General features: G+C 60.0%; 55 protein-coding genes and 1 tRNA gene (2 of these 56 only partly in view). 32 read left to right on the top strand and 24 right to left on the bottom strand.

The annotated features are described in order from the left end of the window. The 8 genes from ribD to F3J24_RS10390 all read right to left on the bottom strand — a co-directional run. On the bottom strand, positions 1-944 hold the 5' portion of the coding sequence (gene ribD / locus F3J24_RS10425) for a bifunctional diaminohydroxyphosphoribosylaminopyrimidine deaminase/5-amino-6-(5-phosphoribosylamino)uracil reductase RibD (protein WP_167005615.1). It extends 166 nt beyond the left edge of the window; the window shows 944 of its 1110 coding nt (coding positions 1-944); its start codon is at positions 942-944; its stop codon lies beyond the left edge, outside the window. Between the two features lie 30 nt (positions 945-974). Then, positions 975-1418 (bottom strand): type IV pilin protein, encoded by a 444-nt coding sequence (locus F3J24_RS10420; protein WP_167005613.1) that lies wholly within the window; start codon positions 1416-1418, stop codon positions 975-977. An 11-nt stretch (positions 1419-1429) separates the two neighbouring features. Further along, entirely contained in the window at positions 1430-4819 is a 3390-nt protein-coding gene (locus tag F3J24_RS10415; RefSeq protein ID WP_167005611.1) for a pilus assembly protein, read from the bottom strand. A gap of 1 nt (position 4820) precedes the next feature. Beyond that, positions 4821-5564, bottom strand: coding sequence for a pilus assembly protein PilX (locus F3J24_RS10410; protein ID WP_167005609.1), 744 nt, complete (start codon positions 5562-5564; stop codon positions 4821-4823). Positions 5565-5566: 2 nt separating this feature from the next. Beyond that, entirely contained in the window at positions 5567-6421 is an 855-nt protein-coding gene (locus F3J24_RS10405) for a PilW family protein (RefSeq protein ID WP_167005607.1), read from the bottom strand. 14 nt (positions 6422-6435) lie between these two features. Continuing rightward, positions 6436-7044 carry a type IV pilus modification protein PilV gene (pilV, locus tag F3J24_RS10400; RefSeq protein ID WP_167005605.1) on the bottom strand — a complete coding sequence of 203 codons (609 nt, stop codon included), beginning with the start codon at positions 7042-7044 and terminating at the stop codon, positions 6436-6438. Beyond that, the gene (locus tag F3J24_RS10395; RefSeq protein WP_167005603.1) at positions 7035-7595 is read right to left on the bottom strand and encodes a GspH/FimT family pseudopilin; all 561 of its coding nucleotides are present in this window, start codon (positions 7593-7595) and stop codon (positions 7035-7037) included. Before F3J24_RS10395 ends, pilV begins: the two co-directional genes overlap by 10 nt. 79 nt (positions 7596-7674) lie before the next feature. Further along, the gene (locus tag F3J24_RS10390) at positions 7675-7959 is read right to left on the bottom strand and encodes a hypothetical protein (RefSeq protein WP_167005601.1); all 285 of its coding nucleotides are present in this window, start codon (positions 7957-7959) and stop codon (positions 7675-7677) included. Positions 7960-8194: 235 nt separating this feature from the next. Here F3J24_RS10390 and rpsO point away from each other — a divergent pair, with 235 nt between their 5' ends. The 22 genes from rpsO to F3J24_RS10280 all read left to right on the top strand — a co-directional run bounded on the left by rpsO (position 8195) and on the right by F3J24_RS10280 (position 28840). Then, positions 8195-8461: a 30S ribosomal protein S15 gene (gene rpsO, locus F3J24_RS10385; protein WP_003057844.1), complete on the top strand. Its 267-nt coding sequence runs from the start codon at positions 8195-8197 to the stop codon at positions 8459-8461. Positions 8462-8665: 204 nt separating this feature from the next. Continuing rightward, positions 8666-10909, top strand: coding sequence for a polyribonucleotide nucleotidyltransferase (pnp, locus tag F3J24_RS10380; protein WP_167005598.1), 2244 nt, complete (start codon positions 8666-8668; stop codon positions 10907-10909). A gap of 131 nt (positions 10910-11040) precedes the next feature. Continuing rightward, complete coding sequence (locus F3J24_RS10375; RefSeq protein ID WP_167005595.1) at positions 11041-12048, top strand: NAD(P)H-quinone oxidoreductase; 1008 nt, start codon at positions 11041-11043, stop codon at positions 12046-12048. Then, the gene (tpiA, locus tag F3J24_RS10370; RefSeq protein ID WP_167005592.1) at positions 12045-12791 is read left to right on the top strand and encodes a triose-phosphate isomerase; all 747 of its coding nucleotides are present in this window, start codon (positions 12045-12047) and stop codon (positions 12789-12791) included. The genes F3J24_RS10375 and tpiA overlap by 4 nt, the downstream gene beginning before the upstream one ends. A gap of 57 nt (positions 12792-12848) precedes the next feature. Then, positions 12849-13235, top strand: coding sequence for a preprotein translocase subunit SecG (gene secG / locus F3J24_RS10365; protein WP_167005589.1), 387 nt, complete (start codon positions 12849-12851; stop codon positions 13233-13235). Between the two features lie 119 nt (positions 13236-13354). Next, positions 13355-13439 (top strand) — tRNA-Leu (locus tag F3J24_RS10360). Between the two features lie 74 nt (positions 13440-13513). Next, a complete protein-coding gene (locus F3J24_RS10355) occupies positions 13514-13873 on the top strand; it encodes an NADH-quinone oxidoreductase subunit A (RefSeq protein WP_003057834.1) in 360 nt (119 codons plus the stop codon). 22 nt (positions 13874-13895) lie between these two features. Continuing rightward, positions 13896-14375 (top strand): NADH-quinone oxidoreductase subunit B family protein, encoded by a 480-nt coding sequence (locus tag F3J24_RS10350; protein WP_003057832.1) that lies wholly within the window; start codon positions 13896-13898, stop codon positions 14373-14375. A gap of 9 nt (positions 14376-14384) precedes the next feature. Beyond that, positions 14385-14996, top strand: coding sequence for an NADH-quinone oxidoreductase subunit C (locus F3J24_RS10345; RefSeq protein WP_167005586.1), 612 nt, complete (start codon positions 14385-14387; stop codon positions 14994-14996). Between the two features lie 29 nt (positions 14997-15025). Next, complete coding sequence (locus F3J24_RS10340) at positions 15026-16279, top strand: NADH-quinone oxidoreductase subunit D (protein WP_003057830.1); 1254 nt, start codon at positions 15026-15028, stop codon at positions 16277-16279. After that, positions 16276-16767, top strand: a complete 492-nt coding sequence (gene nuoE / locus F3J24_RS10335) for an NADH-quinone oxidoreductase subunit NuoE (protein ID WP_003057829.1) — start codon at positions 16276-16278, stop codon at positions 16765-16767. The genes F3J24_RS10340 and nuoE overlap by 4 nt, the downstream gene beginning before the upstream one ends. Further along, on the top strand, positions 16764-18128 hold the full coding sequence (gene nuoF, locus F3J24_RS10330; RefSeq protein ID WP_003057828.1) for an NADH-quinone oxidoreductase subunit NuoF: 1365 nt from the start codon (positions 16764-16766) through the stop codon (positions 18126-18128). Before nuoE ends, nuoF begins: the two co-directional genes overlap by 4 nt. A 23-nt stretch (positions 18129-18151) precedes the next feature. Further along, the gene (nuoG, locus tag F3J24_RS10325; protein WP_167005583.1) at positions 18152-20269 is read left to right on the top strand and encodes an NADH-quinone oxidoreductase subunit NuoG; all 2118 of its coding nucleotides are present in this window, start codon (positions 18152-18154) and stop codon (positions 20267-20269) included. After that, entirely contained in the window at positions 20266-21342 is a 1077-nt protein-coding gene (gene nuoH, locus F3J24_RS10320; RefSeq protein WP_003057825.1) for an NADH-quinone oxidoreductase subunit NuoH, read from the top strand. The genes nuoG and nuoH overlap by 4 nt, the downstream gene beginning before the upstream one ends. An 11-nt stretch (positions 21343-21353) precedes the next feature. Beyond that, entirely contained in the window at positions 21354-21863 is a 510-nt protein-coding gene (nuoI, locus tag F3J24_RS10315; RefSeq protein WP_003057824.1) for an NADH-quinone oxidoreductase subunit NuoI, read from the top strand. A gap of 34 nt (positions 21864-21897) precedes the next feature. Next, positions 21898-22578, top strand: coding sequence for an NADH-quinone oxidoreductase subunit J (locus F3J24_RS10310; RefSeq protein ID WP_167005580.1), 681 nt, complete (start codon positions 21898-21900; stop codon positions 22576-22578). Beyond that, complete coding sequence (gene nuoK, locus F3J24_RS10305; RefSeq protein ID WP_003057821.1) at positions 22575-22883, top strand: NADH-quinone oxidoreductase subunit NuoK; 309 nt, start codon at positions 22575-22577, stop codon at positions 22881-22883. The genes F3J24_RS10310 and nuoK overlap by 4 nt, the downstream gene beginning before the upstream one ends. Before the next feature lie 30 nt (positions 22884-22913). Next, positions 22914-24950, top strand: a complete 2037-nt coding sequence (nuoL, locus tag F3J24_RS10300) for an NADH-quinone oxidoreductase subunit L (RefSeq protein ID WP_205244710.1) — start codon at positions 22914-22916, stop codon at positions 24948-24950. Between the two features lie 16 nt (positions 24951-24966). Beyond that, on the top strand, positions 24967-26442 hold the full coding sequence (locus F3J24_RS10295) for an NADH-quinone oxidoreductase subunit M (RefSeq protein ID WP_019043772.1): 1476 nt from the start codon (positions 24967-24969) through the stop codon (positions 26440-26442). Between the two features lie 24 nt (positions 26443-26466). After that, positions 26467-27960 (top strand): NADH-quinone oxidoreductase subunit NuoN, encoded by a 1494-nt coding sequence (nuoN, locus tag F3J24_RS10290; protein WP_003057815.1) that lies wholly within the window; start codon positions 26467-26469, stop codon positions 27958-27960. 56 nt (positions 27961-28016) lie between these two features. Next, positions 28017-28322 carry a DUF2818 family protein gene (locus F3J24_RS10285; protein ID WP_003057814.1) on the top strand — a complete coding sequence of 102 codons (306 nt, stop codon included), beginning with the start codon at positions 28017-28019 and terminating at the stop codon, positions 28320-28322. Between the two features lie 8 nt (positions 28323-28330). After that, the gene (locus F3J24_RS10280) at positions 28331-28840 is read left to right on the top strand and encodes a DUF1178 family protein (RefSeq protein WP_167005577.1); all 510 of its coding nucleotides are present in this window, start codon (positions 28331-28333) and stop codon (positions 28838-28840) included. A gap of 33 nt (positions 28841-28873) precedes the next feature. Here F3J24_RS10280 and F3J24_RS10275 read toward each other — a convergent pair whose 3' ends face one another. Genes F3J24_RS10275 through F3J24_RS10265 form a run of 3 tightly spaced genes read right to left on the bottom strand, consistent with a single transcriptional unit; the run spans position 28874 to position 30591 of the window. Next, on the bottom strand, positions 28874-29662 hold the full coding sequence (locus tag F3J24_RS10275; RefSeq protein WP_167005574.1) for an anti-sigma factor: 789 nt from the start codon (positions 29660-29662) through the stop codon (positions 28874-28876). 11 nt (positions 29663-29673) lie between these two features. Then, positions 29674-30201: an RNA polymerase sigma factor gene (locus F3J24_RS10270; protein WP_167005571.1), complete on the bottom strand. Its 528-nt coding sequence runs from the start codon at positions 30199-30201 to the stop codon at positions 29674-29676. Continuing rightward, a complete protein-coding gene (locus F3J24_RS10265; protein WP_050872264.1) occupies positions 30202-30591 on the bottom strand; it encodes a hypothetical protein in 390 nt (129 codons plus the stop codon). It lies immediately after the preceding gene. 718 nt (positions 30592-31309) lie between these two features. Here F3J24_RS10265 and F3J24_RS10260 point away from each other — a divergent pair. From F3J24_RS10260 to F3J24_RS10230, 7 genes are all read left to right on the top strand, one after another. Then, a complete protein-coding gene (locus F3J24_RS10260; protein WP_003057809.1) occupies positions 31310-32080 on the top strand; it encodes an ABC transporter ATP-binding protein in 771 nt (256 codons plus the stop codon). Positions 32081-32200: 120 nt separating this feature from the next. Continuing rightward, positions 32201-32920 carry an ABC transporter ATP-binding protein gene (locus F3J24_RS10255; protein ID WP_003064410.1) on the top strand — a complete coding sequence of 240 codons (720 nt, stop codon included), beginning with the start codon at positions 32201-32203 and terminating at the stop codon, positions 32918-32920. A 55-nt stretch (positions 32921-32975) separates the two neighbouring features. Continuing rightward, entirely contained in the window at positions 32976-34172 is a 1197-nt protein-coding gene (locus F3J24_RS10250) for an ABC transporter substrate-binding protein (protein WP_003064413.1), read from the top strand. A 48-nt stretch (positions 34173-34220) separates the two neighbouring features. Beyond that, the gene (locus tag F3J24_RS10245; protein ID WP_003057801.1) at positions 34221-35105 is read left to right on the top strand and encodes a branched-chain amino acid ABC transporter permease; all 885 of its coding nucleotides are present in this window, start codon (positions 34221-34223) and stop codon (positions 35103-35105) included. 12 nt (positions 35106-35117) lie between these two features. After that, positions 35118-36110, top strand: a complete 993-nt coding sequence (locus F3J24_RS10240; protein WP_167005568.1) for a branched-chain amino acid ABC transporter permease — start codon at positions 35118-35120, stop codon at positions 36108-36110. Positions 36111-36335: 225 nt separating this feature from the next. Next, on the top strand, positions 36336-38780 hold the full coding sequence (locus F3J24_RS10235; RefSeq protein ID WP_167005565.1) for a membrane-bound PQQ-dependent dehydrogenase, glucose/quinate/shikimate family: 2445 nt from the start codon (positions 36336-36338) through the stop codon (positions 38778-38780). A 179-nt stretch (positions 38781-38959) separates the two neighbouring features. After that, positions 38960-39640, top strand: coding sequence for a TetR family transcriptional regulator (locus F3J24_RS10230; protein WP_167005562.1), 681 nt, complete (start codon positions 38960-38962; stop codon positions 39638-39640). Here the strand turns inward: F3J24_RS10230 and F3J24_RS10225 are convergent. The 9 genes from F3J24_RS10225 to F3J24_RS10185 all read right to left on the bottom strand — a co-directional run bounded on the left by F3J24_RS10225 (position 39629) and on the right by F3J24_RS10185 (position 50571). Next, on the bottom strand, positions 39629-40792 hold the full coding sequence (locus tag F3J24_RS10225; RefSeq protein ID WP_167005559.1) for a lipocalin-like domain-containing protein: 1164 nt from the start codon (positions 40790-40792) through the stop codon (positions 39629-39631). The two genes, F3J24_RS10230 and F3J24_RS10225, sit on opposite strands and share 12 nt — an antisense overlap. 63 nt (positions 40793-40855) lie before the next feature. Then, entirely contained in the window at positions 40856-41296 is a 441-nt protein-coding gene (locus F3J24_RS10220) for a VOC family protein (protein ID WP_167005556.1), read from the bottom strand. 87 nt (positions 41297-41383) lie between these two features. After that, positions 41384-44020 carry an ABC transporter permease gene (locus tag F3J24_RS10215; protein WP_167005554.1) on the bottom strand — a complete coding sequence of 879 codons (2637 nt, stop codon included), beginning with the start codon at positions 44018-44020 and terminating at the stop codon, positions 41384-41386. Then, positions 44017-44751: an ABC transporter ATP-binding protein gene (locus F3J24_RS10210; protein WP_167005551.1), complete on the bottom strand. Its 735-nt coding sequence runs from the start codon at positions 44749-44751 to the stop codon at positions 44017-44019. The genes F3J24_RS10215 and F3J24_RS10210 overlap by 4 nt, the downstream gene beginning before the upstream one ends. A gap of 38 nt (positions 44752-44789) precedes the next feature. Then, positions 44790-45797 (bottom strand): tRNA (adenosine(37)-N6)-dimethylallyltransferase MiaA, encoded by a 1008-nt coding sequence (gene miaA / locus F3J24_RS10205; protein ID WP_167005548.1) that lies wholly within the window; start codon positions 45795-45797, stop codon positions 44790-44792. Positions 45798-45918: 121 nt separating this feature from the next. Next, a complete protein-coding gene (locus F3J24_RS10200; protein ID WP_167005545.1) occupies positions 45919-47241 on the bottom strand; it encodes a sulfatase in 1323 nt (440 codons plus the stop codon). Between the two features lie 16 nt (positions 47242-47257). Beyond that, the gene (locus F3J24_RS10195) at positions 47258-48256 is read right to left on the bottom strand and encodes a tripartite tricarboxylate transporter substrate-binding protein (RefSeq protein ID WP_167005542.1); all 999 of its coding nucleotides are present in this window, start codon (positions 48254-48256) and stop codon (positions 47258-47260) included. A gap of 117 nt (positions 48257-48373) precedes the next feature. Beyond that, positions 48374-49549, bottom strand: a complete 1176-nt coding sequence (locus F3J24_RS10190) for a multidrug effflux MFS transporter (RefSeq protein WP_167005538.1) — start codon at positions 49547-49549, stop codon at positions 48374-48376. 158 nt (positions 49550-49707) lie between these two features. Then, complete coding sequence (locus F3J24_RS10185) at positions 49708-50571, bottom strand: alpha/beta hydrolase (protein ID WP_167005535.1); 864 nt, start codon at positions 50569-50571, stop codon at positions 49708-49710. Between the two features lie 183 nt (positions 50572-50754). Here F3J24_RS10185 and F3J24_RS10180 point away from each other — a divergent pair, with 183 nt between their 5' ends. Then, positions 50755-51630 (top strand): methylglyoxal synthase, encoded by an 876-nt coding sequence (locus tag F3J24_RS10180; protein ID WP_167005532.1) that lies wholly within the window; start codon positions 50755-50757, stop codon positions 51628-51630. A gap of 16 nt (positions 51631-51646) precedes the next feature. On the opposite strand, the gene F3J24_RS10175 is transcribed toward F3J24_RS10180, so the two are convergent. The 4 genes from F3J24_RS10175 to F3J24_RS10160 form a co-directional block, all read right to left on the bottom strand. Further along, positions 51647-52012 carry a DUF5329 domain-containing protein gene (locus F3J24_RS10175; RefSeq protein WP_167005529.1) on the bottom strand — a complete coding sequence of 122 codons (366 nt, stop codon included), beginning with the start codon at positions 52010-52012 and terminating at the stop codon, positions 51647-51649. 128 nt (positions 52013-52140) lie between these two features. After that, positions 52141-53304, bottom strand: a complete 1164-nt coding sequence (locus F3J24_RS10170; protein ID WP_167006969.1) for a GGDEF domain-containing protein — start codon at positions 53302-53304, stop codon at positions 52141-52143. Between the two features lie 438 nt (positions 53305-53742). Next, positions 53743-54225 (bottom strand): cupin domain-containing protein, encoded by a 483-nt coding sequence (locus tag F3J24_RS10165; protein WP_167005527.1) that lies wholly within the window; start codon positions 54223-54225, stop codon positions 53743-53745. Between the two features lie 178 nt (positions 54226-54403). Next, positions 54404-55396: a tripartite tricarboxylate transporter substrate binding protein gene (locus F3J24_RS10160; RefSeq protein WP_255498875.1), complete on the bottom strand. Its 993-nt coding sequence runs from the start codon at positions 55394-55396 to the stop codon at positions 54404-54406. Positions 55397-55462: 66 nt separating this feature from the next. Between F3J24_RS10160 and F3J24_RS10155 the strand changes: the two genes are divergently transcribed. Together F3J24_RS10155 and F3J24_RS10150 are read left to right on the top strand one after the other, a co-directional pair. Further along, a complete protein-coding gene (locus F3J24_RS10155; protein ID WP_167005525.1) occupies positions 55463-55810 on the top strand; it encodes a hypothetical protein in 348 nt (115 codons plus the stop codon). Between the two features lie 18 nt (positions 55811-55828). Further along, on the top strand, positions 55829-56338 hold the beginning of the coding sequence (locus F3J24_RS10150; RefSeq protein WP_167005523.1) for an HAD-IC family P-type ATPase. 2196 nt of this gene lie beyond the right edge of the window; the window shows 510 of its 2706 coding nt (coding positions 1-510); it begins with the start codon at positions 55829-55831; its stop codon lies beyond the right edge, outside the window.

Genomic DNA, 56338 nt, shown 5'->3' with positions numbered 1-56338 from the left:
AGAAGTTCATCGACCAGACCTTCGCGAATCAGTGATCCGTTGAGTTTGAAGCCTGCCTCCACATGCAGCTCATTCGTGCCGCGCTGGGCCAGATCGCGCAGCATGGCCGCCAGATCGACTTTGCCCGCTGCGTTCGGCATATCAATAACCGTAGCGCCTAGCGTTTGCAGTTGCTCGATCTTGGATTGATTTGTGCTGCAGGTGTATATGAAGCAACCGCTAGGTGCTTTCAAAACATGAGCATCCAGCGGCATATCCAACTTGCTGTCCACTACGGCAATGCGTGGCTGGCGTGGCGTGTCTGCATCCCGCACATTCAGGCGCGGATTGTCTTCGAGCACCGTGCCTATGCCGGTCAGAATCGTACAGGCACGGGCACGCCAGGCATGTCCGTCGGCCCGGGCGGCCGCCGAGGTGATCCACTGGCTTTGGCCGTTGTGCAAGGCAGTGACGCCATCCAGCGAGCTGGCAGCCTTCATGCGTACCCAGGGCGTGCTGCGAATCATGCGGCTGAAAAAGCCGATATTGAGTTCGCGTGATTCGGCTCCGCCGGGGCCGATCTCCACCTCCACACCCGCAGCGCGCAGCCGCTCGAAACCCTGGCCGGCCACTTGCGGATTGGGGTCCGTCAATGCACCCACCACCTTGGCTATGCCGGCTGCGATCAAGGCGTCGCAGCAGGGGCCGGTGCGGCCATGGTGCGAGCAGGGCTCCAGCGTCACATAAGCCGTGGCGCCGCGCACATCGTTGCCTTTGGAAGCCGCATCGCGCAATGCCATCACCTCGGCGTGCGGGCCGCCGGCCTGCTGGGTAAAGCCCTGGCCGATGATGCGGTCCGAGGCATCGACGATCACGCAGCCGACGCGCGGATTGGGTGAGGAAAGAAAAAGCGCCTGAGCAGCCTGCTCAAGCGCCTTGTTCATGAAATGGGCAGAGGGTGTCATGCCCAGGATGGTAATGCAGAGGCGTCGGGCTTACTTGCCCCAGCAGTCGGTGTTGTAGCCCGTGTCTCCTTGTACCTTGCTGTTGGCGCCGGTAACACCTGCCTGATTCAAGGTAAGAGTCTTGCATTTGTCAACTGCTTGACCTCCTTGAGGGGCTGCTTGGATGACATAGGCGGATGTGCTGGAGCTTGCGAAGCTGAAGGTGTACCTGCTTGTACCGTACTGGGCCAGCATCTTGTCCATGGCTGTCTTCTGTGTGCTGTCTCCAGTGATTGGGTAGATGCCGTTGGCAGTTGCTGCACGCTCCATCCACAAGGCCGCTTGCTGCAAGCCGGCTTTGGCTTCATTTCTAAATCCTCGTCGCGTGTATTCAGCGTAGCTCGGGTAAGCAATCGCAGCCAGAATACCTATGACGGCAACCGTAATCATTAGCTCGATGAGTGTGAAACCCTTTTGTTTTTCCATGCTGTTCATTGAGCGATTCCTTATTGAAGCTGTCGCCAGTTCAGAGAGGTCACTGGGTTGCTGAGTTTTCCTGTATTGGAGGTTTGCTGAGTACCAATATTAATCTTTCCTCCTCGCGTACCTAAAGATATTTCTCGCGGAGAGGAGGTAGTTCTATTCGTACCACTGTCGGCACTATTATAAAGACCATCTCCATTGGTATCCAGGAGCTGCTGAACAGGCTTAAGCCCGAATTCGATACCTAAAAGACTGCGCCATGCTTTAGCTGGGGTGGAGGTTGGTTCGCATGTTTCCCCTTCTACATTTCCGCCGGAGGCAGGTACATCTGAAAGAATGTCTATGATGTTGCTTGCTGCCGAATAGAATCTTGGATTTCTAAGAACTCGCTCACCAGTTACCGGGAAATTAAAGTACCAACCCTTGCTGTTGAGATAATTGAGCTCGGATTGAGTTCCCATACCCCAAAAATTCTGACCTTGGCTATTTCCGGTGCCTGCTGTTGCGGTGCTTGAGAATGTTCTTGCGACCAGATTTGACTTTGCCACGACAGTCGGGGTTGCTGCATTGGTATCGATAATTACCTTTCCAGCCGTGCATGATGTTTGATCGGCCGCGCATAACTTATACCGTGTATTGTCAACCACAGAATAGAAGCTTTGGACAGATACGTCTGTTCTATCACCTTCGGTCACATTTATTCCGGTGCCAAAGGCGACCATGAGCCCGGCCGTGCTTTCGCTGACTCTAACCAGTGGTGCTGTAGTGATAGGCTGCAAGGTTGTCGCGTTATTGGCTGTGTAGCTCGCTGTAAAAAGCGGTTGACCTGAAAATGCAATCCCCCAATTCTGTGGATTTGAACTAGAAAGATCAAATTTCCACAAATTTCCTCTAAGGTCTCCTGCGTAAATGATGTCAGGCGTACCGTCGCCATTCAGGTCAACCAGACGAGGAGCGGATAGACCATTGCTGCTGGCATTGGTTCCTGATGAGGCTGCGGTGATTTTTACCAATTCCTTTTGTCCATCAAGATATTGGATCAGCAGAACAGGGCGCTCATTGGTGCTATTTATTCCATTGCCCATGACAACGGCCCATCGGTCATTGTTCATTTTGACAATTTGTGTCGAAATTTGAGGACTATACTCGCTTACGACCGGGGTGCTGAAAATATATCCAATATCTGAATCTGTTGTCGCAGTTTTATCTAGGACAACGATACTTCCCGCGTTTGCTGTTGAGAAGTTACTGGCATATCCCGTGTTGACAGTGGGGCCGGGCTGGGTCACATCGAGAACAAAATAACCTTTTCCGCCGGCGCCGAGGCTTCCAACAAGCATGGTGCGCCATCGATCCGCAAGGTCTGTGCTTGTGGAGTTGATGACAATGTCACCAGTGAATGCAGAGCCATCTACATAATATTGATGCGTATATGAGCTGCTTGCAAGCTGCGGAAGTCTGGATATTATTCCTTCTGGGATGTAAGAGATCTTCTCTTGACCATCTATTGCAGAAAATCCATGTAGCATTCCGTCATTTCCGCCTACATAAAGCATGGGTATTCGTGTTTTATAGCGCGCTGCAAATGCGGAGTATCCCGACTGATTGTAGCCTTGACTTGGAGATCCCGTATACCATATGGCTGAATTGACGATGTCACCTTGAATGGAGTTGCGTGTTCTAAAATTGAAATTTTGAACAGTCCCGCCATTGTTGGTGATGTCTCCGCGTATGAAATCCGCTATGGCTGTTCCAAGACTTGTTTTGTTCGCGGTTGTCGCGTTGGTTCCCAGAGACGTGGTCAAGCTGGATTTTTGTGCATCCGACAGGTTTGCATAGTTAAAGCTGATGCCGGCGCTGCCATTGCTTGTTAATACCAATCTATTTGCTATCTGGCCCGTGCGGGCGTCAAGCTTGTCGGCGGTAGTAGGTAGGCGGTTGTTTATATTGTTTCCCCAAGCTGAGTTTGCGGAAAGGACTCCCGTATCCGTTGCTGCAATCTGGGAATAAATAGCTCCCTTCCATCCGCTTGCGTCGTAGGTTGCTGTATAGAGCTTGGCATCCTGCGTGCTGATGGAGCTGGATGAGCTTGCATATCCGGTGAGGGGTTGAGACGTGTCTTCAATAATATTGCTGACAATATCCTTGAACGCATTTTTCAGATCGTCACTGGTCGAGGCGGGAATGAACTTTCCGCGCCCATTGATGGCCATATGCCATAGCTCTTTTTTTCTATTATTTTCGTTTGCGTTATACCCTGTGGTTGTTTTGTTGTAAACGCCATCGCAAGAAAATGTCCCAGTATCAGAAGGTGTGTTATCGGATTTGCAAAGCGGGCTTGGCCAAGCTAAATCTCCTGTAATCAATTTGCTGTAGTCGCCTGAGAAGGTGTCTCCTCCCCAGGTAGGGGTACCTGTCCAGGTCGCTGCGCCATTAAATCCAATGGTATATGTTGTTAAGCTTTGCCATGTTGCAGGGTTATTCTTTGGATTCCAGTACTCTTCAATTTCAATATTCTGATTTCTGGAGTTCTTGAATATTTCTGAGCCACTTTTTTTTATGATTGGTTTGACTTGATTTGGGATATCGTCTCTCAGGTCGGTTGCCCAATAATAAAATGAAAGATCGGCTAGGGTATTAATGCCATCTGTTGAGCAACTGGTTCTGTTAGAGCAGGTTTGACTGGTTGATCCCCAGGAGTCTGAGTATATTTTTGTTTGAGTGGAGCTTGCTACGTACGATTTTTGATCTGAAAATGTGGCATTTGTTCCATCAATATTTCCTGGAGATATTGTCTTGTAGCCCGTAAGGTTTCTGTCTCCATCAATATTTGTATTCGTGTTGCTGGTGGAGCTGTTCCAGCCACCGTCCGTCATGAAAATATGGAAGGATTTCCGGCAAGAGAGTACATTGCCCAACCGCGTTCCGGGGACTTCTGCCCACGGGGAATCACTATTCAGCGGCGTATTTTTTAAATAATCTCCGGCATTTCTTACCATCTGGTGAGATGGAGTTCCATCTTTTGCAGTGAGCGTATCCACCCAAGTCAAGAAATTGGTACGATGTGTTCCCTCCAGGATTTTTAGGGAATTTCTGTTGCCACAAGATGTGCTATTGCTAGGGATGCCATTGCATCGATTCATGGATTGCCAAGCAATACGGAGCCTTTTGTCGGGAATATTGCTTACTGCAAATGTGTCCTTTAATGCCGTTTTGAGTGCACTGATGCCAGAGTCTCCCATGCTTCCAGAGTCGTCAACCGAAATGATGACATTGGGTGCAGGTTCTACGCTTGCGCTACCTGCAGGGTATGTTGCGAAATTGAGTGGCGTTGCATTTGTGTAAATATGTGTGGCAAGACCTGCGACAGCCAAAGAATAGGCGAGGTTCTTGATAATTATTTTTCTTTTCATATTATTCACCTTTAATCACAGGCATGGAGATGACTGTCTGGATTACGGCCATGGTTGGGGAATGGTCGCTAAAATCAGTGCTGCTGCTCGATCCCTTGATGCCAAAGGCCAGGGCTGTAATTCTGAAAATCATTTCTGCGTTTGTCGCCGGTGTTGCTGTGCCTTGCACTATTTTTCCGATATTTCCGCCGGGACTCAATCCAAGTGTCCCATATGGCATCGGCTCTATCCAATACCAAGCTCCTTTATTGGCATCGGTCAATGCCAAAATTGGATTGGGAGGTGTAATTGTTTCAGAGCCGCTTTGGTTGGCACCAGAAAATTGGCCATATCTCGCCCCTAGACTAAGCATGGCTTGCAAGGTGCTGGGGTCATTCCAGAAATCCTCCGCGATGGTTCGCCTCAAGCAAATGGCATTCTTGCATTGATTGGTTTGAGCTGCGAGGCTGTCGCTCCATGGTCCAAAAAAAACATCTTGGCTCCCAGGGAACTGCTGGGTGCTACCCGTTCTTAGCGAAGTTTTTGTGCTGTCATAAAGATGCCGGTATATATCATCCTGAGCATCTTGAACCATGGCTTGCGCGGATTCCATGGCTCTTTGATAATCGGCATCATTTCCAGCTACCAACTCATTGAAAATTGCTGAACGAGAAGCCCATAGAGCAACGAGCATGGAAAGTAGAATGAAAATTACAACAATATAGAGAGCGGCTCCCTGTTGCAGATTTTTGTTTGGTGTCTTCATATTTAGCTGCTTGTTGGCCAGGCATGACTACGAGAACGGAAAGTGTTTCTGAAAACCATGCGTAAACGATTTCCGCGGGATACCGTTTGATTGCTGCAGTTGATATAGTTGCTGCCCGCAGTGTCAATGCTGTCGGATCCTTCCAATTCAATACACACCTCTACCGACTGAACTTTTGACCAAGCTGCATTGTCAGTGAATGCAGAAGCAGTAGAGTAGGCGAAAGTCGGATTGGTATAGCCTTGCTGGCTCACATAGCGAACAACGAAATCGTTGACTTTGATGTCACTTGCCTGGGAGCCTCCAATAATAGGTTGTTTGGAGCTTGTGCCGGCGCAATACAGGATATTGTTGTCCAGCTTGAATGCGCTTTGAAGAGCCTCTGGTGGAGAGCTTGACGGATTTTCTCCCAGGCAGTTTCTTAGCAAGGAGCCTATGCTTGCAGTTCCGTCTGCTGCAAGTGGATAAATTTTATCAATCGGAGCGTTTTGATAAGTTACAGTCAATTTGTATTCATTGCTTCCGGGGCTGTCTTTTCCTGAGATAGGCGGATAGCTTGCTATAGCAAGGTTATTTCGAAAATATGCGGATTCCAGATAGCTGGTAGATGGTTCCAGAGAGAGACTGCCTGCTTGTCGAATCTGTTGTCCAATCACGCGAAATGCATAAGCCGCTTGCTGCTGCATTGTTGTGCTGTCGCTGGTGGATGTGCTTGCATTTTTTGAGGCCAGCAATGCGCCAATTGCAACCGCGACAGTTAGAAGTCCAATTGCAATACCCACCATCAACTCGATAAGAGTCACGCCTTGCTGTTGTAGACGATTGGAGGGCCTAAAGGAATGAAGTTCTTTCTGCATATCAATATTGGTGACTACTGTGAGCAGTAGGCTGTAGAGGCAACGGTTTGGCAGCGTTCATCAAGGCTGATGTATTGCAGATGGCAACTCATATAAGGGCTCTGCGAGTTATTGGAGTCGATCTTTGGGCATTGAACGGCTGTGCCGCTCGAGTCCGTGGCACTTGTTGATGAAGAAACTCCAGCAGCATCTTCATTGGAGCGCCAGGCAAGCATCACTCCTAGAGACTTTCCATCGGCGGTGGCGAAAATCCTTGCTTTCCCCAGTGGGAGTGCATTCTTTGCTGAGTTTAGCCAAATGTATTTGTCGTAAGCAGCGAGCTGTGTAGCTGTGCAAGAGGCTCCACTTGACGAACAGTCCACCGATGGCTCCGTAATTGATTGAGTGAGATCTGTCCAGGTGGTTGCGTACTGGTTGGCATTGGCTATGCCGCTGGTTTGATTCTTTATTCTTTCACTCAAATCATTGACCAAACGAATGCTTTGGGTTCTTCGCATGGTATCTTGAGTATTGGAAAGAGTGCGCATCTGAACACCCAATATGCCTAATATTCCAAGTGCGGTTAATAGTATTGCTATTAATGACTCAAGTAAGGTGAAGCCATTTTGTTTGTTTAAGCGCATGGAGGATCCCCGATTACCTGAATTCTTCCTCCGGAACTTGTGCATATGCCTTGAGCGGGAGGATTTAAGTTGCCTCCTGCGGGAAGTATGTATATGCCTTTTGCGTTAATTCCGCTCATCTTTCCCCAGCGATCTAAGGAAATAGTTCCACTACTGCTTTTTACTGTTACTTCTATTCCTTTGGGTGGAGGTATATTTTTAATACTAATTGAGTTTCCAGCTGCGTCGGCATAAAAGATGCTCCAGCCGCATCCCCAGTCTTCATTGGTGCTGGCGGCTGTACAGCCATCTGTATTATTTGGGGTTTTCTTTATGGTGACCCCCCCGCCGCGTTTTATAGCTTCTGTGCGGGCCAAATACAGTGTGCTCACCATGCTTTCAGTAGTCGATTTGACATTCCACCGCTGGATCATGGGTGTAAAACTGGGTGCGGCAACTGCGGTAAGTACGGCCAGCACGGCAATTACGGTCAGCAGCTCGATCAATGTGAAGCCGTGGGCTTGCCTTCGCAGGCCGAAAGGCCGATCTGAAAAATACGAAGAAAGGTGCATGCTTGCATGGTAGATGGATGCAGCACTTTGTAACCACGGGCGGGACTGGCGGTTGATTTTGCTAGACCTGCGGTGCCTCTCAGCGCCTTCCCGGTTGTGGCCTCTGTGTATACCCCGCACATGCCCCGGAGTTTGGCCTTCCCTGGCATTCCCGGTACAGCCGTCTGTCGCGTTCGGCGGTGGTCTCCTCCGAACTGCTGCGGATGTTCTGGATCTTGACCTTGTTGCTTCGCTTTTTGGCAGCCTTGTGGCTGCGCTCACCGGCTGCATTGGCGGCGAGCGCTGGCAGGTTGGCGAATGCGATGGCTGCCAGGGCTGCGGTGCAGAGTTGGGCAAGCGAACGGCGTCTCAGAAATCTGGCCATGGCGTGTCCTTGACTGGAGTGGATGGGCCCATTGTCCGAGTCGGCTTCATGGATAGGCAAGCGGGTTTGCCTGCCTTGGTCCAAAGGCTAGCCCTGCGGTTGCATCGGGAATAAATCGCCTCTTGATATAATCGCCAGGTTTTGCATGGTGCAAGACGCACGCTGAGACCTTTCCAGTCTTGGCGCAAGTAACCAAGGTGCTCCTCGTCGAGTGCCAAATCCTAAGGAAAACAAAATGATCGCTGCCGATAAGAAGGCTGAAGTTGTCAAGGCCAATGCTCGTTCCGAAAACGACACTGGTAGCCCCGAAGTGCAAGTGGCTCTGCTGACAGCTCGCATCAACGAACTGACTCCCCACTTCAAGGCTAACGCCAAGGACCACCACGGTCGTCGCGGTCTGCTGCGCATGGTGAGCCGTCGCCGCAAGCTGCTGGACTACCTGAAGTCCAAGGACGCTGACCGCTACACAGCACTGATCGCCAAGCTGGGCCTGCGCAAGTAAGCACGGTGAAAGATCGAAACGCCTGAGTTAGATTGCCTAGCTCAGGCGTTTTTTACTTCGGAGTTCGCAAAACAGAGCGAAGCTGTGTCATTCCAATGCTGCACTATTTATAGCGCCTAGCGCAACACTGGAATGGCATCGTGTTCTGTTTGCACTCCAAATCAAGACTGGATAAGCGCATCCAGCTATTCATAAAGGAGTCATATGACCATGTTCAACAAAGTTACCAAGACCTTCCAGTGGGGCCAGCATACGGTCACCATGGAAACCGGCGAAATCGCCCGCCAGGCCTCCGGCGCCGTGCTGGTCAATATCGACGACACCGTGGTGCTGGCCACTGTCGTGGGTTCCAAGATCGCCAAGGCCGGCCAGGACTTCTTCCCCCTGACCGTTGACTACATCGAGAAGACTTATGCTGCCGGCAAGATCCCTGGCAGCTTCTTCAAGCGCGAAGCCAAGCCTTCCGAATTGGAGACCCTGACATCGCGTCTGATCGATCGTCCCATCCGTCCCCTGTTCCCCGAAGGCTTCTACAACGACGTGCATGTGGTCATCCACACCATTTCGTTGAACCCTGAAGTGGACGCCGACATTGCCGCCATGATCGCCACTTCGGCAGCTCTGGCTGTGTCCGGCCTGCCTTTCAATGGCCCTATTGGTGCAGCCCGCGTGGGTTACATCAACGGCGAATACGTGCTGAACCCCGGCCAGACACAGCGCAAGGATTCGCAGATGGATCTGGTCGTTGCTGGTACCGAATCCGCCGTGCTGATGGTGGAATCCGAAGCTCTGCAACTGCCTGAAGAAGTGATGCTGGGCGCTGTGGTGTTCGGCCACGAGCAAGGCAAGATCGCCATCGACGCTATCCACGACCTGGTGCGCGAAGGCGGCAAGCCCGCTTGGGACTGGACTGCTCCCGCCAAGGACGAAGCCCTGATCGCCAAGGTGACCGAGCTGGGCGAAGCCAAGCTGCGCGCCGCTTACCAGGAGCGCAACAAGCAAGTGCGTACCCTGGCTTGCCGCATGGCTTACGCCGATGTGAAGGCCGCTCTGACCGAGCAAGGCGTGGCGTTTGACGGTGTCAAGGTTGAAGGCATGCTGTTCGATATCGAAGCTGGCATCGTGCGTTCGCAGATCCTGGCTGGCGAGCCCCGTATCGACGGCCGCGACACACGTACCGTGCGTCCTATCGAAATCCGTTCTTCCGTGCTGCCCCGCACTCACGGCTCGGCCCTGTTCACACGTGGCGAGACTCAGGCTCTGGTGATCTCCACCCTGGGCACCGAGCGCGATGCTCAGAAGATCGACGCACTGGCTGGCGAGTTCGAGGACCGCTTCCTGTTCCACTACAACATGCCTCCCTTTGCCACTGGTGAAGTGGGTCGCATGGGTTCGACCAAGCGCCGCGAAATCGGCCACGGCCGTCTGGCCAAGCGTGCTCTGGCCGCTTGCCTGCCTACCAAGGAAGAGTTCCCCTACACCATTCGCGTGGTGTCGGAAATCACCGAGTCCAACGGTTCCTCGTCCATGGCTTCTGTCTGCGGCGGCTGCCTGTCCATGATGGACGCTGGCGTGCCCATGAAGGCGCACGTGGCTGGTATCGCCATGGGTCTGATCAAGGAAGAGAACAAGTTCGCCGTGCTGACCGACATCCTGGGTGACGAGGATCACCTGGGTGATATGGACTTCAAGGTGGCTGGTACTACCAACGGTATTACTGCTCTGCAGATGGACATCAAGATCCAGGGCATTACCAAGGAAATCATGCAGGTCGCCCTGGCTCAGGCCAAGGAAGCGCGCATGCATATCCTGGGCAAGATGCAGGAAGCCATGGGCGAAGCCAAGACCGAAGTCTCCAGCTTCGCGCCCAAGCTCTACACCATGAAGATCAACCCCGAGAAGATCCGTGATGTGATCGGCAAGGGCGGCGCCACCATCCGTGCGCTGACCGAAGAGACCGGCACCCAGATCAACATCGAGGAAGACGGCACCATCACCATTGCCGCCACCGACGGCGCCAAGGCCGAAGCCGCCAAGCTGCGCATCGAGCAGATCACGGCCGAGGTCGAAATCGGCAAGATCTACGAAGGCCCCATCGTCAAGATCCTGGAATTCGGTGCCCTGGTGAACCTGCTGCCCGGCAAGGACGGTCTGCTGCACATCAGCCAGATCGCCCACGAGCGCGTGGAGAAGGTCACCGACTACCTGCAAGAAGGTCAAGTGGTCAAGGTCAAGGTTCTGGAAACCGACGACAAGGGTCGTGTCAAGCTGTCCATGAAGGCGCTGACCGAGCGTCCCGCCGGCATGCCCGAGCGTGAGCCGCGCGAACCCCGTGGCGATCGCGAGTACCGCGAACGTGCTCCTCGTCAGAATCGCGAACCCCGCGAAAACCGTGAGCCGCGCGAGAACCGTGCAGCCGCTGACGAGCAGCAGCAACAGCAGCAGTAATGGCTGAGCAGGAGGCCGTCGTGAGGCGGTCTCCTGTTATGTCGTTTGCTGGATGATCCTGATTTTGTAGCTGTCAGCGCTTTCTGCATAAGCGTTTGAGCCTGATTTCTTTGATAAAGCAAAGCCTGACTATGGAAGCCAACACAATGCGAGCGGTGGAAATCACCAGCTATGGCGCGCCAGACGTGCTGCGCATGGGTGTACGTCCCATGCCGGTGGCGACTGAGGGGGAGGTGCTGATTCGCGTTGCTGCGAGCGGCATCAATCGCCCCGATGTGCTGCAGCGCAAAGGTCATTACGCGCCGCCTCCCGGTGCCTCCGATCTTCCGGGGCTTGAGGTGGCGGGTGTGATCGTGGCGGGCGACGAGGCGGCCATGCGCAAGGCGGGCTTCAAGCTCGGCGACCGCGTCTGCGCGCTGGTGGCTGGTGGCGGCTATGCGAGTTTCTGTGCTGCGCCCGTGGATCAATGTTTGCCGGTGCCGGAGGGCTTTAGCGACGTGCAGGCGGCTGCCTTGCCCGAGACCTTTTTCACGGTCTGGAGCAATGTGTTTGACCGGGGGGCTCTGCAGCCCGGCGAAACCTTGCTGGTGCAGGGCGGCAGCAGCGGCATTGGCGTGACGGCGATTCAGCTGGCCAAGGCCTGGGGCGCGACGGTCATTGTCACGGCGGGCAGTGATGCCAAGTGCGATGACTGCCTCAAGCTCGGAGCCGATCACGCCATCAACTACAAGACACAGGATTTTGCGGCAGAGGTGCAGCGCATCACGTCGGGCGAAGGCGTCAACGTCATCCTCGACATGGTCGCCGGCAGCTATGTGGCGCGCGAGGTCCAATGCCTGGCTCCTGATGGCCGCCTGGTCATCATTGCGGTGCAGGGCGGCGTCAAGGCCGAGTTCGATGCCGGCCTGGTGCTGCGCAAGCGACTGACCGTGACCGGCTCCACGCTGCGCCCGCGTTCCGTGGCCTTCAAGGCGGCGATTGCCGAGGCGCTCAAGCGCAATGTCTGGCCCCTGCTGGAGTCCGGCAAGGTACGCCCAGCCATTTATCGTGAATTCGATGCTGCTGATGCGGCGCAGGCTCATGCGCTGATGGAATCCAGCCAGCACACCGGAAAAATCGTTTTGACTTGGGAAACATGAAGCAAAAACTCATTGTTGGCAACTGGAAGATGAACGGCAGCCTGGCTGCCAATGCCGCTTTGCTGCAGGCCATCAAGCAGGGCTTGCCTGCTGGCAACAAGGCGGGCGTGGCCGTGGCTGCCCCTGCTCTCTATCTGGCTCAGGTCCAGGCGGAACTTGCGGGTACCTCCATTGGTGTGGGCGCGCAGGATGTGTCCCAGCACGAGCAGGGTGCATTCACGGGCGAGGTTTCGGCCACCATGCTCAAGGAGTTCGGCGTGCGCTATGCGCTGGTCGGTCACTCTGAGCGTCGTCAGTATCATGGCGAGACTGATGCCGTGGTTGCCGCCAAGGCCCAGGCCGTGCTGGCCAAGGGCATCACGCCCATCGTCTGCGTGGGCGAAACCCTGGCGGAGCGTGAAGCGGGTCAGACCGAAGCCGTGGTCAAGCGTCAGCTGGCAGCCGTGATTCATCAGGTCGGCCCGTGCGTGAGCGAGCTGGTGGTGGCCTATGAGCCTGTCTGGGCCATCGGTACCGGCAAGACCGCCTCGCCTGAGCAGGCCCAGCAGGTTCATGCCGTGCTGCGTGCGCAGCTGGCTGCAGCCAGCGACAAGGCCGCTCGCGTGCCAGTGCTTTACGGTGGCAGCATGAATGCAGGCAATGCGGCACAGCTGCTGGCTCAGGCCGATATTGACGGTGGCCTGATCGGTGGCGCGGCTCTCAAGGCCCCGGATTTCCTCTCCATTATTGCGGCAGCGCAATAATTCGTCTGCGCCGCACTTCGGTGTGGTGCGCAATGATTCAGACTTTTAGGTTTTGATATGAACGTCTTTTCCAGCGTCATTCTCGCGGTCCAGATGCTGGCCGCTCTGGGCATGATCGGCCTCATCCTCATGCAGCACGGCAAGGGTGCAGATATGGGGGCTTCCTTTGGCAGCGGCTCGTCGGGCAGCCTGTTTGGCGCCTCGGGCAGTGCCAACTTCCTGTCGCGTTCCACGGCGGCTCTGGCCACGGTGTTCTTCGTGGCGACATTGGCACTGGCTTATCTGGGTAATGCCCGTCCGGTGAGCTCGGGCAGCGTGCTTGAGGGCGCTCCTGTGTCGGCTCCCGCGCCTGCTACAGCTGTGCCGCCTGCAACAACTACCGGTGATGCTGCCGTGCCTCCTGCTGCTCCTGCAGAGGGTGCAGCCCAGATCCCAACAAAATAATTTGAGAAAATCCTGAAGAACCCCAAAGAGTGGGGTTTTTCAGGCTAGAATCTAGGGATTGTCTGGGGATCAGAATCTTTGCAATGAAGGTTCCAGAGATTGCCGGACTTTGAGACGAAGCCGTCGTGGTGGAATTGGTAGACACGCTATCTTGAGGGGGTAGTGGCGAAAGCTGTGCGAGTTCGAGTCTCGCCGACGGCACCAACACATAACTAAAAACCTGCCCTGCTGATCAGGCAGTGATCGGTGAGGCATGTTTTCATAACAAGGCCCACTCGATGAACATCGATCAGTACCTTCCCGTTCTTCTGTTCATTCTTATCGGCATGGCTGTGGGTGTTGTACCCCTGGCTCTCGGCTACGTGCTGGGTCCCAACCGCCCTGATGCTGCCAAGAACTCTCCCTACGAATGCGGTTTCGAGGCGTTTGACGACGCTCGAATGAAATTCGATGTGCGCTATTACCTGGTTGCCATCCTGTTCATTCTGTTTGACTTGGAAATCGCATTTCTGCTGCCCTGGGCTGTCGCACTCAAAGATGTTGGCGGCGTGGGTTTTGTTGCTGTCCTGATTTTCCTGGCCATTCTGGTCGTGGGCTTCGCCTACGAGTGGAAAAAAGGCGCCCTGGATTGGGAATAAGCAGCTTTTCTGAGGAAACACGATGATCGAAGGCGTGATGAAGGAAGGCTTCGTCACCACCAGTTATGACACGGTGGTGAACTGGGCCAAGACAGGGTCGATCTGGCCCATGACGTTTGGCCTGGCCTGCTGTGCGGTGGAGATGATGCACGCAGCTGCTGCCCGCTATGACATCGGTCGCTTCGGCTCCGAAGTGTTCCGTGCCAGCCCCCGCCACTCTGACCTGATGATTGTTGCCGGTACGCTGTGCAACAAGATGGCTCCTGCGATGCGCAAGGTCTATGACCAGATGTCCGAGCCGCGCTGGGTCATCTCCATGGGCTCCTGCGCCAATGGTGGTGGTTACTATCACTACAGCTACTCGGTGGTGCGCGGTTGCGATCGCATCGTTCCCGTCGACGTCTATGTGCCTGGTTGCCCTCCGACAGCGGAAGCGCTGATCTACGGCATCATCCAGCTGCAGCAGAAGATTCGTCGTACCCACACCATCGCTCGCGTTTAAGGGGCTGAGATGACTGCAATTGCTATTCACCCCGAAAAGCTTCGGGATGTGGTTACGGCTGCCTTGGGTGACAAGGTGCGCTCTGTCACTCTGGCCTACGGCGAAGTGACGGTGGAAGTGTCTGCCGGCCAGTATCTGGACGTGATGCAGATCCTGCGCAACGCTCCGGACTGCCAGTTCGAGATGCTGCTGGACCTGTGCGGCGTGGACTACTCCACTTATGCGGAAGTCGGCAAGGACGGTCCGCGTTTCGCCGTGGTGTCCCATCTGATGTCCCTGACGCTGAATCAGCGTCTGCGTGTGCGCGTGTACTGTGCCGATGACGATTTCCCCGTGGTGGCTTCGATCAATCCGATCTGGAATTCGGCCAACTGGTTCGAGCGCGAAGCCTTCGATCTGTTCGGCATCGTGTTCGAAGGTCACGAAGACCTGCGCCGCATCCTGACCGACTATGGCTTCATCGGCCATCCGTTCCGCAAGGATTTCCCCCTGTCCGGTCACGTGGAAATGCGCTACGACGCCGAACAGCAACGTGTGGTGTACCAGCCCGTCACGATCGAGCCGCGCGAAATCACGCCGCGCATCATTCGTGAAGACAACTACGGCGGAGGCCTGCACTAAAGGCGCACGTCGCCTTTTGACGGAAGACCATGGCTGAAATCAAGAACTATTCCCTGAACTTTGGTCCGCAGCACCCGGCAGCGCATGGTGTGCTGCGTCTGGTGTTGGAGCTCGATGGCGAAGTGGTGCAGCGCGCCGACCCGCACATCGGCCTGCTGCACCGCGCGACCGAAAAGCTGGCCGAAAGCAAGACCTATATCCAGTCGCTGCCCTATATGGACCGCCTGGATTACTGCTCGATGATGAGCAACGAGCACGCTTACTGCCTGGCCATCGAAAAGCTGATGGGCATCGAAGTGCCCATCCGCGCCCAGTACATCCGTGTGATGTTCTCGGAAATCACCCGCATCATGAATCACCTGATGTGGCTGGGTTCCTCGGGCAACGATGCCGGTAGCTCGACCATCCTGATCTACAGCTTCCGTGAGCGTGAAGCGCTGATGGACATGTACGAAGCCGTGTCGGGTGCACGTATGCACGCGGCCTACTTCCGTCCCGGTGGCGTGTATCGTGACCTGCCGGACAGCATGCCCCAGTACAAGGCCAGCAAGGTGCGCAATGTGCGCTCCATGGAGGCCATGAACGAAGACCGCAAGGGTTCGATGCTGGACTTCATCGATGCTTTCACGCAGCGCTTCCCCAAGTGCGCGGACGAGTACGAAACCCTGCTGACCGACAACCGTATCTGGAAGCAGCGCAACGTCGGCATCGGCGTGGTGTCTGCAGAGCGCGCCATCAATCTGGGTCTGACCGGTCCCATGCTGCGTGCCTCGGGCCTGCCCTGGGACATGCGCAAGACCCAGCCCTACGAGGTCTACGACAAGCTGGACTTCGATATTCCGGTGGGTGCCACGGGCGACTGCTACGACCGCTATCTGGTCCGCATGGCCGAAATGCGCGAGTCCAACAAGATCATCAAGCAATGCGTGGACTGGCTGCGTGTCAATCCCGGCCCGGTGATCACGGACAATCACAAGGTTGCGCCCGCCAGCCGTGAAGCCATGAAGTCCAACATGGAAGAGCTGATTCACCACTTCAAGCTCTTTACCGAAGGCTTCAAGGTTCCCGAAGGCGAGGCTTACGCTTCCGTCGAGCATCCCAAGGGTGAGTTCGGCATTTATTTGATCAGCGATGGCGCCAACAAGCCCTATCGACTGAAGATTCGTCCACCAGGATTTGCGCACATGGCTGCTCTCGATGAACTGAGCCGTGGCCATATGCTGGCTGACGCCGTGATGGTGCTCAGTACCCTGGACATCGTGTTTGGAGACGTTGACCGATGATTACCGAAGCGACCAGAGAACGCTTTGCGCGTGAGGTGGCAAAGTATCCGGCTGACCAGAAACAGTCTGCCGTCATGGCTTGCCTGTCTATCGTGCAGCAGGAGCAGGGCTGGGTCAGCCAGGAAAGCGAGGCAGTGATTGCCGAAGTCCTGGGCATGGCCGAGATTGCGGTGCACGAAGTCACCACTTTCTACAACATGTACAACCAGCAACCCGTTGGCAAGTACAAGCTCAATGTCTGCACCAATCTGCCATGCCAGCTGCGCGACGGCTACAAGGCCTTGCACCATCTGGAGCACAAGCTGGGCATCAAGATGGGCGAGACCACCAAGGATGGCCTGTTCACGCTACAGCAGTCCGAGTGCCTGGGCGCCTGCGCCGATTCGCCCGTGATGCTGGTCAACGACCGTTGCATGTGCAGCTTCATGAGCAATGAAAAGCTCGACGAGCTGGTTGATGGCCTGCGCGCTGCGGAGGGCAAGGCATGAGCACGATTCTGAACAATCCTGCCGCCAATGCCGTGCTGGCCAAGTTCGCATCGACCGGCAACGAGACCTGCTTCCACGACCGTCACATCAACCCCCAGATCTATGCGGATCTGAACGGCAGCAACTGGTCCATCAAGGACTACGAAGCACGCGGCGGCTATCAGGCCCTGCGCAAGCTGCTGGGCAAGGACGGCGGAGAAGGCCTGACGCAGGATCAGGTCATCGCGACGCTCAAGGAATCCGGCCTGCGCGGCCGTGGCGGTGCGGGCTTCCCCACGGGTCTGAAGTGGAGCTTCATGCCCCGCCAGTTCCCCGGTCAGAAGCATCTGGTCTGCAACTCGGATGAGGGCGAACCCGGTACCTGCAAGGACCGCGACATTCTGATGTTCAACCCGCACATCGTGATCGAAGGCATGATCATTGCCGCTTTCGCGATGGGCATCAGCATCGGCTACAACTACATCCACGGTGAAATCTTCGAAGTCTATGATCGCTTCGAGGCAGCCCTGGAAGAAGCCCGTGCTGCCGGCTACCTGGGTGACAACATCCTGGGCAGCAGCTTCAGCTTCCAGCTGCATGCTCACCATGGCTTTGGCGCCTACATCTGCGGCGAGGAAACCGCGCTGCTGGAATCGCTGGAAGGCAAGAAGGGTCAACCCCGCTTCAAGCCACCGTTCCCCGCCAGCTTCGGTCTGTACGGCAAGCCCACGACCATCAACAACACCGAGACTTTCGCAGCCGTTCCCTGGATCATCCGCAACGGTGGCCAGGCCTATCTGGAATGCGGCAAGCCCAATAACGGCGGCACCAAGATCTTCTCGGTCAGCGGCGACGTGAACCTGCCCGGCAACTATGAAGTTCCCATGGGCACGCCTTTCAGCAAGCTGCTGGAACTGGCGGGCGGTGTGCGCACCGGTCGCAAGCTCAAGGCGGTGATCCCCGGCGGCTCTTCGTCGCCCGTGCTGCCTGCCGACATCATCATGGACTGCACGATGGACTATGACTCCATCTCCAAGGCGGGTTCCATGCTGGGTTCGGGCGCCGTGATCGTGATGGATGATTCGCGCGACATGGTCGAGTGCCTGCTGCGTCTGTCGTACTTCTATTCGCACGAGTCCTGCGGCCAGTGCACGCCCTGCCGTGAAGGTACGGGCTGGCTGTGGCGCGTGGTGAACCGTATTCAGCACGGCGAAGGCCGTCCGGAAGATATCGAGCTGTTGGACTCGGTATCCGTGAACATCATGGGCCGCACCATCTGTGCGCTCGGCGACGCGGCAGCCATGCCGGTTCGCGCCATGATCAAGCACTTCCGCCACGAGTTCGAAGCGAAGATCCAGAACGCTTCCAAACAGGCTGCATGAGCGCCTGATCGCGAGACAAGCATATGGTTGAAATTGAACTGGACGGAAAAAAGGTCGAGGTGACTGAAGGCAGCATGGTCATGCATGCAGCCGAGAAGGCCGGCACCTATATTCCTCACTTCTGCTACCACAAGAAGCTATCCATTGCGGCCAACTGCCGCATGTGCCTTGTGGATGTGGAAAAGGCTCCCAAGCCCATGCCCGCCTGCGCCACGCCAGTGACGCAAGGCATGATCGTGCGCACCAAGAGCGAGAAGGCCATCAAGGCACAACAGTCGGTGATGGAGTTCCTGCTCATCAATCACCCGCTGGACTGCCCTATCTGCGACCAGGGCGGCGAATGCCAGCTCCAGGATCTGGCAGTGGGTTATGGCAGCAGCTCTTCGCGCTACGAAGAAGAAAAGCGCGTGGTGTTCCACAAGAACGTGGGGCCGCTGATTTCCATGGAGGAAATGAGCCGCTGCATTCACTGCACACGTTGCGTGCGCTTTGGCCAGGAAGTGGCCGGCGTCATGGAACTGGGCATGATTCACCGCGGCGAGCACTCCGAGATCACAACCGTGGTGGGCGATAGCGTGGACTCCGAGCTGTCGGGCAATATGATCGACATCTGCCCCGTGGGCGCGTTGACCAGCAAGCCCTTCCGCTACAGCGCCCGTACCTGGGAACTGTCGCGCCGCAAGTCGGTAGCTCCGCACGACTCCACAGGTTCCAACCTGATCGTTCAGGTCAAGAACCACAAGGTCATGCGCGTTGTGCCCTTCGAGAACGAAGAAGTCAACGAATGCTGGATTGCCGACCGCGACCGCTTCTCCTACGAAGCGCTGAACAGCGACGAACGTCTCACCAAGCCCATGCTCAAGCAGGGCGGCGAGTGGAAGGAAGTTGACTGGCAGACCGCTCTGGAATATGTGGCCAACGGCCTGCAGCAGATCAAGAACAACCATGGCGCCAGCGCCATCGGAGCTCTGGTCAGCCCGCACAGCACGGTGGAAGAGCTGTTCCTGGCTGGCAAGCTGGTGCGCGGCATCGGCAGCGACAACATCGACTACCGTCTGCGCAATGCCGAGTTTGCTGCCACGCAAGGCGTGCAGTGGCTGGGTCTGCCCATCGCCGCACTGAGCGCTCTGCAGTCGGCTCTGATCGTGGGCTCCAACCTGCGTAAGGACCATCCGCTGTTCGCACAGCGCATCCGCCAGGCTGCCAAGAAGGGTTGCAAGGTCTTCGCCATCAACGATCGCGTCTATGACTGGGCCTTGCCCGCCAACGCCTCGGTGGTCGCAGCCGGCGACTGGGCTCAGGCCCTGGCCGATGTGGCCGCTGCCGTGGCCGAAGCCAAGGGTGTCTCGGCTCCCGTGGCAGGTCAGGTCCATGACGAAGCCAAGGCGATTGCCGCCGCCCTGCTGGCCGGTGAACAGAAGGCCGTGTTGCTGGGCAATGCCGCAGCGCACCATGCTCAGGCTTCCGCACTGCTGGCTCTGGCCAACTGGGTTGCCGAGCAGACCGGCGCCGCCGTGGGCTATCTGACCGAAGCCGCCAACACCGTGGGCGCGCAATGGGTCAAGGCCATGCCTGCTGCCAACGGTCTGAATGCGGCTCAGATGATTGAGGGTGGCCTGAAGGCTGCCATCTTGCTGAACAACGAGCCCGAGTTCGACAGCGCTGCCGGCAAGGCCGCCATCGCAGGTCTGAACAAGGCCGAGATGGTGGTGACACTGAGCCCCTTCAAGGCCAACCTGGAATTCAGCGATGTGCTGTTGCCCATTGCTCCGTTCACGGAAACCTCGGGCAGCTTCGTCAACGCCGAAGGCCGTCTGCAGAGCTTCCATGCCGTGGTCAAGCCTCTGGCCGACACACGTCCCGCATGGAAGGTGCTGCGCGTGCTGGCCAACCTGATGGGTGTTCAGGGCGTGGACTATGAAACGTCGCAAGACGTGCTGGCTGAGGCCACTGGCGACGCTGCCCAAGTGCCCGCCAATGTGCTGAGCAACGCGGCCCAGGCCGTGAGCGCAGTGCCTGCCGGCGCTGTGACTGCGCCTGCAGTCGCCAGCATTTACCAGCTCGACAGCATCGTGCGCCGCGCTACGTCGCTGCAATTGACGGCTGACGCTCGTCAGGTTCGTGAGGGAGGCGCCGCATGATCGACGCATTGAAAGCCTGGGGCGCGGGCCTGTCCGCCGCTCCTTTCTGGACCGATGTGGCCTGGCCCGTCATCTGGATTCTGCTCGGCATCGTGGCCATCGTGGCTCCCCTGATGGGTGCCGTGGCCTACCTCACGCTGTGGGAACGCAAGCTGCTGGGTTTCATGCAAATCCGTCTGGGCCCCAACCGCGTGGGTCCTTCGGGTCTGCTGCAGCCTCTGGCTGACGGCCTGAAGCTGCTGACCAAGGAACTGATTCAGCCCACGGCTGCTGCCAAGGGCCTGTTCTATGTGGGCCCCGTCATGGCCATCATGCCGGCCCTGGCGGCCTGGGTGGTGATTCCCTTCGCTCCCGATGTGGCCCTGGCCAACGTGAACGCAGGTCTGCTGCTGCTGATGGCCATCACTTCCATCGAAGTCTATGGCGTGATCATTGCGGGCTGGGCTTCCAACTCCAAGTACGCGTTCCTGGGCGCACTGCGCGCCTCGGCTCAGATGGTGAGCTACGAAATCGCGCTGGGCTTCTGTTTCCTGGTGGTCATCATGGTCACGGGCAGCATGAATCTGTCGGCCATCGTGATGAGTCAGGGTCAAGGTCAGTTCGCATCCATGGGCATGAGCATCCTGTCCTGGAACTGGCTGCCACTGCTGCCCATCTTCATCGTCTACCTGATCTCGGTCGTTGCCGAAACCAACCGTCACCCGTTTGACGTGGTCGAAGGCGAAGCCGAAATCGTGGCTGGTCACATGGTCGAGTACTCGGGCATGGGCTTTGCGGTCTTCTTCCTGGCCGAATACGCGAGCATGTGGCTGGTCTCCATCCTGGCCGTGATCATGTTCCTGGGCGGCTGGCTGCCTCCATTCGACTTCCTGGGCTTCATCCCCGGTTGGATCTGGCTGGCGATCAAGACCTTCCTGGTGGTGTCGTGCTTCATCTGGATTCGCGCTACCTTCCCGCGCTTCCGTTATGACCAGATCATGCGTCTGGGTTGGAAGATCTTCATTCCCGTCACCCTGGTGTGGCTGGTGGTTGTGGGTGCTTGGCTGTACTCGCCCTGGAACATCTGGAAATAAGCGGAGTACGTATGTCTGCAGTAGCTGCAACACCTTTCTCCTTCAAGGATTTCCTCAAGAGCTTCATGCTCTGGGAACTGGCCAAGGGCATGGCCCTGACTGGCCGCTACACCTTCCGTCGCAAGATCACGGTGCAGTTCCCTGAGGAAAAAACACCTCAGTCGCCACGCTTCCGTGGTCTGCACGCCCTGCGCCGTTATGAAAACGGCGAAGAGCGCTGCATTGCCTGCAAGCTTTGCGAGGCCGTGTGCCCTGCCATGGCCATCACCATCGAGTCCGATGTGCGTGACGACGGCTCACGCCGTACCACGCGCTACGACATCGATTTGACCAAGTGCATCTTCTGTGGCTTCTGCGAAGAAAGCTGCCCGGTGGACTCCATCGTGGAGACGCACATCTTCGAATACCACGGCGAAAAGCGCGGTGATCTCTACTTCACCAAGGACATGCTCCTGGCAGTGGGTGACCGTTACGAAGCCGAGATCGCTGCCAACAAGGCGGCAGATGCCAAGTACCGCTGAAGCGGCTCCTTGATCACTTGAAAAGATTCGATCCATGGACGCCAAAACTGGTTTTTTCTATCTGTTCTCGGTCGTGCTGCTGTTTGCAGCCTTCCGGGTTGTCACGGCCCGCAACCCTGTGCATGCCGTGCTCAATCTGATTCTGGCCTTCTCGCAAGCGGCTGCCATCTGGCTGCTGCTCAAGGCTGAATTCCTCGGCATCGCTCTGGTGCTGGTCTATCTGGGCGCTGTGATGGTGCTGTTCCTGTTCGTGGTGATGATGCTCGATATCCGTATCGACGCCATGCGCCGCGGCTTCTGGAAGCATTTCCCGTTTGCCGCCCTGATCGGTGTGCTGATCGCCTTTGAAATGGGCATGGTGCTGATGGGCGGCTTCGGCGACGTCGAAGACGCCAAGGCCGTTGGCACGACCATGGTCAATGCCGCTGGTCAGACCGTTCCTTACTCGAACACACAGGCTCTGGGCAAGCTGCTGTACACGGAATACCTGTATCCCGTGGAAATCGCAGCCGTGATCCTGCTGGTGGCCATGATTGCCGCAATTGCCCTGACGCTGCGCAAGCGCAAGGACAGCAAGGCCATGAACCCTGCAGATCAAATTCGTGTGCGCGCCACTGACCGCATCAAGCTGGTCAAGGTCGACAGCACCAAGCCTGCACAAAAACCTGACGCTGAAGCCGCGGCTGCAGCGCCTGCTGTGGAGACAAAAGCATGACGCTGACTTTGGGCCACTTCCTGACGCTGGGTGCCATGCTGTTTGCACTCTCCGTGGTTGGCATCTTTCTGAACCGCAAGAACCTGATCGTCTTGCTCATGGCCATCGAGCTGATGCTTCTGGCCGTGAACATGAACTTTGTCGCGTTTTCCAGCTATCTGGGCGACATGCACGGCCAGGTGTTCGTGTTTTTCATCCTGACAGTGGCTGCTGCTGAATCGGCCATCGGTCTGGCGATCTTGGTGCTGCTGTTCCGTAACAAGACAAGCATCGATGCGGAAGACCTCAACGCCCTCAAGGGTTGAGTCCGCCGTAACTTGCAAGGTTCTCAAGAAATGAGTCAAACCCTTTCTGCATCCATGCTGCTCGCGGTGCCGTTGGCACCGTTGGTCGGCTCCGCACTCGCGGGTATCTGGGGCACGGCCTTTGGCGGCAACAAGATTGGTCGCACCGGCAGCAGCTCCCTGACGATTCTGGGCGTGCTCGTGGCCTTCGTTCTGTCGGCCCTCACGTTCCAGGCTGTCGTGTTCGACGGCGCAACGTTCAACGAAACCATCTACACCTGGATGGTGGTCGGCGGTCTGAAGATGGAAGTCGGTTTCCTGATCGACTCCATCACGGTGATGATGATGTGCGTGGTGACCTTTGTGTCGCTGATGGTGCACATCTACACCATGGGCTACATGGAGGAAGACGACGGCTATAACCGTTTCTTCTCTTATATCTCGCTGTTCACCTTCTCCATGTTGATGCTCGTGATGAGCAACAACCTGCTGCAGCTGTTCTTCGGCTGGGAAGCCGTGGGTCTGGTGTCCTACCTGCTGATCGGCTTCTACTACAAGAAGCCCACGGCCATCTTCGCCAACATGAAGGCCTTCCTGGTCAACCGCGTGGGTGATTTCGGCTTCATTCTGGGCATTGGTCTGATCGCTGCCTACACCGGCACGCTGAACTATTCTGAAATCTTCGCCAAGCTGCCCGAGATCCAGAACACCCAGCTGCCCGGCACGGGCTGGCTGCTGGTGACCGTGACTGCCATCTGCCTGTTCATCGGCGCGATGGGCAAGTCGGCCCAGTTCCCGCTGCACGCCTGGCTGCCGGACTCCATGGAAGGCCCCACACCTATCTCCGCGCTGATTCACGCGGCGACCATGGTGACGGCCGGTATCTTCATGGTGTCGCGCATGTCTCCCCTGTACGAGCTGTCGGACGCTGCGCTGAACTTCATCCTGGTGATCGGCTCCATCACGGCGTTGTTCATGGGTATCCTGGGCATCATCCAGAACGACATCAAGCGCGTGATCGCGTACTCCACGCTGTCCCAGCTGGGCTACATGACCATCGCTCTGGGCGTTTCGGCCTACTCGGTGTCCGTGTTCCACCTGATGACCCACGCCTTCTTCAAGGCTCTGCTGTTCCTCGGTGCGGGCTCCGTCATCATGGGCATGCACCACAATCAGGACATCCGCTGGATGGGCGGCGTGCGCAAGTACATGCCCATCACCTGGATCACCTTCCTGCTGGGTAACCTCGCGCTGATCGGCACGCCTTTCTTCTCGGGCTTCTACTCCAAGGATGCCATCATCGAGGCGGTTCACGCTTCCAACCTGCCTGCAGCCGGCTTTGCCAACTTTGCAGTACTGGCCGGTGTGTTCATCACGGCTTTCTACTCCTTCCGTCTGTACTTCATCGTCTTCCACGGCAAGGAACGCTACGACCAGAACCCCGACGCGCACCATGACGACCACCATGGTCATGACGACCATGGCCACGGCCATGACGCCAAGCCCCATGAGTCGCCTCTGGTGGTGACCGGTCCCCTGATGCTGCTGGCCATTCCTTCGGTGGTGATCGGTGCGATTGCACTGATGCCCATGCTGTTTGGCGACTTCTTCAAGGGCGTGATCACCGTCGATGGCTCCAAGCACGGTGCCATGGCCGAACTGGCCGAGCAGATTCACGGCTGGGTGCCGATGGCTCTGCACGGCTTCACGGCCGCACCGTTCTGGCTGGCCCTGGCCGGTGTGGTGGTGTCCTATGTGTTCTACATGGTCAAGCCCGAGATTCCTGCCGCCATCATGGCTTTCTCCAAGAAGATTGGTCTGTACCAGGTTCTGGAAGGCAAGTACGGCGTGGACTGGGTGTACGAGAACATCTTCGCCCGCGGCGCCCGTGCCTTCGGTACCTTCTTCTGGAAGGCCGGCGATCAGGCCATCATCGATGGCGCCATCGTCAATGGCTCCTGGAAGCTCATGGCCAAGTTCGGTCAGTGGGTGCGTGGCCTGCAAACAGGCTATCTCTATCACTACGCGTTGGTCATGCTGCTGGGTATCGTTGCCCTCATGACGTACTTCGTGTGGCTCAACAAGTAGTAGGGGAAAAACAAAAATGGGTTTGTTGAGTCTTTCTATCTGGGTGCCGATCGCTTTCGGCGCCCTCCTGCTGGCCTTCAGCAAAGAAGGGCAGGCCAACGCGGTGCGCTGGCTGGCCCTGATCGGTGCGCTGATCGGCTTTGCGGTGACCATTCCTCTGATCACCGGCTTCGACACCACGACTGCCAATATGCAGTTTGTGGAAAATGCACTCTGGATTGAGCGCTTCAACATCCACTACCACCTGGGCGTGGATGGCATCTCCATGTGGTTTGTGCCGCTGACAGCCTTCATCACCGTCATCGTGGTGATCGCCTCCTGGGCCAACATCACCGAGCGCGTGAACCAGTACATGGGCGCGTTCCTGATCCTGTCGGGTCTGATGATCGGTGTGTTCGCCGCCATGGACGGCATGCTGTTCTACGTGTTCTTCGAAGCCACCCTGATCCCGATGTATCTGATCATCGGTATCTGGGGCGGCCCGAACCGTATCTACGCGGCCTTCAAGTTCTTCCTGTACACCTTGATGGGCTCGTTGCTCACGCTGGTTGCACTGATCTATCTGTACACCCAGTCGGGCGGCAGCTTCGAGATCCTGGACTGGCACAAACTGCCCCTGTCCGGCACCGCACAGACGCTGATCTTCTTCGCCTTCTTCGCCGCTTTTGCCGTGAAGGTGCCCATGTTCCCGGTTCACACCTGGCTGCCCGACGTTCACGTCGAAGCGCCTACCGGTGGCTCCGCAGTGCTGGCCGCCATCATGCTGAAGCTCGGTGCCTATGGCTTCCTGCGCTTCTCGCTGCCCATCGCTCCCGATGCGGCGCATGAGTGGTCGGGCCTGATGATCACGCTGTCGCTGATTGCCGTGATCTATGTGGGTGTGGTGGCTCTGGTGCAAAAGGACATGAAGAAGCTGGTGGCTTATTCGTCCGTGGCGCACATGGGTTTCGTGACCCTGGGCTTCTTCATGTTCAACAGCCTGGGCATTGCCGGCGGCCTGGTGCAGATGATTGCCCACGGCTTCGTGTCCGGCGCGATGTTCCTGTGCATCGGCGTGCTTTACGACCGCGTTCACTCGCGTGAGATCGCCGCTTACGGCGGCGTGGTCAACACCATGCCCAAGTTCGCTGCCTTTGCCCTGCTGTTTGCCATGGCCAACTGCGGTCTGCCCGCCACTGCCGGCTTCGTCGGCGAGTGGATGGTGATCCTGGGCGCCGTGCAATACAACTTCTGGATTGGTCTGGGCGCTGCAACCGCCCTGATCTTCGGCGCTGCCTACACCCTGTGGATGTACAAGCGCGTGTACCTGGGTGATGTGGCCAACGACCATGTGGCTGAACTCAAGGACATCAACTGCCGCGAATTCCTGGTGCTGGGCGTGCTGGCTGCGGCTGTGCTGGTCATGGGTCTTTATCCCAAGCCCTTCACCGATGTGATGGATGTGTCTGTGGCAGAGCTCATCAAGCATGTGGCTGTGAGCAAGCTCAACTGACCAGACTGAAACGAGAGACACGAGATGATTGACAACATCAGCTGGCTGGCGATCTACCCGGAGATCACTCTCCTGGTCATGGCCTGCGTCATTGCCTTGGTGGACCTGGGCATCAATAGTGCCCGTCGCACCGGCACCTATGTTCTGACCATGCTCACCCTGCTTGTCGTAGCGGTGATGCAGGGCATGTACGCCGCAAGCGGCAATACCTTCTACGGCTGGGGCAACATGGTTGTCTCGGACGCCATGGGCAACTGGCTCAAGTGCTTTGCCACTATCGCCATGATGATCACCATGGTCTACGGTCGCCCCTATGCGGCCGAGCGCGACATGCTGCGTGGCGGTGAGTTCTTCACGCTGTCCATGCTGGCCCTGCTGGGCATGTTCATCATGATCAGCGGCAACAACTTCCTGGTCCTGTACCTGGGCCTGGAGCTGCTGACCCTGTCGAGCTATGCGCTGGTGGCTCTGCGCCGCGACCACACTGTGGCCGTCGAAGCCGCCATGAAGTACTTCGTGCTGGGTGCCATGGCTTCCGGTTTCCTGCTGTACGGCATGTCCATGCTCTACGGTGCCACCGGTTCGCTGGATATCGGCCAGGTCTTCAAGGCCATCAATTCCGGTGAAATCAAGCACCAGGTGCTGGTCTTCGGTCTGGTCTTCGTGGTCGCCGGTCTGGCCTTCAAGCTGGGTGTGGTTCCCTTTCACATGTGGGTGCCCGACGTCTACCAGGGTGCACCTACGGCCATCACTGCCCTGATCGGCGGCGCGCCCAAGCTGGCTGCCTTCGCCATGACCATCCGCCTGCTGGTGGACGGTTTGCTGCCCCTGGCCATCGACTGGCAGCAGATGCTGATGGTTCTGGCCGTCTGCTCGCTGCTCATCGGCAATCTGGCCGGTCTGCAGCAGACCAGCCTCAAGCGCATGCTGGCTTACTCGACGATTTCCCAGATGGGCTTTGTGCTGCTGGGTCTGATGTCGGGTGTGGTGGATGGCAAGGTCGATCCTGCCACCGTCGAAAACGCCTACAGCTCGGCGATGTTCTACATCGTGACCTATGTGCTGACCGCTCTGGCTTCCTTCGGCGTGATCCTGCTGCTGGCCCGTGAAGGCTTTGAAAGCGAAGAGATCGCCGATCTGGCCGGCCTGAACCAGCGCAGCCCGCTGTACGCTGGCGTGATGGCCATCTGCCTGTTCTCCATGGCCGGTATTCCTCCGCTGGTAGGCTTCTACGCCAAGCTGTCCGTGCTGCAGGCACTGGTGGCTTCGGGCAGCAGCCTCTACATCGGTCTGGCCGTGTTTGCCGTGATCATGTCGCTGATCGGTGCCTTCTATTACCTGCGCGTGGTCAAGGTCATGTACTTTGATGCTCCAATCACTGCTACCAGCGTGTCTGCTCCTCTGGATGTGCGCGTTGTGCTGACGATCAACGGTGCGCTGGTTCTGCTGCTGGGCATCCTGCCTGGCGGGCTGATGGCCTTGTGTGCTGACGCCGTTGTGCGTGCCCTGGCTTCCTGATAAGACGAACGTGATGAGGGCTTGATGCCCTCATCGCTTTTTCTAGGAATGGCTTTGTGTCTATAACCGCCTCTATCTGGCTCATCATCTTGGCTGCCCTTGTGGCAGCCAATTTGCCTTTTATCAACCAGCGTCTGGGCATTGTCGGCCCCGTCATGGCCGGTCGCAAACCGCTGTGGGTGCGCCTGCTGGAAATGATTGCCCTGTATCTGCTGGTGGGCGGCCTGGGCTTGCTGCTGGAGCGCCGCGCCGGCCAGATATCTCCCCAAGGTTGGGAGTTCTATGCCATCACTGCTACGCTGTTTCTGACGCTGGCATTTCCCGGCTTTGTTTATCGCTATCTGGTTCACCGCAAGGGTTGAGTGGCGCCATGAAAGTGCTTGATCTTCACTGCCCTGCAGGCCATGTCTTCGAAGGCTGGTTTGCTTCGGAAGATGATTTTCAGAATCAGCTGCAGTGCAAGCTGGTGCAATGCCCTGTTTGCGGCGACAGCGATGTGACCAAGCGCTTGAGTGCTCCTCGGCTCAATCTGGGCGCACAGCCGCCCAAGGCTGTCCAGGCTTCGCAACCGCCCCCTGTCGCAGCGCCGGCACTTCCTGCGGCCAGTCCCGAAATCAGCGCCGAGGCGCGCGCACATCTTCAGTCCATGCAGGCAGCATGGATGCAGTGGTCGCGCAAGGTCGCGCAGAGCAGCGAGGATGTCGGCAAGAAATTTGCCGAAGAGGCGCGCCGCATTCACTACGGCGAAACCGAGGAACGCGCTATTCGCGGTCAGACCAGTGCCCGGGAGGCCATGGAGCTGATCGAAGAGGGCATTGGCGTTCTGCCCCTGGCCTTGCCCGAGTCGGCCAGCGGCGAAGGCGGCGGCAGCCTGCAGTAGGCCAACCCTGCCGCAGGTCGGAGGCCTGCGGCCTCAGTTCAGTTGCTGATAGACCGCATTGGCCAGAGCCTGCAGGCGCTCGCGCGGCAGGGACGCACTCAAGGCATAGCCTTGCCGGCCCTCTATCCAGTAAAAGCCATGGCTTGCGCCGTCGCTGCTCCACTGAAAGGAGGCAGGAGCGGAAGTGGCAGCCGTCTCGGGGTTGAGCACCGAGACATACAGGGTGACACGCTGGCCTGCCTGATCCTCGTACATGAACTGGGCGCGGGCCTGACCGGTCTCTCCGGGCAGCAGTCGTCCGCCCATGAGATGAAAGCCCTGGGCTTCCAGCACCGGCGGCTTGAGCGCAACACCCAGCCGCTTGGACAGCCACTGCACCAGATGCGCCTGCTGCTGCGCCGCTACTTCGACGGGGTGGCGCTGCTCGGGCACATAGACGGCATGGGCCGCCGCCGCCTCGCGCACAAAGCCCGGCAATTGAGCGGCTGTGTCGGCCGGCGGCGAGCCGGATTTCTGCTGGCCCGCACCATAGCCCAGTCCCAGGCCCACGCTGAGCATGAGGCCTGCGGCCAGTGCATGTGGCCAGCGCCACTGTAGTGCCGGCTTTTGCAGAGACCGGATGAGCTGGGGCGGTACCGGCTCTTCGAGCAATTGCGCATGCAGTGCCTGAAGGCTGGCGTTCTGGGCCTGAATGGCGGCCATGCGCGCTGCTTCATCGGGGTGTTCGGCCAGCCATTGCGCCACCGCCGCAGCGGCATCGGGCTGCAACTCTCCATCCACCCAGGCATGCAGCGTGGTTTCATCGGGGCGCTGGGGTGTCATTGCACTTTCCTTCATTTGACAGCCCTCAACACGGTCGTCGCGGGTCTTTCTCCTTCCATGAGGCGCCTGAGTTGCTCGCGGGCGCGCGAGAGGCGCGACATCACCGTTCCCACGGGAACGCCCAGCATCTGCGCGGCTTCGCCATAGCTGAACTGCTCCATGCCGATCAGCAGCAATACCTCGCGGGCCTGCGGCGTGAGATGGGACAGGGCCCGCTCCAGATCCAGCTGCAGCGCCAGCCTGGGCATGGGGTCGTGTGGCGTGTCCTGGGCCTCGTCAAGCACCACCATGCGATGCCGCGAGGACTGCTGCCACTGATTGGCGTACAGGTTGTGCATCAAGGTCAGCAGCCAGCTGAGCAAGGCCTTTTGCACCTGCTCGGCCGAGGCGGCGGCCGGCGGCTGCCACAGGGCCCACTTCTGGCAGGCGCGCTCCAGCGTGTCCTGGACCAGATCGTCTGCCAGCGCAGTATCGCCCGCCAGCGCGCGCGCATAGCGGCGCAGGCGGGGAATATGGACCAGGGCGGCGTCGACCTTCACTCAAGGCTTGGCGACATGCCAGCTATTGTTGAGGAAGCCGTCACCCGTCATGTCGCCGGGCTTGGCATCCTTGACCCAGTGATAGAGGGGGCGGCCCTTGTAAGCCCATTGCTTGCTGCCGTCGTCGCGCATCACCACGGTCCAGTCGCCGATCGGCGCTGCATTCGCAGGTGCCATCAGAGGCGGCCAGTTGGTGGCGCAGCCGCCGTTGCAGACGCTTTTGCCGGAACCTGCGGCATCCTTGTCAAAGACGTAGAGCGTCATCTGGGTCGGTCCTACCAGCACGCCATTGAGGGTGGTGGCAGGAGACTTGGCCGGGGCGGCCGGGCCGGTCGAACAGGCCGCCAGCAGGGCGGCAGAAGCGAGCGTCAGCGAAGCGATGCGAAACATGAGGTCTCTCCTTGTGGTTGACCAGCAGTAAACAGTTCTGCACGGGGTTTTATTCCATGCGTTTTCACGCCGGAACTCAAGAGCAGTGCCGCCGGTTTTTCAGACATGCGCTTCTGCATCGATGACAAAATATTTTGATAGCTGCTATCGCACGTTAGCTATGTATTTCGGAAATAAAACGATATGAAATTCATATAAATAAAGCGGAAGCAGCTTCTGAATCAATAGTGGAATGGCTGATCTTTGTCGTCCTGGGTTTTTGAGGGCGACAAATAGCAAGCATATTTGCGCGCATTGGGCTAGTAACCCAGTTACTTCAGTGGGCATTAAGAAACTCAGGGTTTACGGCATCAGGGGCAATCTGGGGAGCCGCTGTGCTGCGGGCGCATATTCCATTTCGTCTCATTAATATTGATAGCGCAATACATATAAGGGATAAGCTTGTTGAGGCTTCCGAAGTGGATGCTGACATCCTTTGGAGTACCTCTGTCTCTTGTGGGACCGGTTTGCCATCGGTATTTTGAAGTTTGTAATTACTCCTGCTCTGGATACTTGTTTTACAAGGGATTAGGGAAAGCATAAGTCTCGACTGGCACCACCCCTAGGAGTTTCCCGCTGCGGCACTGCAGCATGAAAGACCAAGATGCCGCTCAGGCAGAGGAAGCACGGCAAGGTGCTGCCTCTTTGTTTTGCAGCATTCAGGACTGACGGCCAGCGCATGAGCGACCTTATTCTCGAAACCAGGCAACTCACCAAAGAGTTCAAAGGCTTTACCGCGGTCAGCAAGGTGGATCTGGCCGTGCAGCGTGGCTCCATTCACGCGCTGATCGGGCCCAACGGCGCGGGCAAGACCACTTGCTTCAATCTGCTGACCAAGTTTCTGGAGCCCACTTCCGGGAGCATTCAGTTCAATGGGGCGGACATTACCCGCGAGGCGCCGGCACAGATTGCCCGACGCGGTGTGATTCGCTCGTTTCAGATTTCCGCCGTCTTTCCGCATTGCACCCTGCTGGAGAACGTACGCATCGGTCTGCAGCGCAAGCTGGGCACGGCCTACCAGTTCTGGACCAGCGAAAAGACGCTCAATCAGCTCAACGACCGCGCCATGGAGTTGCTGACCGAAGTCGGTCTGCAGGACCTGGCCGATGAAGTGACCGTGAACCTGCCCTATGGACGCAAGCGCGCCCTGGAAATTGCGACCACGCTGGCCATGGAGCCCGAGCTGATGCTGCTGGACGAGCCCACGCAGGGCATGGGCCATGAAGACGTGGACCGCGTGACACAGCTCATCAAGAAGGTCTCGGCCGGTCGCACCATCCTGATGGTGGAGCACAACATGAAGGTGATCGCCACCATAGCCGACCGCATCACCGTGCTGCAGCGCGGCGCGGTTTTGGCCGAAGGTCGCTACGAAGAGGTTTCCCGCAATCCGCAGGTGATGGAAGCCTATATGGGGACTACGGATGGGCAGCTTCAGGGGGCGCATTGAAGGCTCCCCCTGTGCCGCTCACGCGGCTTCCCCCTGAGGGGGACAACACCATCGCTGCGGGGCGGCCCTTGCTTGGTGTTTCTGACTTGGGTTCGTGCCAGTTTTGAGATCAGATGAACAATGAATAAGACAAGTACTCCGGCGCTGGAAATTTCGGGACTCAATGCCTGGTATGGCGAATCCCATGTGCTGCATGGCATGGATCTGGTGGTCAATCCCGGCGAGGTAGTGACCCTACTGGGCCGCAATGGCGCGGGGCGTACTTCCACGCTGCGCGCCATCATGGGGTTGACCGGCTCGCGCAAGGGCTCGATCAGGATCAACGGCGTGGAAACCATTCACATGCCGACGCACAAGATCGCCCACCTGGGCGTGGGCTACTGCCCCGAGGAGCGCGGCATTTTCTCCAGCCTGTCCTGCGAAGAGAACCTGATGCTGCCGCCGCCGCTCAAGACTGGCGAGCCAGGGATGAGCATCGACGAGATCTATCAGATGTTCCCCAATCTTTATGAGCGCAGGAATAGCCAGGGCACGCGCCTGTCGGGCGGCGAGCAGCAGATGCTGGCGGTGGCGCGGATTCTGCGCACGGGCGCGCGCCTGTTGCTGCTCGACGAAATTTCCGAAGGCCTGGCCCCTGTCATCGTCCAGACCCTGGCTCGGATGATCACTACGCTGCGCGAGAAAGGCTACACCGTCGTGATGGTGGAGCAGAACTTCCGCTTTGCCGCCCCGCTGGCCGACCGCTTCTATGTGGTCGAGCATGGCCATGTCGCCCTGCGCTTCGGAGCCAGCGAACTGGACGAGAAGATGTCCGTGCTCAACGAGCTGCTGGGCGTCTGAGCCTTCAAGCAGCTCCCATTCGTTCACAACAGAGATCCAACCCGTGGAGATAAAGATGAAAGCAAAACTGAGCGTTCTCTCTTGCATGCTGGCCGTGGCCGGTCTGTCCAGCCCCCTGGCCCAGGCCCAGGAAAAAGTGAAGATCGGTTTCGTCACCGATATGTCCAGCCTGTACGCAGACGTGGAGGGCAAGAACGGTGCGGTCGCCATGCAGATGGCGATCGACGACTTCGGCGGCAAGGCCCTGGGCCAGCCCATCGAGCTGGTCAGTGCAGACCATCAGAACAAGGCCGACATCGCTGCCTCCAAGGTGCGCGAATGGATTGATACGCAGGGTATCTCCATGGTCTTCAGCGGCACCAACTCCGGCACGGCACTGGCGGTTTCCCAGATCGCCAACGAGAAAAAGCGCGTTCACTTCAACAGCGGCGCGGGTTCTTCCGCGCTGACCAACGAGCAGTGCAACCCCTATACCGTGCACTACGCCTACGACACCGTGGCCCTGGCCAAGGGCACGGGCGGTGCCGTGGTGGATCGCGGCGGCAAGGACTGGTTCTTCCTGACGGCCGACTATGCCTTCGGTCAGGCTCTGGAGGCCGACACCACCAAGGTCATCAACGCCAAGGGCGGCAAGGTGCTGGGCTCGGTCAAGCATCCGCTCAATGCCTCGGACTTCTCGTCCTTCCTGCTGCAGGCACAAAGCTCCAAGGCCCATATCCTGGGTCTGGCCAATGCGGGCGGCGACACCATCAATGCCATCAAGGCGGCCAAGGAGTTCGGCATCAACAAGACCATGAAGACCGCCGGTCTGTTGGTCTTCCTGACCGACATCCACAGCCTGGGTCTGAAGAACACCGAAGGCCTGCTGCACACCACCAGCTGGTACTGGGATATGAACGACGAATCGCGCAAGTTCGCCAACAAGTTCTTCGCCAAGACCAAGCGCATGCCTACCGATGTGCAGGCCGCCGACTACTCGGCCGTGATGAACTATCTGAAGGCTGTCGAAGCGGTGAAGACCACCAATGCCGACAAGGTGATGGCCCACCTCAAGAGCACGCCCATCAACGACTTCTACGGCAAGGGCGTGATCCGTCCCGACGGCACTTTCGCTCACGACATGTATCTGGTCGAAGCCAAGAAGCCCAGCGAATCCACCAAGCCCTGGGACTACCTCAAGGTACTGACCAAGCTGCCCGCCGAGACGGTCTGGACCACCAAGGCCGAAACCAAGTGCGCGCTCTGGAAGTAATAGCACTACCGGTTTGATGCAGACCTCACCCTCACCAGCGTATCTCTCATGGAAATCTTCGGCGTTTCATTGCCCGGCCTGATGAGCCAGCTCCTTCTGGGGCTGGTCAACGGTTCGTTCTACGCAATTCTGAGTCTGGGCCTGGCCGTGATCTTCGGCCTGCTCAATGTCATCAACTTTGCGCATGGCGCCCTGTTCATGCTGGGGGCCATGTGCACCTGGATGGCCATGAGCTATTTCGGCATCAACTACTGGGTGATGCTGATCCTGTCGCCGGTGCTGGTGGGGATTCTGGGGGTGTTGATCGAGCGCTTTTTGCTGCGCTGGATCTACAAGCTCGATCATCTCTACGGCCTGCTGCTGACGCTGGGACTGTCGCTGCTGATCGAGGGGGTGTTCCGCTCCGTCTATGGCGTCTCGGGCCTGGGCTATGACACGCCCGAGCTGCTCGAGGGCGCGACCAATCTGGGCTTCATGATCCTGCCCAATTACCGCGCCTGGGTAGTCGTGGCTTCCATCGTGGTGTGCGTGGCAACCTGGTTTGTGATCGAGAAGACGCGCATCGGTGCCTATCTGCGTGCCGGCACCGAAAACCCGCGTCTGGTCGAGGCGTTCGGTGTCAACGTGCCCGTGATGATCACGCTGACCTATGCCTTCGGTGCCGCGCTGGCCGCCTTTGCCGGCGTGCTGGCAGCACCGGTCTACCAGGTCACGCCGCTGATGGGGCAGAACCTCATCATCGTGGTCTTTGCCGTGGTGGTGATCGGCGGCATGGGCTCCATCATGGGCTCCATCCTCACCGGTCTGGCGCTGGGCGTCATTGAGGGACTGACCAAGGTTTTCTGGCCCGAGGCCTCGTCCACCGTCGTGTTTTTCATCATGGTGATTGTTTTGCTGATTCGCCCCGCTGGCTTGTTCGGTAAAGAAAAATAAGAGGGGCACGACATGAAATCCAAGACGCTTGTTCAACGCATTGCCCCCGTGGGCTATGGCCTGCTGCTGCTGGGCCTGATCGTCGCGCCCTTCCTCGGTGCCTATCCCGTTTTCGTGATGAAGCTGATGTGCTTTGCACTGTTTGCTTCAGCCTTCAATCTGCTGCTGGGCTATACGGGCCTGCTGTCCTTTGGTCATGCGGCTTTTCTGGGTGGCGCGGCCTATGTGGCGGGCTACAGCATCAAGGCCTGGGGCTTCACCCCCGAGATCGGCATGCTGCTGGGCACGCTGGTCGGCGCTCTGCTGGGCCTGATCTTTGGCTGGCTGGCCATTCGCCGCCAGGGCATTTATTTCTCCATGATCACGCTGGCGCTGGCGCAGATGCTGTTCTTTGTCGCACTGCAGGCCAAGTTCACGGGCGGCGAAGACGGCCTGCAGGGCGTGCCGCGCGGCAAGCTGTTCGGCGTGATCGATCTGAGCAGCGATATGGTCATGTACTACGTGGCTCTGGTCATCGTTGTGGCGGCCTTTCTGCTCATCGTGCGCACCATCCATTCGCCGTTCGGGCAGGTGCTCAAGGCCATCAAGGAGAACGAGCCGCGCGCCATCTCGCTGGGCTATGACGTCAACCGCTTCAAGCTGCTGGCCTTTGTCATCTCTGCGGCCCTGACGGGTCTGGCTGGTTCCCTCAAGACCCTGGTGCTGGGTTTTGCCACCCTGTCCGATGTGCACTGGACCACCTCCGGGCATGTGATTCTGATGACGCTGATGGGTGGTCTGGGCACGCTGTCGGGTCCGCTGCTGGGTTCGGCCGTCGTCGTGGCGCTGGAAAACAAGATCGGCGAGTTCGGTACCTTTCTTGCGCACATCACGGGAGTGGAATGGTTTGGCACGCTGGGCGAATCGGTCACCATCGTCACCGGCCTGATCTTTGTGCTGTGTGTGCTGTTGTTCCGCAAGGGCATCATGGGCGAGCTGATCGCCTGGCTGCAGCGTCGCAAATAAGAAGGCGCTTTGTCCTCTCTCCAAAGGCCGCATCTGCGGCCTTTTTTGTTGCCCTCAGTTCCAAGTGAAAATGGAAATTTCAGAGATTTCTGAAATTTCTGGTACACGTTTGCAAGCGATGGACTTTATTTCTCATAACAATGGACTTTTTTTCTCATTCAAGAAAATGCCTAGCTGCGACCGGAGGCCGGTGCGCGCGCGGGCTCATACAGTTCGAGGTTCGATATGACACATCAGGAGCAGGCGCAGCCCTTGGCTGCGCGCATCTGGCTCTGGGTTCTGGGGGCGGCGCTGGCGCTTGCCGGCCTGTTCTTCTTGATAGGCGGTGGCAAGCTCATCAGCCTGGGCGGCAGCTGGTACTTCTTGCTCGCTGGCCTGGGACTGCTGCTGTCCGGCCTGCAACTGATTCGCCGCCGAGTGAGTGGAGCATGGTTCTATCTGGCCACTTTTGCCGCCACCGTGCTGTGGGCGCTGGCTGAAGTCGGCCTAGATTACTGGAGCCTGATTTCGCGGCTGCTGGCCTTGACTTTTGCCACCGTGGCGGTGCTGGTCAGCATGCCCTTGCTGCGCAAGGCCGGAGTGCCGGGCAAGGCCTCGACCAGCAAAGCGCCGTTTGCTGGCGCAGCGGTCCTGCTGCTGGCTGGCATGGCAGCCTTTGTGTCCATGTTCCAGATCCACCCCGAGGTGCAGACCCAGTCCGCCGTGGCCCGCAAGCCCGTGGATGCGGCCAGTGAGCAAAAGGACTGGAGCCATTACGGCAACAGCAGTAACAATGATCGCTTTGCCGCGCTGGATCAGATCAACGCGGACAACGTGAACCGGTTGCAAGTGGCCTGGACTTTCCACACCGGCGACGTACCCAAGTCCACAGGCGCCGGCGCTGAAGACCAGACCACACCGCTGCAGGTGGGCGACAAGGTGTTTGTTTGCACGCCCAGCAACAATGTGATTGCGCTCGACGCCGATACCGGCAAGCAGCTGTGGCGCCATGACACCAACTCCCATGTGGGCGGTGTGTGGGAGCGTTGCCGCGGCCTGGCCTACTTCGATGCGGATGCCCCACTGGCCCAACCCAGCGTGCCGGGATCGACCCCTGTGCAGGCGGTGAGCCTGCCTGCCGGCGCAGCCTGCAAGCGTCGCATTCTCATGAACACCATCGACGCACGCCTGTTTGCCATTAATGCAGACAACGGCGAGCTGTGCGACGAGTTCGGCGATCACGGCGTGGTCGACCTCAAGCAGGGCGTCGGCACTGTTTCCAATCCCGCGTTCTACACCCTGACATCGGCCCCCACGGTGGCCGGCACCACGGTGGTGGTCGGCGGTCGCGTGGCTGACAACGTGCAGGTGGACATGCCTGGTGGCGTGATCCGCGGCTTCGATGTGGTGAGCGGTGCTCAGCGCTGGGCGTTCGACTCCGGCTCGGCCACGCCCAATGAAGTGCTCAAGCCTGGCCAGACCTACACCCGTTCCTCGGCCAATGTCTGGGCAGGCACGACATACGATTCCGGCTCCAACACCGTCTACCTGCCTATGGGCTCGCCTTCGGTGGACCTGTATGGCGCCACGCGCTCTGCGGTGGACCTGAAGTATGGCGCCTCCATCCTCGCGCTGGATGCCGCCACGGGCAAGGAAAAATGGGTGTACCAGACCGTGCACAACGATCTGTGGGATTTCGACATTCCCATGGCGCCCACGCTGATCGACTTTCCCCTGCAGGACGGCACAAGCACCCCCGCGCTGGTGGTCGGCACCAAGGCCGGTCAGATCTTTGTGCTGGACCGCCACAGCGGCAAGCCGTTGACCAAGGTGGAAGACATTGCCGTCAAGCCCGGTCATATTCCCGGTGAAAAATATGCCCCGACCCAGCCTCTTTCCGTGGGTATGCCGCAGATTGGCACCAAGACCCTGACCGAAGCCGATATGTGGGGCGCGACGCCGGTGGATCAGCTGATCTGCCGCATCAAGTTCAAGTCCATGCGCTATGAAGGCCTGTTCACCGCGCCAGGCACCGATGTGTCGCTGAGCTTTCCGGGCTCGCTGGGCGGCATGAACTGGGGCGGTCTGTCTGCGGATCCCAGCAACAACCTGATCTTTGTGAACGACATGCGTCTAGGCCTGTGGGTGCAGATGATGCCCCAGCAGAAAAAGGACAAGCTGTCCGACGGCGGCGAGGCGCCCAACACCGGCATGGGCCAGGTGCCGCTGGGTGGCACTCCCTATGCGGTGATCAAGGACCGCTTCATGTCGCCGCTGGGTATCCCTTGCCAGAAACCTCCGTTCGGCACCCTGACCGCCATCGACATGAAGACCCAGCAAGTGGTCTGGCAGGTGCCTGTGGGCACGGTGCAGGATCAGGGTCCGATGGGCATCAAGATGCGCATGCCCATGCCGGTGGGCTTGCCCACGCTGGGTGGTACGCTGGCGACGCAAGGCGGCCTGGTGTTCTTTGCCGGCACGCAGGATTACTATCTGCGCGCCTGGGATAGCGCCACTGGCCGGGAAATCTGGAAGAGCCGTCTGCCTGTGGGCAGCCAGGGCGGCCCCATGACCTACAAATCGCCCAGAACCGGCAAGCAGTATGTGGTGATCTCGGCCGGTGGTGCCCGCCAATCGCCCGACCGCGGTGACTATGTGATTGCCTACGCATTGCCCGATATCGGTAAATAAGCGACGCAGGCATTGAACCGAACAGCCATGGCTCGTCAGAGCCATGGCTTTTTTTCATTGCCGTGCAGCCCCAAGATGAAAAGTGCCTCCTCTCCGAGGGGCTGTGACCGCACGCAGTGGGAAGTGTGGAGGGCCTTTTTCATGTACGCTGGCGCGCTTGAGTCAATGGAGATGTGGTCGTGAGCGAGCAGCAAGGTCCTGAAAATTCACTGAGCCAGCAGCCTTCGGCAGACGAGGCCTCGGCCGATATGCGCCAGGCCCTGCTGGACGCGGGCAAGACCGAGTTTGCCAACTACGGCTATGACGGGGCGCGGCTGGAGCGCATTGCCGCCAGGGCGGGCTGCGCCAAGCGCATGCTGTATTACTACTTCGGTAACAAGAAGGATGTGTATCTCGCGGTTATAGAACAGAGCTACTCGGATATCCGCGAGTCCGAGGATCTTCTCAATCTGGATGCGCTGGAGCCCTTGCAGGCGCTGCATGCGCTGGCACGCAAGAGCTTCGAGTATCACGAGCAGAACCGGGAGTTCACGCGTCTGGTGCTGCAGGAGAATTTCCAGAGCGGAGAGATGCTGGGCCAGATCTCCAAGACCGAGCTGCTGCGCAAGGCGGCGCTGGAGCCTATCGAGCGCATCCTGCAGCGCGGCGTGGCGCAGGGCCTGTTCAGGGAGCAGCCGACCGCTGTCGATGTCCACTATCTGATTTCGGCCCTGTCCGGCTTCCGCGTGGATCATGCGGCGACCTGGCAGAGCCTGCTGCAGGTCGATTTGCTGGGTGAGAACTTGTGCGAGCGGCATCTGCAGCTGCTGCTTGATCAGCTCGGTGCTCTGGTGTGCAAGTCCCAGGCCCTAAAGCCGTAGCGCGTTTGCATAGCCTGTCATCTCCAGGTAACCCTGGCCCACGCGACGGCTTGTGCCATCGGCGCCTATGCGGCGCAGCTCGCACAGGCCTTCCCAGTAAATGGCGCCGGTGCTGGCGCGGCTGTCCAGTTCCTGGTCGTCCACCAGGGCCTGAACCTCGAAACGGCCCGCCGGTGTCTGTACGCTCCAAGCCACGGGATAGCTGGCCTTGCTGTGCGGGCTGCTCCAGTGGCGCAGCGGCTCGAATCGTACCTGATCGGCGCCAAAGATTTGCGCGCTCTGGTTTGGTGCGCGAAATGAGCCACCGGCCCAGAGCACCGAGCTATCGCGTCGGCGCAGATGAAAGGCTGTGAGGGCGCAGCCGTCATCGAGATTCATGCCTATCCAGTCCCAGCCCTGGGCTTCTTTGTCCATGATGGCCGCGCTGCATTCATGGTCGAGCCAGGCGCGATTGTGCGCGCTGGCTTGCACAGGCAGCGACTGACCGGCCACGGTGATGGAGCCGTCGACCTTGAGCTGGGGCTGGCTGTAGTAATAGCTGGCCTGTTCCTCACGTGGGCCTTTGCGTGAAAGACCATCCCGGCCCTGCAGCAGCAGGGGCTGCGTGGTATCAAATTCAAGATCCAGCGTGAAGTCATTGGCTCTCAGCAAGGCACGGTAACGGCTGGCCTGCGCGGCGCTTTGGCCTTGCACGGGGTGACGCTGGAGATGCCAGTCGTTGATATGCACATCGCTATCGCTTTCGCTAGCCCCGGCCAGACCAAGGCCTGCGCGCGCCATGCGCTGGTCGTGGCGTAGCTTGCGGCCCTCGACATCGCACAGGGCCGCATGGGCGAAGATCAACTGCTTGGCTGCGAGTGTCGATTGCAGACTTTGGGCAGCTTCGATGCGCGAGCGAAAGAAGGTCAGCTGAAAGCCCCAGGGCCTGCCGCCGGCCTGCAACTGGCCGGTGATGTACCACCACTCGGTCTGGAGATCCGGGTGGCTGCCGAAGTCGCGCGGAAACTGAAGCGTCTTAGGTGGCAAAGCCGAGGCTGGCAGAGGCAGGCCCAGGCTCGCCCAGCACAGACCGGCTGCAGCCAGCGCCTGCCTGCGTGACAGGGCTCGAGGCGATGGTTGCGGGAACTGGGAGGTCGTGGGCTGGTAAGGCATGGCCCATTGTCGCCCAGCCGTTCAACGCAAGGCCATGCCTCCGAGGTTCTGCCTTGCGCGGCCTCAGCCTATATCGACCAGGGGAAGGATCACCATCCAGCTGACCCCGAAGCGGTCGGTCACCATGCCAAAACGGCGCGCAAAAAACGTGGTGTCCAGCGCCATCTGTACCTGGCCGCCCTCGCCGATGGCAGCAAAGATACGATCGGCCTCATTCTCGCTGGGCGCGGTGATGGACAGTGAAAAGCCTTTGAAGTCCGGCTTGCCGCTGTTCATGCCGTCGGATGCCATGATCTGCGTCTCGCCAATCTGGATATTGGCGTGCATGATTTTTTCGGGATCCATCTGTCCCGGGCCACAGCCTTGCTGGCTCGATGACTCTGGCTGCGGCGGAGCATCCTTGTAGCGCATCAGCATGGTGATCTCTGCCCCCAGAGCGGCCTGGTAGAAATCCAGAGCCTCTTCGCAGCGGCCATCGAAAAAGAGATAGGGCTGAATCTGCATACGAACTCCTCGCAGCGGTTAAGGTTTGATTGTGCGCTGCGCCATGGCGCAATCGTGTGAAAAACGGTGACAGGGGTGCAGGTATAGCTACCAGTCCTCCTTGACGGCCAGCACCGCATCGGCACTGGCGGCCCGGCGCCCGGCCAGCCACGCGGTGATGACGCCGGCCAACACCACGGCAGCGCCCAGTGCCAGCAGGCGCAGCATAGGCAGGCGAAGCTCCATGGTCCAGTGAAAGCTCTGCGGATTGACTACATGCACCAGGATCACCGCCACGCCCAGGCCCAGCAGTGTGCCGGCGATGGTGCCCAGCATGGTCCAGGCCAGACCCTCGGCGGCAACCACGCTCAGGACATTGCGCCGTGTCAGGCCCAGATGGGCCAGCAGCCCGAATTCCTTGCGTCTGGCCAGTACCTGGGCGCTGAAGCTGGCCGCAATGCCGAACAGGCCTATGCCTATGGCCACGGCCTGCAGCCAGTAGGTGACCGCAAAGCTGCGATCGAAAATGCGCAAGGAGCGCTCGCGCAGCGCCTGGCTGCTGACAAATTCCAGTGCTGGGGGCGGCTGCCTCGGCGTGCCGAGGGCCTGCTCTATCGCCGTTTGCAGATCGGGGCCCGGGGTCTCCGGCCAGATGGCAATCTCGCTGATCTGCGCCGCATTGCCAGCTTTGCCCACCAGCGCCAGATAGTCCTGCCAGTCCAGGGCGACGGCACCGAACTGACGCACATAGTCGCGCCACACGGATGCTATGTAAAAGGAAGCTGCTGGCGCTTTCTGGTCCAGTGTTTGAAGGCTGAAAGCCTTGGAAAGCAGCGGCCAGCTGTCGCCAGGCTTCAAACCATAGAGCTGGGCCACGGCTTCGCTGATGTGCACGGCTATGCCTGGGCGCGCTTCCTGGATGGGGCCCTCGACCCAGGGCAACTGCATGGCCTGCTCGCCACGTAGCGGGCGAATCAGCAGACTGATGGCCGGGCGCTCGGGGCTCAGTACCAGCTGGCTGCTGCGCATGGCCTGGGCACGCGCTATGCCGGGCAACTGCTCCAGACGCTGCGCCGCATCGGCCGGCAGCAGGGCCGCATCGACACGGCTGGAGCCGCCTGCGGCGCGTACATACAGGGGAGCGGGCAACACGGCATCCAGCCACTCCATCATGCTGCCGCGAAAGCTGGTGACCATCACCGTCAGGGCTACGGCCAGGCTCAGGCTGGCCACCACGCCGCCTAAGGCCACGGTGGTGGCGTGGCGCATGCGCCGCGCGCGCTCCAGCGCCAGCATGGCCAGCGGCTGGCGTGAAAAGGCCTTGGGTACCAGTGCCAGGACCGCACCCAGCAGCCAGGGCAGGGCTGACATGCCGCCCAGCAACAGCAGGCCCACGGCCATATAGGCGGCCAGCGGGACACCTGCGACCGGCGGCATGAAGGCCAGTACCAGGCTGGCGGCGAGCAGTGTGACAGCGGGCCACAGACGCGGAGCGCTCTCGTGCGTGCTGCCCAGCCCCTTGAGCGTGGCCGCGGGTGGCAGATCCATAGCGGCGCGTGCAGGCCACCAGGCGCCGGCCAGCGTGGCGGCAAGGCCCAGCAGACTGAAGATCAGCGCTGCCGTCGGACTCCAGTGCAGGGCGGGTTGCACACCGGCAAAGAATCCGCCGCCCAGATCGCCGCCCAGCACCTGCAGCGCCAGCCAAGCCAGTGCCGTACCGAGCGCAATACCGGCCAGGCTGCCCAGAATCCCCAGCGCCAGCGCTTCCAGCAGCACCAGTGCCATGCGCTGGCGCGGCGTGGCTCCGAGTACGGCCAGCAGCGCAAACTGCGGCGCGCGCTGAGCCACGCTGAGTGCCAGTACCGAGAACACCAGAAACGCTCCCGTGAACAAGGCCACCAGCGCCAGCACCGTGAGGTTGACGCGGTAGGCGCGCGACATCTCGCCCACGCGCTGCTGATCGTCGCTGGGCTGCTGGATCAGTATCTGCTCTTGCCAGGCCGCCAATGCGTGCAGGGCGGTGCCCACCTGGCTGCGACTGGCGCTGTCGGTCAGCAACAGGTCCAGCCGGTCGATGCGGTCAAACAGGCCGAGCTTCTGCTGCAGTGCGGCAATGTCCATGACTGCGACCGGTGCGCCGCTGGCGGCGACCGTGCCCGCAATACGCAACTGCTGGGCCTGGCCGTTGAGCAGCCATTGCATGGGGGCGTTGACGGCCTGTTCAGGACTCAGTTGCAGGGCCTGCAAGGCGGCGGCATTGAGAAACACGGCGTCGGGAGCAAACAGATCGAGACGGTCGCCGCCCTCAAACAAACGCGGCATCAGTGCCGGGGCGACAGGGGTCAGCTTGAGGGCATCGCTGCCGAGCACACGCAAGCTCACGCCTTGTGCCGCTCCTTGGGGGCTGCGCGTCTGCGGGTCTGCGCTGCTGCCGGGCAGCAGCACCGTGGTTTCGACCCAGGGCACGGCGCTGGCGACGCCCGGGGTCAGAGCCACCTGGGGATAGAGCGCCAGCGGCAGGCCGCCCTGCATGGCGTGCAACTGCAGATCAGGCTGGCCGTTGACGCTGCGCACCGCCCTGGAGAATTCGTCCAGTGCCGACTGGTTGATCACATGGACGGCAAAGCCCAGCGCCACGCCCAGCATGATGGCAATCAGCGCCGTGGCCGTGCGCCAGGGGTGCTGGCGTAGCTCCTGCCAGGAGAAGCTGGTCAGAAGCAGAAGAAGCGGGGCGCGTGAAGTCACAGGCTTAGCGCGCTTTGCTGCGATGTCGAGAGCTCGGCCTGCATGCCGGCGGCCGTCAGCCGCAGAACGCGGTCGGCGCGCCTGGCCGCTTCTGCGGAATGGGTGACCAGCACCAGCGCCGTGCCGTTGTCGCGGGTTTGCTTTAGCAGCAAATCCATGATCTGCTGAGCGGTTGACGGGTCTAGATTGCCCGTGGGTTCATCGGCCAGCAGCAGAGGCGGTGAATGCACCAGGGCACGTGCTATGGCCACGCGCTGCAGCTGGCCGCCGCTGAGCTGCTGGGGCAGGCGCTGGCCCAGACCCTCGAGTCCCACGGCCTGCAGCACCTGCTGCACGCGCTGCTGACCCTGGTCATCCATGCGGCCCAGCAGCATCAGCGGTAGGGCAATGTTCTGCGCCACATCGAGATGGGGCAGGACATGAAAGGCCTGGAACACAAAGCCCAGATGCGCGCGCCGCCATATGGCGCGCCGGGCTTCATCGAGCGTGGACAGATCCGTGCCGCTGTGCAGAACCCGGCCTTGTTGCCAGCTGTCCAGCCCGGCCAGGCAGTTGAGAAAAGTGGACTTGCCCACGCCGGAGTTGCCGACGATGGCGACAAATTCGCCGGCGGCGATCTCGCAGCTGACCTGCGCAAAGACCGTGGTCTGGGCCTCGCCCTCGCCATAGCGTTTGGCAAGGTCGCTGACCTGCAGCAGCGGATGGGCGTGGGGTGAGTCGGTGGCAGCCATGCAGCGATCTTAACGAGGGGCGCTGCTGCGGAAGGCCCTTAGCCTGCGGCCTGCTGTGCTGCGTCAAGGGCTGCCATGGCAGCATCCAGCAATTGCTGCTGGGCGCTGGGCGCATCGCAGGCAATGGCATGGCGTTGGGGCATGGAGCGCAACCAGGTGATCTGGCGCTTGGCCAGCTGGCGTGTGGAGGCGATGCCGCGCTCGCGCAGGCCTGCCATGTCCAGCGGTTTGCCGGGATCGGCCTCCTGCGCGTCCAGCACTTCCCAGGCCTGGCGATAGCCCACGCAGCGCATCGAGGGCAGGTCCAGATGCAGATCGCCGCGTGCGCGCAGGCTGCGCACTTCGTCGAGGAAGCCTTGCTCCAGCATCAGATCAAAGCGCAGCGCAATGCGCTGGTGCAGCCAGGCTCGCTCTGCAGGCTCCAGAGAGAAAAGCGTTGCAAGCCCCATCTGTTCGGCAGGGCCCGCCTTTTTCCTGGTCGTGTGAAAGCTTGAAAGAGGTTTGCCCGAGACATGCCAGACCTCGAGTGCGCGCTGGATGCGCTGGCTGTCGCCGGGGGCCAGGCGTGCGGCCGTGACGGGGTCCACTTCGGCCAGTCTTGCATGCATGGCGGGCCAGCCCAGCTCGGCGGCCTGCGCGTCCAGCATGGCGCGCACTTCGGGGTTGGCTGCGGGCATATCGTCCAGCCCGTCCATCAGCGCCTTGAAGTACAGCATGGTGCCGCCCACCAGCAGGGGTATGGCCTGGCGGGCGCGGATTTCGGCAACCAGGGTCTGCGTATCGCGCACGAACTCGGCCGCGCTGTAGGCCTGCAGCGGATCAATGATGTCGATGAGGTGATGCGGGACGGCGGCCAGCTCTGCCGCCGTGGGCTTGGCCGTGCCGATGTCCATACCTTTGTAGACCAGTGCCGAATCCACGCTGATGATCTCGGCCTTCTGACCGCATTGCGCCAGCCGCTCGGCCAATGCCAGCGCTGCCGCAGTCTTGCCCGAGGCAGTGGGGCCGGCAATGGCGATACAGGGCAGGGCGTGGGCAGCAGTCATGGGGCGAAATCCGTACAGGTCAAAGCACAAGAACCAATGACCGTCGGTCATTGGTTCTTGCTGGTTGTGAAGGATAACGCAGCCTGCTGCCTTGCGGCTGCGGCGGGACTTAGTGACTTGCCTAGCCCTGGCTCAGCCGTGCCGGCACATAGCGGTCGGCCTGAATATCGGGCGAGAGGCCGTGGCTGTAGCTTTCGGCGCTGATCGGCAGCAGTTGCTCGTTCCACTCCTCCCATTGCCTGCGCAGTCCGGCAAAGATTTCTGGCTGATGCTCCTTGAGATTGGCGCGCTCGCGGGCGTCCTCCTCCACATTGAACAAGAACTCGTTGTCGTTGATCTTGAGGTATTTCCAGGGACCCTGGCGCACGGCACGCTGGGCCTGGGATTTGTAGCGCCAGAACAGGCTGCGCTCGGTGTGGGCCGCATGGCCTTCCAATATGGGCAGGATGTTCTGGCCGTCGCTGGGGAAGTCGGGGTGTGGCCTGGCTCCGGCAGCGGCCAGCAGCGTGGGCAGCCAGTCAAAGCTGGCAGTGACCTGCTCCTGGACCTGGGGTCGGATGCGGGCGCTCCAGCGCAGCAGCGTAGGTACGCGTATGCCGCCCTCCAGCAGCTCGGTCTTCTGGCCCGTGAAGGGCCAGGTCTTGGAAAAGCGTTCGCCGCCGTTGTCGCTGGTGAAGATGATGATGGTGTTGTCGGCCTGGCCGGTGTCATCAAGCGCCTGCAGCACCTGGCCCACGGCCTTGTCCAGCGCCTCGACGATCTCGCCGTATTTCTTCAGGCTGCCGCCGTCGTAGTGGAACAGGTCCTTGATGCTGTGCGCGACATGCTCGTCATCGGGCCCTTCCCAGGGCCAGTGCGGCGCAGTGAAGTGCAGCGACAGGAAAAAAGGCTTGTCCTGACCCTTGCGCTCATGCACATAGCGCGTGGCCTCATCCCCCAGGATGTAGGTGTAGTAGCCCGTGCGCTCCACGGGCTCGCTGTCTTGCCACAGGTCGGAGCTGAACTGCGCGCCCACGCCGGGCTTGTGCGTGAAGTAGTCGATGGCACCGCTGTGGTTGCCAAAGAAATAGTCGTAGCCGCTGCGCTGCGGGCCATAGGCGGGCGGCTTGCCCAGATGCCATTTGCCTATCAATGCCGTGTCGTAGCCGGCTTGCTTGAGCAGCGATGGCAGCGTGGGGTGATCGGCAGGCAGGCCGAGTTGCGCGCCATGGCGTGCCAGCGGCTCTTCGAGCCCGGCCTGCAGCCGGTACTGATAGCGCCCGGTGATCAGCGCAATGCGTGTGGCCGAGCAGACGGCCGAGTTGGCATAGGCCTGATTGAAGCGTACGCCCTGGGCGGCGAGGCGGTCCAGATGCGGGGTCTTGAAATCGGTGGCGCCATAGACGCCCAGGTCGGCCCAGCCCAGATCGTCGGCGAGGATGAAAACGATGTTCGGTGCGGTCATGCGTCGCTTACCTCGCTTATTCGATGGCAAAGCCGGAGTTGGTGATCACGGGACGCCACTTGGCGACTTCGGCCACGCGCAACTGCTCCAGCGCCTGCGGCGTGCGTGGGTCGGGCTGCAGGGACAGCTCGGCCCATTTGGGCTGAAGCTTGGGGTCCAGCAACGCGTGGTTGACGGCGCGGTTGACGGTGGCAATGGCTTCGGGCGAAGTGCCTTTGCGCGCCCACAGGCTGTACCAGCCGCTGCCCGTGGCCTTGGGGTAGCCGGCTTCGGAAAAGGTCGGCACATCGGGCAGTTCGCGACCGCGCTGGCTGCCGAAGGTGCCCAGAATGCGCACCTTGCCTTCCTTGTGCAGCGGCGCCAGCTCGCTGGTGGTCTGGATGGCGGAGGCCAACTGGCCGCTGATCAGATCGGTCATCATGGCCGGGCCACCCTTGTAGGGCACGTGCACGATGTTGACGCCGGCCGCTTCGCCCAGCAGCAGTCCGAAGAAATGCGGCAGGCTGCCCACGGCGGGGCTGCCGAAATTGGCTTTGTCGGGGTTGGCCTTGAGCCAGGCCACATATTCCTGAATATTGCGCGCCGGATGCCTGGCGGGGACGGCCAGGCCGAACTGGAAATGCGCGAGCAGGCCCACTGGAGAGAAGTCGCGAGCAGGATCGTAGCCGGGCTTTTTGTAGACGATCTGCGAGAGCACCGGTGTGATCAGCGGTGCGATCAGATAGGTGCTGCCGTCGCTGGGGGCGTTGAGCAGGGTCTGTGCGGCAATCTGGCCGTTGGCTCCGGGCTTGTTGTCCACCACCACATAGTGGCTCTTGCCCAGCTGCGCGGCGATGCTTTCGGCCAGCACGCGTGCCAGCAGATCGATGCCACCGCCTGCGCCAAAGCCCACCAGAATGCGGCTGGCCTGAGGAACGGCGGAGATCTCGGCAGCCTTGGCCAGAGAGTTCAGGGAAAAACCAGCAGAGCTGGCGGCGAGCAGCGATTGCTGCAGAAAGAAGCGGCGGGAATGCATGGCTGGAGATCACAAAAAGTGCGGCGCGTTGGCCAGTCCAGGCATTCTCAAAAAATCTCTATAAAAAGAAAAATAATAAAAATTGGTTTTTAAATAACCAAAACATCTTATTTCAAATCATGATTTGCTGATGCCAAAACGCTGTACCAGCGTCCATGCCGTGATGGCCGTGCAGGCCGACCAGAACCAGATGCCGAAGGCCAGCGGCATGGTGGAGTCCGCATCCAGATTCAGTCCCAGCCAATGTCCCATGGCAAACGCCATGAGCATCATCACCAGGCCGTTGATGGCCGAGGCCGTACCCGCAGCCTGGGGGAAAGGCGCGATGGCATTGCTTTGTCCGCAGGGCATGTGTATGCCGTGGGCAATCTGGTAGAGACAGAAGGGCAGGGCATAGGCCCAGATGCTGCGCAGATCGGCCAGGGCCGCCAGGCCCATGATGGAGCCTGCCGTCAGCGACAGCACCCCCGCTACGGCCACGGTGCGCCGCACGCTCATGCTGCGCAGCAGACGGCGGCAGGCAAAGGTGCCAGCGATATAGCACAGCGCGTTGCCGCCCAGCATCAGTCCGTATTGCGTACGGTCCATATGCAGCACGTTGATGTAGGTGAACGAAGAGGCCGCCAGATTGGTGAACAGGCCTGCATAGCTGAAGCAGGTCAGCAGGTTGTAGGCCTGGAACATGGGGTTGCGCACAATGCGCGACCAGGTGCGCAGCAGATTGCCCGCTTGCAGCGCCTGCGGGTTGCGCTGAGGAATCGATTCCCTGAAGCGCAGCACCACCAGCAGCCAGGCCAGACAGCCCATGAAGGCCTGGGCCAGCATGGTGGAGCGCCAGCCCAGCCAACCCACGAGCAAGCTGCCGCTGATGGGCGCCAGAAAAGCCAGCACGCCCAGGCCCGTCAGCGCCTTGGACATGACCTGCGCGCCCATATGCGGGGCATAGAGATCGCGGACCACCGCTCGCGCGCACATCACACCGGCGCCCAGGGCTGCGCCTTGCAGGCTGCGCCAGGCAATCAAGGCTTCCATGCTCTGTGCGCTGGCGCAGCCCAGAGCGGCGATCACATAGCCGCTGATGCCAAGCAGCAAGACCGGGCGGCGGCCCAGCCGGTCAGACAGCGGGCCCCAGAGAATCTGCGAGCAGCCAAAGGCCAGCAAAAAGCCGGTCAGTGTCAGTTGGGCCTGCGAGACATGGGCGCCAAAGCCTTGCTGCAGCTGAGGCAGGGCAGGCAGATAGAGGTCGGTTGCCAGCGGCTGCAGACCGAGCAGCAGCCCCAGCGTGAGAATCACGAAAACTGCAGATTCAGGAGCACTCTTCGCTTGATTATCAAGGGATTGAGCGCGATTTGGTTCTGAGTTCAGGGCAGGCGGAGCAGACATGGCCAGACAGACTAGCAGAACCTGTCGATTGATCCGTATGCTGACGAGACAGTATGTGGCGATGTCGATCAGCGCGGATTCAGGCCGAACAGCTCATGCAGTGCCTGGCGATATTGCACCAGTGCCTTGGACTGGGTGTTGTGATGGCTGGCGCCCTCGACCAGGATCAGGCGCTTGGGTTCGCGCGCCGCATCGAACAGCTGCTGGCCCAGCCGGGCCGGAATCAGCGGGTCTGCCGTGCCGTGCACGACCAGCAGCGGCGAGCCGATGTCCGCCACCCTGTCGACCGAATTGAAGCGCTGCGTGATCAACCAGTTCACGGGCAGCCAGCCCCAGCGCATGGAGTCGAAGACATCGGGAATGCTGGTGAAGGTGGACTCGACCAGCACCCCGCTTTCGTCCTTGACGGAGCCGGCTAGATCGATGGCGACGGCGCCACCCAGCGAGTGGCCGAAGATATAGCGCGGCCTGCCTGCGGCCTTGCGGCCCAGCCAATCCCAGGCAGCGCGGGCATCTTCGGCGGCCGAGGCCTGCGAGGGCAGGGCCGGACTGCTCTTGCCAAAGCCGCGGTAGTCCACGGCCAGCACCGAAAAGCCCATGGCCTGCAGGCGCCGTATGCGTGGCGAGGAGCCCGTCACATTCCAGCGCGCTCCATGCAGAAACAGCAGCAGCGGGGCATGTGCATCGCTGGATGGCATCCAGAGGGCGTGCAGTCTGGCGGCGCTGCCGTCGCGGCTGCGAAAATCTATCCATTGCTCCTGCATGCCGGCCGTGTTGGCTCCGGGCCAGCTGCGGTCGCTGGGCTGAAAAATCCAGACCCGCTGCCGGGCATCAATCTCGCGCATGCCCCAGATTGCGAGCGCCAGCAGCAAGGCCAGACCGAGTGCTGCCGCGAGGCGGCGGGGGTTGCAGAAGCGTGGGGTCTTGGGCATGAAAGGAGTGCGGCGGAAGAGGGCGACTGTCAAGTGCTGTGCAAGTATGGCTGTCTGACCCGGCCCCAGTCATCTGGAGTGCATGAATTGGCGATATTCTTGCGGGTGTTTCAAACCGCAAATGCATAGCTGGTTGCGCAGAGTTTGCGAGCGTTTGAAGCCTGTTTGAAGGATTAGTTCACTATGTCGATCTGCCTGGGTCTTGCCGCCAACAAACTCCACCACCAAACCGAGGACGCCGCGCTGTTTGCCTTGCTGCGCGCCTGCGAGGCCGGAATTCGCGAGCTCAAGCTGGGCTTTCATACCGTGGGCCGCACCTATGACGCCATCACGGCGGCCAGCATGCTCCAGGGCTACAGAGGCCTGGTTCGCTACCCCTATGGCCGCGAGGGCGGTCTCATGAGGCTGGTGGCCGAGGTGGTGGGCATGGAGGGTGACGAGCGCACTCTCGATGGCGCCATCTACCTGATGGACCCGGTGGACCCCTCGTCCATCTTCCCTGAAGCCCTGGCCTTGAAGCGCCAGTGCGTGATTCATGGCAAGCCTTTTCTTTCCACGGTCGCCTCCACGCGCGACTGGATCGAGATGGAGCGCATTCACGCCGGTCTGGCACGTGACCGCAATGCCGACCGCTTTCACGACTATGAGAACCAGACGCTGGCGCTGATCGCCCACGATGCCATGAAGCCCACCATGCTGGACTTTGCTGCGCGCAACTTCGAGCTGCTCAGCCGCTACCGCCGCCGCGTGGGCACGGGCACCACGGGTCAGAAGCTCAACGAGATGGCCTGGAGCAAGGGCTGGCCTGCCGACAAGCCCTGGGTGGATCGCTACAACAGCGGGCCGCTGGGCGGCGATGCGCAGATTGCCGATCTGGTGCTGGAAAAGCGCTGCCACCGCGCCATCTTCTTCGAAGACCCGCATGTGGCACGCCAGCACGAAGCCGATATCCAGCTGCTGGAGCGCGCCGTGACCACGGTGACGCACGATGCCGTCTGCAGCACCTCGCCCCAGGTGGCGCAGCGCTGGTGCGATGCGGCCGTTAAGCGTGCGTGCTGAGGCGAGCCGCTGAGCGCTATTGGCGGCTGCGGTAGCGCTTGAGTTCTGCCTGCAGCCAGCTGGCGCTGGATTCAGCCTCCTTGCCGCTGCAGCGCACCAGATAGGGTTTTTGGCTGATGCTGCTCTGCGTGCCTGCGCGGGCAATGAAGTCCTCGGCCGTCTCCACCCAGCCCTTTTTGAGCAGATAGTCGTATTTGCCGCGCAGATGCTCGGCGGCCTTGTTGCTGTCATGCCAGCTGCCGTTGCGCTGGAACTCGCAGCCCGAGTTTTTGAGATGGCCGATCAGGTGCTCGATCTCCTGAGTCGCCGCAGGTGCGGGTGGCGCGGCAAGGCTCAAGGCGCTGGCTGCGGACAGCAGCAAGGCGGTAATGGTGTGCTTCATGGAGCAGATCGTACAAAAGTCGGGAAAGCACCAGGCTTGCAATAGCGGGCGGCGGCCTTTGGCGTCACTTCACTTTCGTTGGTGCACCGCCGGACTTTTGTTTTTCTGGCCGGCGGGCTCAGGAGGCATCAGTGCCTCAGTCCGGCTGAGAAGGGGGTGAGCTCCATCCGGTCCCGTCCCTTGCGCTTCGATGCGTAGAGCGCGTCATCGGCCCGCTTGAGCCAGTGCGACAACTCCATGTCGGGCTGATCGAACAAGGAGGCGCCTATGCTCAGGGACACCGGCTCCGGTGTCGCGAACATCGTGCGTGCCTGCTGCGCGAACGCCTCGCGCAAGTCCCGACCCAGCGCCTGCGCGGCGGCGCCCGAGATGCCGCGCAGCAGAATCACGAACTCGTCCCCGCCCAGCCTGGCGGCCAGCGAGCCGTGGGGTAGCGCGCCGCGGATGAGGTCGGCGAGGGTCACCAGCAGCCGGTCGCCGGCGTCGTGCCCGTGCAGGTCGTTGACCTGCTTGAAGTGGTCTATGTCTATCAGCAGCAGGGCGCCTGGACTGGTCGGCGAGGCCTGCTTCAGCAACTGCGGTGCGCGCAGATAGAGTGCGCGACGGTTGTCCAGCGCGGTCAGCGGGTCGCGGGCTGCGATCTGTGCGATGCGTTCTTCACGGCGATGACGCTCGGTGCCGATCATGGACATTGCGAGCAGCATGATCGCCATCGCGCCTTCCACCAGTGACACCAGAATGACCGTGCCGCGGAAACCGGCCAGGTTGACAAAAGTGTCCAGAACCAAGGGGGAGGCGGCCTTGGCGAGGTAGAACAGTCCGTGTGCCAGCAGCACGAAGCGCAGCTGTGCTGCCCCCACGCTCAGTGCGCCGCCCTGCGGGCGCAGCAGCAGGCCGGCGCGCAAGGTGATGATGGCGATGAGCAGCGACTGGATGCCCAGCATCGCTCTGGACCACCAGGGCCCCTCGGGTAGAAACAGCATCGCCAGCCAGACGACGACCAGTAGCCACCAGGCGCGCGGCAGCTTGGCGCGTGTGAATCCGGCGACACCTGCCAGGAACAGCCAGTGGGCCGCGATCAGCATGCCGTTGGGAAACCAGATGCCGAACAGCACATAGTCACGGGAACGCAGCAGTGCCAGCACACAGCCCACGGCGATGATGGCAAACCCCGCCCCCCAGAGCAGCAGCGAGCGTTCGCGTACGCTGCTCCATTCGGCGGCCAGGTACAACGCCGAGGCGGCAGCCATGGCCGAGGTGAGGACGAGCAGGGTGAAGGGGTCGAGAGCCATGGACGATGAATGTATCGACGCAGGCGGCTCCGTGTGAGAGCCGACTGGCCAGGAGCAATGCACGGCAGCGGATCCGCTGCTCGGCGATGGTCGGGGCCGTGGCACTGCAATAGAGCGGCGCCGCATGCGCGGCGAATTGTCGCAGGATGCGGATTTTCTGGCATCTGCTGTGGGCCGGTCCGACAAGGTTATCGGATCGAAGCGGGCTGTCTGACGCCGCAGCTGCAGCTATCAGAAGGCCTTTCTCGCCGACCAGCCGCATCGGGCCCTGCCGCCTGAGCTCGCCATGGCGGCATGCATATTCACCGAACCTGCGACCGATTCGGCGGCGGCAGTCCAATAATGCAGGTGTGACCCCGCTCATGCAGCCAATGCTTTAGCCATGCCGGAGACCGGAAGTGCGGTGTCGCTCCGTTGCCGGCCGCCGTCGTTTGACGCTCAAGGGGCCGGTGTGGCCAGCGGCTTGCCCTTCTCCACCACATACACGCCAATCAGCTTGACCGTGCCATTGCTGGCGTTGTGCGCGTCATGAATGACGCCGGCCGGCACGACAAAGCTCTCTCCGGCCTTGAGCGTGCGCGGCGGCTGGCCGTCGATCAGCAGATCGACCTCGCCCTCGCTGATATAGCTGATCTCGTCGCCGGGGTGGGTATGGCGGCCCGCGCGCGAGCCGGGGGCGACCTCCACCTTGGCCACCACGGCTTCGCGGCCCGGTACCGAAACATCGGCCTTGCCGACCATGGTCCGGGACAGGCCTCCGGTTTGGGCCGTACTCGGTTGGGCCGCACCCGGCTGGGCCGCACTCGGCTGGGGCATACCCGCCTGGGCCATACCCGCCTGGGCCAGGGCGCTCTGGCTGAACAGCATGAAGGCGCTGCTGCAAAGCAGGCTGGAAAAGCTGGCGCGGCGAATCAAGGACATGAAATTAACCCCCAAGGTTTTTGACGGAGACAAGTGGTGAAACCTGTCACTTGTACCGGGAAGGGGTGCGGCCATGCCATGGGGGCAGCCCTAGTCGAAGGGCTGCCGACAACCAACCAGGGTGGCATTGCACAAAAGCATTCGGGCAGGAAAGCGCCTGGCGTCGCAGGCCGCCGCTTTAGTTGTCTGCGCTGATTTTCGCGAACTTCACCAGCTCGGCGTATTTGTCCATGTCGGTGCGCATCACCTGGGCAAGACTCTCGCTGCCCTTGGCAGGCGGGGTTCCCGCAGCTTCCAGCTTCTGGCGGATGGCCGGGTCGGCAAGACCTGCCTGTATCGCTTTTTGCAGCTTGGTCAGCACCTCCGGAGGCAGACCCTTGGGGGCGGCCAGGGCGAACCAGCCGCTCAGGGCATAGCCCTTGAGCGCGGGATGTTCCGCAAGCGCTGGAATCTCCTTGAGCGTTGTGATGCGGGTGGCGGTGGTGGCGCCCAGAATCCTGATCTTCCCTGACTGCGCCAGCGGCGCTGCAGCCGTGGGCGAGAGGATGGCGAAGTCCAGATTCCCGCCGCCCAGATCGCTGGTCATGGCAGGAGAGCCTTTGTAGGGGATGTGCACGAGGTAGACACCCGCAGTCTTCTTGATCAGCTCGCCCGAGAAATGCGGTGTCGAGCCAATGCCGGGGCTGCCGTAGCTGTATTTGCCGGGATGGGCCTTGGCCAGCTTGACGAAGTCATCCACGGTCTTGGCGGGGACATGTGCTCCGGCCACCCACAGATTGGGGGCCATGGCGGTCAGGCTCACCGGAGTCAGGTCCGTTGCCGGATCGTACTTTTGCGCTGCATTCACAAATTTGGTGCCCGCCATTTCGTTGCTGGAGCCGGCCAGCAAGGTGTAGCCATCGGGCTTGGCCGAGACCACGCGCTGCGCTCCCACCACGCCCGCGGCACCCGGCACGTTCTCCACCACGACGGTGGCGTTCAACTGCCTGGCCAGTATGTCCCCGACCACGCGGCCGACCATATCGACCGAGCCGCCCGGAGCATAGCCAATCACGATGCGGATGGGCTTGCTGGGATAGGCATCCTGTGCCTGCGCTGCGACGGTGAACAGGCTGCTCATGGCACAGGCGATGCAAAGGCGGCGGGAAAGAGAGGCGCGATCTGAATTCATGGGGTTCCACAGAGATGTGGCTAAGGTTGATTCGGTGATTGATGCTGAATTGCTCAACAAAATTAAATGAATTGTCGTGAAATAGTTGCTGAGAAAGAATCCATGAAAACCAGCGGTTTGCATGATTTCCCGCTCGTGCCCGGTGTCGTAAAGCGTGATCCCGGAGGTCTGCAATTTCAGAATTTGTGGCCGCTGGCCTGGGCGGCGACGCGCTGGCCCGCAGCCGAGCAGCCCTTCAGGCCAGCCGGAGAATCAGAACTTGCTGCTGTGCTGACAAGCGGTGCGAACCAGTCGGTGGCAGCCATCGAGCTATCGAAAATCCTGCATATAGTCGGTTGCAAAGCGTTTCAAGCGCATACCATGCAAGCGTCAAGCCAACCGGGCGCAGATCCGGCTCACAAGCGTTTCAGTTGAATCGTCAGGGAGTCTCAGATGCAGGAACAGACCCGCGTTGCCGCCTGGCACGCGTTGCCGACCGATGCCGTACTCACTCAATTGCAATCGACTGCCTCCGGACTGAGCTCTGGCCAGGCTCGCGAGCGCTTGCAGCAGCAGGGCCCCAATGCCTTGCCCGCCGCCGCTTCACGCGGCATGCTGGCCCGCTTTCTGTCGCAATTCAACAATCTGCTGATCTATGTCCTGCTGGGCTCGGCCGTCGTTACGGCACTGCTGCAGCACTGGGTCGATACGGGGGTGATCCTCGCAGTGGTGCTGATCAATGCGGTCTTCGGATTCGTGCAGGAAGGCCGCGCCGAAAAGGCGCTGGATGCTGTGAAGGCCATGGTTTCCAGCCGCGCCAATGTGCTGCGCGACGGCTTGCGCATGGCGGTGCCTGCAGAGGAACTGGTCGCCGGTGACTGCGTGCTGCTCGAAGCCGGCGACCGCGTCCCGGCCGATGTGCGGCTGCTGCGCGCCAGCAGCCTGAAGCTGGACGAAGCCATG

This window comes from Comamonas sp. Tr-654 (assembly GCF_011752915.1).
Lineage (GTDB): Bacteria > Pseudomonadota > Gammaproteobacteria > Burkholderiales > Burkholderiaceae_C > Comamonas.
The sequence above is the reverse complement of the archived record's forward strand: the minus strand, read 5'-3'. Positions and strand labels throughout refer to the sequence as shown.

Excerpts from the sequence above, each read along its gene's own strand:
- F3J24_RS10310 (WP_167005580.1), top strand. The coding sequence starts at position 21,898 with ATGGACGCCAAAACTGGTTTTTTCTATCTGTTCTCGGTCGTGCTGCTG.
- F3J24_RS10295 (WP_019043772.1), top strand. The coding sequence starts at position 24,967 with ATGGGTTTGTTGAGTCTTTCTATCTGGGTGCCGATCGCTTTCGGCGCC.
- F3J24_RS10255 (WP_003064410.1), top strand. The coding sequence starts at position 32,201 with ATGAATAAGACAAGTACTCCGGCGCTGGAAATTTCGGGACTCAATGCC.
- F3J24_RS10185 (WP_167005535.1), bottom strand. The coding sequence starts at position 50,571 with ATGCCCAAGACCCCACGCTTCTGCAACCCCCGCCGCCTCGCGGCAGCA.
- F3J24_RS10210 (WP_167005551.1), bottom strand. The coding sequence starts at position 44,751 with ATGGCTGCCACCGACTCACCCCACGCCCATCCGCTGCTGCAGGTCAGC.
- F3J24_RS10200 (WP_167005545.1), bottom strand. The coding sequence starts at position 47,241 with ATGACCGCACCGAACATCGTTTTCATCCTCGCCGACGATCTGGGCTGG.
- F3J24_RS10340 (WP_003057830.1), top strand. The coding sequence starts at position 15,026 with ATGGCTGAAATCAAGAACTATTCCCTGAACTTTGGTCCGCAGCACCCG.
- F3J24_RS10155 (WP_167005525.1), top strand. The coding sequence starts at position 55,463 with ATGAATTGTCGTGAAATAGTTGCTGAGAAAGAATCCATGAAAACCAGC.
- F3J24_RS10410 (WP_167005609.1), bottom strand. The coding sequence starts at position 5,564 with ATGAAGACACCAAACAAAAATCTGCAACAGGGAGCCGCTCTCTATATT.
- F3J24_RS10415 (WP_167005611.1), bottom strand. The coding sequence starts at position 4,819 with ATGAAAAGAAAAATAATTATCAAGAACCTCGCCTATTCTTTGGCTGTC.
- F3J24_RS10355 (WP_003057834.1), top strand. The coding sequence starts at position 13,514 with ATGAACATCGATCAGTACCTTCCCGTTCTTCTGTTCATTCTTATCGGC.
- nuoI (WP_003057824.1), top strand. The coding sequence starts at position 21,354 with ATGTCTGCAGTAGCTGCAACACCTTTCTCCTTCAAGGATTTCCTCAAG.
- F3J24_RS10405 (WP_167005607.1), bottom strand. The coding sequence starts at position 6,421 with ATGCAGAAAGAACTTCATTCCTTTAGGCCCTCCAATCGTCTACAACAG.
- F3J24_RS10240 (WP_167005568.1), top strand. The coding sequence starts at position 35,118 with ATGAAATCCAAGACGCTTGTTCAACGCATTGCCCCCGTGGGCTATGGC.
- F3J24_RS10235 (WP_167005565.1), top strand. The coding sequence starts at position 36,336 with ATGACACATCAGGAGCAGGCGCAGCCCTTGGCTGCGCGCATCTGGCTC.
- F3J24_RS10345 (WP_167005586.1), top strand. The coding sequence starts at position 14,385 with ATGACTGCAATTGCTATTCACCCCGAAAAGCTTCGGGATGTGGTTACG.
- nuoK (WP_003057821.1), top strand. The coding sequence starts at position 22,575 with ATGACGCTGACTTTGGGCCACTTCCTGACGCTGGGTGCCATGCTGTTT.
- F3J24_RS10390 (WP_167005601.1), bottom strand. The coding sequence starts at position 7,959 with ATGGCCAGATTTCTGAGACGCCGTTCGCTTGCCCAACTCTGCACCGCA.
- F3J24_RS10195 (WP_167005542.1), bottom strand. The coding sequence starts at position 48,256 with ATGCATTCCCGCCGCTTCTTTCTGCAGCAATCGCTGCTCGCCGCCAGC.
- F3J24_RS10280 (WP_167005577.1), top strand. The coding sequence starts at position 28,331 with ATGAAAGTGCTTGATCTTCACTGCCCTGCAGGCCATGTCTTCGAAGGC.
- F3J24_RS10260 (WP_003057809.1), top strand. The coding sequence starts at position 31,310 with ATGAGCGACCTTATTCTCGAAACCAGGCAACTCACCAAAGAGTTCAAA.
- pnp (WP_167005598.1), top strand. The coding sequence starts at position 8,666 with ATGACCATGTTCAACAAAGTTACCAAGACCTTCCAGTGGGGCCAGCAT.
- F3J24_RS10250 (WP_003064413.1), top strand. The coding sequence starts at position 32,976 with ATGAAAGCAAAACTGAGCGTTCTCTCTTGCATGCTGGCCGTGGCCGGT.
- tpiA (WP_167005592.1), top strand. The coding sequence starts at position 12,045 with ATGAAGCAAAAACTCATTGTTGGCAACTGGAAGATGAACGGCAGCCTG.
- nuoH (WP_003057825.1), top strand. The coding sequence starts at position 20,266 with ATGATCGACGCATTGAAAGCCTGGGGCGCGGGCCTGTCCGCCGCTCCT.
- F3J24_RS10245 (WP_003057801.1), top strand. The coding sequence starts at position 34,221 with ATGGAAATCTTCGGCGTTTCATTGCCCGGCCTGATGAGCCAGCTCCTT.
- rpsO (WP_003057844.1), top strand. The coding sequence starts at position 8,195 with ATGATCGCTGCCGATAAGAAGGCTGAAGTTGTCAAGGCCAATGCTCGT.
- F3J24_RS10265 (WP_050872264.1), bottom strand. The coding sequence starts at position 30,591 with ATGTTTCGCATCGCTTCGCTGACGCTCGCTTCTGCCGCCCTGCTGGCG.
- nuoG (WP_167005583.1), top strand. The coding sequence starts at position 18,152 with ATGGTTGAAATTGAACTGGACGGAAAAAAGGTCGAGGTGACTGAAGGC.
- nuoN (WP_003057815.1), top strand. The coding sequence starts at position 26,467 with ATGATTGACAACATCAGCTGGCTGGCGATCTACCCGGAGATCACTCTC.
- nuoL (WP_205244710.1), top strand. The coding sequence starts at position 22,914 with ATGAGTCAAACCCTTTCTGCATCCATGCTGCTCGCGGTGCCGTTGGCA.
- F3J24_RS10170 (WP_167006969.1), bottom strand. The coding sequence starts at position 53,304 with ATGGCTCTCGACCCCTTCACCCTGCTCGTCCTCACCTCGGCCATGGCT.
- F3J24_RS10275 (WP_167005574.1), bottom strand. The coding sequence starts at position 29,662 with ATGACACCCCAGCGCCCCGATGAAACCACGCTGCATGCCTGGGTGGAT.
- F3J24_RS10165 (WP_167005527.1), bottom strand. The coding sequence starts at position 54,225 with ATGTCCTTGATTCGCCGCGCCAGCTTTTCCAGCCTGCTTTGCAGCAGC.
- secG (WP_167005589.1), top strand. The coding sequence starts at position 12,849 with ATGAACGTCTTTTCCAGCGTCATTCTCGCGGTCCAGATGCTGGCCGCT.
- F3J24_RS10350 (WP_003057832.1), top strand. The coding sequence starts at position 13,896 with ATGATCGAAGGCGTGATGAAGGAAGGCTTCGTCACCACCAGTTATGAC.
- miaA (WP_167005548.1), bottom strand. The coding sequence starts at position 45,797 with ATGACTGCTGCCCACGCCCTGCCCTGTATCGCCATTGCCGGCCCCACT.
- F3J24_RS10395 (WP_167005603.1), bottom strand. The coding sequence starts at position 7,595 with ATGCACCTTTCTTCGTATTTTTCAGATCGGCCTTTCGGCCTGCGAAGG.
- F3J24_RS10160 (WP_255498875.1), bottom strand. The coding sequence starts at position 55,396 with ATGAATTCAGATCGCGCCTCTCTTTCCCGCCGCCTTTGCATCGCCTGT.
- F3J24_RS10220 (WP_167005556.1), bottom strand. The coding sequence starts at position 41,296 with ATGCAGATTCAGCCCTATCTCTTTTTCGATGGCCGCTGCGAAGAGGCT.
- F3J24_RS10175 (WP_167005529.1), bottom strand. The coding sequence starts at position 52,012 with ATGAAGCACACCATTACCGCCTTGCTGCTGTCCGCAGCCAGCGCCTTG.
- pilV (WP_167005605.1), bottom strand. The coding sequence starts at position 7,044 with ATGCGCTTAAACAAACAAAATGGCTTCACCTTACTTGAGTCATTAATA.
- F3J24_RS10420 (WP_167005613.1), bottom strand. The coding sequence starts at position 1,418 with ATGAACAGCATGGAAAAACAAAAGGGTTTCACACTCATCGAGCTAATG.
- F3J24_RS10180 (WP_167005532.1), top strand. The coding sequence starts at position 50,755 with ATGTCGATCTGCCTGGGTCTTGCCGCCAACAAACTCCACCACCAAACC.
- nuoF (WP_003057828.1), top strand. The coding sequence starts at position 16,764 with ATGAGCACGATTCTGAACAATCCTGCCGCCAATGCCGTGCTGGCCAAG.
- F3J24_RS10225 (WP_167005559.1), bottom strand. The coding sequence starts at position 40,792 with ATGCCTTACCAGCCCACGACCTCCCAGTTCCCGCAACCATCGCCTCGA.
- nuoE (WP_003057829.1), top strand. The coding sequence starts at position 16,276 with ATGATTACCGAAGCGACCAGAGAACGCTTTGCGCGTGAGGTGGCAAAG.
- F3J24_RS10375 (WP_167005595.1), top strand. The coding sequence starts at position 11,041 with ATGGAAGCCAACACAATGCGAGCGGTGGAAATCACCAGCTATGGCGCG.